Genomic DNA, 54,649 nt, shown 5'->3' with positions numbered 1-54,649 from the left:
GGCCCGCGCGGCCCTCGGATGCCAAGATCTCCGCAATGGTCCGGTACGGCATCCTTGGGGTACGCATGTCCCGTTGGTCGCGCTCTCGTGTTCGCTGCTGCCTCGCGGTGCTCGCCGCCGCGCTCTCGCTCGGCTTCACCGCCCCGGGGTCCGCGCCCCGGGCCGGCGAACCGTATCCGGGCCCCTACTGGGTGAATCCGGTGGGCCCGGCCGCCCGGCAGGCCGCCGAGTGGCGGGGGGCCGGCCGGGCGGCGGACGCCGAGCTGATCGAGCGCATCTCGCTGCGGCCGCAGGCGGACTGGCCGCGGCCCGAGGACATCGAGCAGTCGGTACGCGCTCTCACCGGTGACGCCGCCCGCGCCGGACGGATGCCGGTCCTCGTCGCGTACAACATTCCCCACCGCGACTGCGGCGGCCTCTCCCAGGGCGGCGCCGAGGACGCGGCCGCCTACCGGACGTGGATCGAGGCGTTCGCGCGCGGCATCGGCGACCGCCCGGCCACGGTGATCGTCGAGCCGGACGCGATCGCCCACCTGGTGAGCGGCTGCCCGGGCGCGCCATCGGCCGAGCGCCTGTCCCTTCTCGCCCATGCGGTGGGCCAGTTGAAGCGCGGACCCGCGACGAAGGTGTACCTCGACACCGGGCACTCGGGCTGGGTCACCGATCAGTCGACGCTCCTGGAGCCGCTGCGGAAGGCGGGGGTGGAGCAGGCCGACGGGTTCTCGCTGAACGTCTCCGCTTTCCAGACGACCGCGTCCAGTGCGGAGTACGGGCACCGGCTCTCCGCCGCGCTGGGCGGCAAGCACTTCGTCATCGACACCAGCCGCAACGGCAACGGCCCCTACACCGGCGGCGAAGAGCCGTGGTGCAACCCGCCCGGCCGCGCCCTCGGCACCCCGCCCACGGCGGCCACCGGGGACGCGCTGATCGACGCCTACCTGTGGGTCAAGCGCCCCGGCGAGTCGGACGGCACCTGCCGGGGCGGCCCACAGGCCGGCCGCTGGTGGCCCGAGTACGCGCTGGGCCTGGCGCGTGCGGCCGGCGGGCCCAGCGCGACCGGCACGGCTTAGCGCGGCGCGGACGTCCGAGAGCGCTCTCACGCACCCGCCCGACCGGCACGGCTTAGCACGGCGCAGGCATCCGAGAGCGCTCTCACGCGCCCACCGACCGGCACGGCATCAGCGCGGCGCGGGCGTCCGAGAGCGCTCTCACGCGCCCACCCCACCGCCCCAAGCCCTCCGGCCCCCGGCCCCGTACCCGTACCCGCCGCTAGCGGTCCGGGTGTTCGGCGGGGTGGGGCCGCCCGGGGCGGTGCTCCTGGTCGTGGGGCGGGGTCGGTGTCTCGTCGGGGGTGGGGGGCCCGGCGGGCTTGATGCGGGCGGCTTCGGCGCGGATCATGGCGTTGAGTGCCGCCAGGGGGTCGATGGGCATGGCTGAACCACCTTGCTGGGTACGTGAGTTGACTGTCCGACCTGGTTCCGTACGGAACGGTCAGCAGCGCAGCACCACACAGCGGACGCCCGTCGCCGTGGCCGGCTGACGGGCGTGGTGGCGGGAGGCGGGGGCGGTCGGCGGCGGGGTCGGCTCCGGTCGCGGGGCGTCGGCCGGCGCGGGGCGGCCGGGACGCGCGAGGCGGCCCGGCTGCACGGGGAGTACCGCGTCGGCGGCGTCCGGCAGGCCCTCACTGGACGGTTCGGGCGCGGGGGCCGCCTCGGCCGTGCCCACCACCGTCCGCCCCTCGCACGCCTGCACGTCGGGCGCCGCCCCGAACAGCGCGCCGAGCACCACCAGCACCACCAGGGTGCGGCGCAGGCAGGCGAGGGAGACGGACGGCACGAGGACAGCTCTGCCCACCGGGGCCGGTGACGTGCGCGGATCCGGGGCAGATCCGCTCTACCGGGTGACTCCTCTTGACGTAGCGGCCGGGACTCGGCAAGCGGGCGGCGCACCACGAGCCGCCCCCTGTCCCGGCCCCTACGGGGGGCCGGCGGGAGGCGGCGTCGTGGTCGGGGCCCCGCCGGGGGCCCGGCTAGCTCTGCGGAGGGGTGTTCTGCGAGCCGTCGGGGCCCAACTGCTCGTTCATCTTCCGCTGGGCCGTGTCGACCTGGCTCTGGTACTTGTTCCCGGTCTTCGCGTCGAAGGCGTCGCCGGCCTTCTCCACGCCCTGCCGCGCCTGGTCTGGGTGGCCCTTCAGCAGGCCCTTGAGCTTGTCGAGCATCGACATATCTGCCTCCTTGCGGATGCTGGCCCTCCCAGCATCGGTGCATTCGCCGGGGTTCGCACCCCCAGACGGCGCCGGCCCCGGGGGCGGGCGGAGGCATGGGGGGCACGGGGTGGCGCCCATGGCCGCCCCCGCGGGCCGTGGCGAGACCCGGGCCCCGCACGTCCCGTAGCTCGGCCCACCGTGTGCCGGGCGGGCTAGCTGCCCTTGCCGACCTTGAGACCCGCGCCGGAGACCGTGGCCACGATGCCGTTCTTCTCGACGCGTACATCCCGCAGACGCAGGTCGTGTGCCTCCTTGGGCAGGGTGAACGAGAAGGAGAGGCGGTCGGACAGCTCCGGGGGGCGCATGGCGAGGAGGCCGGTGATCAGCTTCGGGTCGATGCCGATCTTCGTCAGGAGCCAGGGGTGGTCGGCCACCACGTCGACGAGGTTGACGTGGGTGAGCTGCTCGGCGAAACGGGGCGTGCCGACCAATTGGTGGAGCTTGTCCTCGTCGCGCAGGGCCAACTGGACGTCCTTGTCCGGCACTCCGAGGCGCTTGACCACGGCGGGCACCGCGAGCAGCGCCTTCACCCGGGCGGTGTCGCGGGCGATGAGTTCGGCGCTCTCGCGGTGCAGGGTGAGGCCCCGGTCGCGGCCGGGCCGGTAGGTGGCGATGCCGGGCATGTCCAGGCTCATGCCGTCGATGTCCGTGGACAGTCCCTGGTCGCCGTCGAGGCGTAGCCGGGCGGCCGCGCTGACGCGGAGTTCCTGTCCGGCGATGGTCAGCTTGCCGTCGGCGGCGACCGAGTTGCCGGCCCTGCGGCTGAACTTGACCTGCGAGGCGGCCAGTTCGCGGTTCATGTCGTCGAATGAGAGCGTGATCTCGCCGTTCAGGCTGCCGATCACCGCGCCGCTGATGTCGCTGGGCAGATCGCCCGTCAGCTCGATGTCGTGCGCGCCGGCCCGTACCTTCGCGAGGGAGATGCGATCGGCGGGCACATGCGGCACGGTGACGTCCACGTGTTCCAGGCGCTTGTCCAGGACCTGGGTGAGGAAGGGGAAGCCGTGGATGTCGACCTGGGGCGCGGCCTCCAGACCCAGCTGGGACTGGAGCGCACGCTGTGCCTTCTTCTCCGCGTACATCACCGCGCAACGGTCACCGAGGACCAGGAACCCGGCGCATACGCCGAGGGCGATCAGCAGTTTGGCGGCGCGGGGCACCGCCGCGAGCAGGCTGCCGCGGCGTCGGCGGCCGCGCCGGGTGCGTCGGCCGTTCGGGGCGCGGCGGCGCCGGGGCGGGGAGGCGAAGAAGTCGTCGCCCGGTTCCGCGCGCCGGTGGCCGGGGCGAGGCAGCTCGGGCCCCGGGGCGCCGGCGGTCGGGATGTCCGCCGCTGTCTGTCCGGGTATCGCTTCCGGCAGGGCCCGGGTGCTGGGGCCGGCATCGGGGTCGGTCCAGGGTGCGTCGTCCGGGTGGGGGTCCGGCTCGGGGTCGGCCAGTGCGGCCAGTTCGTCATAGGGATTGCGGTAGCGGGGCTGCATGCGGGTGGGGGTTCGCATCACCTCATCCCACCACACATGATCCACTCGCACGCAACCGCCGCTGCCGCTACGCCCGTTATGCCCGGACCCGTCGCCGTCGGGGCCCGCGCGGGGCACGACGGGGTGGTGAACAACACGTCGACGGGCCCTGGCCCGGAAGGGCCGCGCGCCCACGTTCCGCTCGCGGGCCCCGGGTCGGGGCGGACGAGGTGTCAGTTCGCGGGCCGCGTCTGCCCGGCCTGCTTGCGGGCGGCCATCCACGCGTACACGAGGACGCCCGCGAAGAGGAACAGGACGCCCTGGTAGACGGCCTCGTAACCGGAGCCGGCCACCAGCCACATGGAGAAGCCGAAGGCGAGGACCGCGAGGACCGCGTCGCGCACCAGACGGGAGCGGTGCACGCGCCGCGACTGGCCGGAGGCGAGGAAGTAGATCTGGGCGGCGGTCGACAGGAGGTAGGGGACGGTGGCGGTGAAGGTGGTCACCAGGACCAGGGTCTCGAAGACGCCCTTGGATCCCGCCGTGTAGTTGTAGACCGTGAGGAGCGAGGCGAGGACGGCGGTCACCAGGACGCCGGCCGTCGGAACCCCGCGCCGCTTCGTGCCGAACATCTGCGGGAACAGCCCGTCCTTGGCGGCGGCGTACGGGGTCTGGGCGCTGAGCAGGGTCCAGCCGTTGAGGGCGCCGACCATGGAGACGAGGGCGGCGACGGCGACCGCGGTGCCGCCCCAGGAGCCGCCGAACATGGAGTTCACGGCGTCGGTGAAGGGGGCGGCGGAGGACACCAGCTTGTCGTGCGGGACCGTACCGAAGACGGAGAGCGTTCCCAGGAGGTAGATCAGGGCGGCTCCCAGGGTGCCCAGGATGGTGGCGCGGCCGACGTTGCGGCGCGGATCGCGCACCTCGCCCGCGCTGACGGCGGCGGACTCGACGCCGAGGTAGCTGAAGAGCAGGATCGCGGCGGACGCGGATATCGCGCCGAGCCCGGACTGTCCGCCCGCCTGGAAGGGGCCGAGGTTGGCGGGGTCGAAGAAGAAGAGCCCGCCGACGGCGACCAGGAGCAGCGGGGCGAACTTCAAGACGGTGGACAGGAGTTGGACCGCGCCCACGTACCGGGTGCCCGCGAGGTTGGCGAGGGCGGGGAGCCATTGGAGGAGCAGGGCGGCGGTGATCGTCGCGGCCTTGGACTCGTGTACGGGTATGAGGACGTCGAGGTAGCCGACGGCGGCGACCGCGAGGGCGGCGTTGGAGACCCAGGTGGTGATCCAGTAGGACCAGGCGGCGAGGAATCCCGCGAAGTCGCCGAAGGCCTCGCGGGCGTAGACGTAGGGGCCACCGGTCTGGGGGTGCCGTTGGGCGAGCCGGCCGAAGACGAGGGCGAGGGCGATCGCGCCGGCGGTGAGGACGGCGAACGCGACCAGGCTGATCGTGCCGAACGGGGCGACGGAGGCGGGCAGCAGGAAGATTCCGCCGCCGATGATGTTGCCCATGACCAGCGCGGTGGCGATCGGCAGGCCGAACTGCCGGGCGTGCTTGCTCGGGGTTTCTTGCGTGGTCATGACGGGGTGGCAGGCCTCTCGTACGGGACAAACCTGACCATGGTCGGGTACGGGTGGCACCCCGCCAAATCAACCGGTTTTGTCCTGTGCGGCCCCACCGGCAACCGGAAATGGTCCTTCCGCTTGATACGGCGACGGCGAATTCTCCGGGCCGGCCAGAACCTCCGCACCCACCGGGACCTGCGGCCCCTGCCCCTCGCGCAGCCAGCGCCGCAGGACCTGGTGGACCTGTTCGGCGCCGACGAGCCCCCGCCGTCCGGCACGGGTGCGCTGAGGTCGAGCGGCGAGATCAGGAAGGGGCGGGACTGCTCACCGCCGAGTCCGCCGTGCGAGCCGATCTGCTCCTCGAAGGCGTGGACCTCGCCCGTCGCCGGGTCGTACCGCGAGTTGACCATGATGTCGGCGGTGTGCGGGAAGGTGTCGGTACGGCGCACCGCGTCGGCCGCTCCTGGCCCGAAGCCCTTCAACGGGCCCTCGTCGTCGGCTAGTTGGGCCAGCGGAACCTCTGCGCCGCGCGGCCCGAGCACCACCGCGCCGTGCTCCTCGCTGCGCACCAGGAGGAAGCCGATGCCGGGGTGGTTCGCCAGGGTCGTGAGCAGTGCCGGGTGGCGGCGATCGATGTCCTCGCGCGTCAGGCGGCCTTCGGTGTCGGGGAAGGAGATGAGGCCGAGGTTGCCGGAGGCGAGCACCACCGGGTCGGACGCCGGGCGCGGCCGGCGCTCCTCGCCCTCCTCGACCGGACGGCGCAGGGCGACCCGCACCGCGTACCTGGCCTCCGCGCCACTGCGGGTGCGCCGGGCTCGGCGCGGCACGGGCAGCCCGCAGCCGGCCCGCACGAGGTCTTTCAGGGTCAGTCCGAACGCGCTCTCAAAGGTCTCCCCGGGGCTCTGGCCGTGGTCGGACAGGAGCACGATCCGGTACGGGCGGGGCGCGTGGCGGACGGCGCCGGCGATCAGGGCGAGGGAGCGGTCCAGACGTTTGAGGACCTGATCGGTGTCGCGGCCGCGCGGCCCGGAGTGGTGGGCGACCTCGTCGTAGGCGACGAGGTCGGCGTAGACCGCGCTGCGGCCGGCGAGCAGATCGCCCATGACGGCGGCGACGACCACATCGCGCTCCACGACCGTCGCGAAGGCCCGGATGAAGGGGTACAGACCCCCGCGTGGGACGCGCGGCTGTTCCTTGCGCAGCCGGGCGCGGGTGGACTGGGCGAGCTCGCGGCCCACCTCGGCGACGAACGAGCCCGCGGTGCGCACCGCGTTGGCGGGGTCCAGGAAGTATGCGAAGTATCCGTCGCGGGAGCGGTTGCGGCGACCGCGCCGGGCGGCCGCGGTCAGGACGAGGGCCACCTGTTCGGCGCCGCCGGAGAACAGGTTGCCGCGGCTGGCTCCGTCGAGCGTGAGCAGTCCGCCGTCGCCGGTGCGCTCGACGGCGCGGCGCTGGAGTTCCACGGCCGAGGCGGGCCGGTTGGAGACCATGACCTCGCCGCTGTCCTTCTCGTACCAGCGGAACGCGGGTACGTCGAAGGTGGTGCCGTGCAGGATGCCGAGCTGGCTGGCGCCGGTCTGGCTCGACCAGTCGGTGCGCCACGGGGTGAGGCGGTGGGTGCCCATCAGCCAGGTGGCGACGGTGGGCATCAGGCCGGCGGCGACGGCGTTCCGCAGCACCTGTTCGCCGACCCCGTCGAGCTGGATGAAGACCAGGCCCGGCGGGAGCGGGCCGGCGGCGAGGCCGCGACGGCGTCTGCGGCGGTCGGCGAGCCGGGACAGGCGGCGCCGGTAGGCGTCGTCGTCGCGCACGGCCAGCGCGGTGGAGGTCGCGGACGCCACCGCCGACATGACGGCCGCGACGATGACGGCGGTCTCGGGGTCGGCCGCGCCCTGGCCGGCCGGGATCAGGCGGAGCGCGACCAGGAGCAGCGAGCCGTTGAGGAAGAACACCAGGAGGCCGAGGACCAGCGCGGGCACCAGCAGGAACGCCCGCACCACGAGCGGCCACACCAGCGCACCGAGCAGGCCGAACGCGCCGGCGCCCCAGGCCGCGGTCAGGGCGACGCGGGTGAAGGTGGCGCCGTCGGCGGAGGTCAGCCGGAAGTCGGGCAGCAGGCCGGCGAGCAGCATCATGGTGAGCGTCGAGACGACCCACACCACGGCCACCCGGAGCAGGGCGCTGCCCGTCGTACGCCATCGCCCCACGCCGCCCGCCTCTCGCCTCGCCTGTGCCCTCACCACCCTGCCACAGGGGCCATCGGGGTTCGGGGGCACGTCACGGCCGGGGCTCGCGGAGGTCAGCAGCCGTCGTATCCGGCGGTGGGCATCGACAGGCGGCGGTGGATGTGGGCCTTCTTCGTGGCGTCGTAGGCGGGCTCGTCGAGGCCTGCCGTCTCCAGGCGTACGCCCCGGCGCTCGCACTCGGCCGAGAACTCCGTCACCGATGTCAACGCCCGTGCCAGGACACGGTCGTTGGGCGCGACGAACACGTCGACGAGGCCCGCGTCCACATCCACCCACAGGCCGACGTGGTCAGGACGCAGACCGTAGAACAGCAGCTGTCTGGTGACCACGTACCCGCGTCCGGCCGCCCACCTCTCGCACACCTCGTGCTGGCCGCGGGTGTCCACCAGGAAGGGGTCGAGGCCGAGTTCCTCCAGCGGGGTCAGGCTGGCGATCGCCGCCACACGCACGTCGTCCATACCGTCCCCCTGTACGAGAAGCCCGGGCCGACCCTACTCAGGACGGACAGGGGCGGCCGGGGTAATGGCAGATCTGCCATCCGTCCTGGTGCGGCGACCGGGGCACCGGCACCGGTGCTTTGATCGTGTGCGATCTAGGCTCGTCATCAACCGTCGTCAATCGTGGTCGAGTCAAGGGGAGGATTCTCGTGCCGGTGGAGGTCACCTGGTGGGGTCATGCCACCTGCACGATCGAAGATCGCGGGGTGCGGCTGCTCACGGATCCGCTGTTCGCGCGCCGTCTCGCGCATCTGCGGCGCCGCCGGGGCGCGGCGCCGCCGCCCGAGGCCGCGGTGGCCGACGCGGTGCTCGTCTCGCATCTGCACGCCGACCATCTCCATGTGCCCTCGCTCGCACGCCTCGCGCCGGGCACCCGTCTCGTCGTCCCGGCCGGGGCGGTGCGGTCGGTGCCGGGGCTCGCGAAGATCGGGCTGAATGTCACGCAGGTGCGGGCCGGTGACACCGTCCGGGTCGGGGATGTCGCGGTACGGGTCGTGCCGGCCCGGCACGACGGGCGGCGGCTGCCGCTGGGGCCGCATCGCTCCCCCGCGCTCGGCTATGTCGTCGAGGGCACGGCGCGGACCTACTTCGCCGGCGACACCGGCCTGTTCGAGGACATGGCGGGTGCGGTCGGGCCCGTGGACGTGGCACTGCTCCCGGTCGGGGGCTGGGGCCCGCGCCTGGGCCCGGATCACCTCGACGCGGGCCGCGCTGCCGAGGCGCTGGCCGCCTTGGGAGCGCTCTCAGCGATTCCGGTGCACTACGGCACGTACTGGCCGATCGGCATGGACGGGGTGCGGCCGCATGAATTCCACGCCCCGGGGGAGGAGTTCGTGCGGCACGCCGCCCGGCTCGCCCCGAAGGCGGCGGTGCACCGGCTCGGACACGGCGAGAGCGTGCGTCTGGAGGCGACCCGTTGAGCGCGGCCCGGTTTGTCGAGCTGGCCTTCGCGGTGACGCCCGGAGCGACCCAGCAGGCCGCCGGCTATCCGATGCTCTTCGCGCTGATCGCCCTCGGTTCACTGGTGCCGGTGGTGCCCACGGGGGCGCTGGTGTCGACGGCCGCGGTGGTCGCCTTCCATCAGACCGCCTGGTTCTCGCTGCTGCTGGTGTTCGCGGTGGGCTCGGTGGGAGCGTTCCTCGGCGATGTCGCGCTGTACTGGCTCGGGCGGCGCGGGGTGCGTTCCAAGAACGGTTCGCGGTGGCTCGCCGCCCTGCGGGGCCGGGCCGCGCCGGAGCATCTGGAGCAGGCCCGGCGCAAACTCGACGACCACGGCGTGGTCGTCCTGGTCCTGTCCCGTCTGGTGCCCGCGGGGCGGATCCCGGTGATGCTGGCCTGTCTGCTCGGCGAGATGCCGCTGCGCGCCTTCGTGCGCGGCGACGTCCCGGCCTGCCTCGCCTGGGCCGGCGCGTACGGCCTGATCGGCATACTCGGCGGTTCGCTCTTCGACGAGCCGTGGAAGGGCGTGGCGGTGGCGGTCGCCCTGACCCTCCTGATCAGTGGAGCGCCGGCGGGGTGGCGCAGGGTGCGGCGGGGGCGGGGGCGGGTGGCGCCTGAAGGGGGCTGAGAGCGCTCTCTCGGCTCACGCCTCCGTGCTGAGAGCGCTCTCTCGGCTCACGGCTCCGTGAGGACCCGCGAGGCGTGGGGGCTGAGAGCGCTCTCTCGACTCACGCCTCCGTGAGGACCCGCGAGGCGCCCACCGGCAGGTCCCACAGGTTCTCCCTGGGGTGGCCGGCCCGTTCCCAGGCGGCCCGGACGCGGGTGAGCGGTTCCAGGACCGGTTCGGCGGACAGCACGAACGCCGCCCAGTGCATCGGCGCCATCCGGCGGGCGCCCAGGTCCGAGAAGGCCTGGACGGCTTCCTCCGGGTCGGCGTGCACATCCCGGAGCCACCAGCGCGGCGCGTACGCCCCGATGGGGAGCAGCGCCAGGTCGATGCCCGCGTACCGGCGGCCGATCTCCTTGAACCAGTGGCCGTACCCGGTGTCTCCGGCGAAGTAGAGCGTGCGCCGGCGTTGGTCGCGCAGAATCCAGCCGCCCCACAGCGAGCGGCAGGTGTCGGTGAGCCCGCGTTTGGACCAGTGGTGGGCCGGGACGAAGTCGAAGCGGACGCCCTGGTATTCGGCCGCCTCCCACCAGTCGAGTTCGGTCACGCGGTGGAAGCGGCGGCGACGGAACCAGCGGCCGAGGCCGGCCGGGACGAAGACAGCGGTGTCGCGCGGAAGCCGTTTGAGGGTGGGGGCGTCGAGGTGGTCGTAGTGGTTGTGGCTGATGACCACGGCGTCCACGGGCGGCAGGTCCTCCCAGCGCACGCCCACCGGGGTGATCCGGGGCGGGATGCCGAGGATGCGCCGTGACCAGACGGGGTCGGTCAGGACGGTGAGCCCGCCGATCCGGATGATCCAGCTCGCATGCCCGGCCCAGGTCACGGCCGGGGTGTCGAGGGTGGCCGCGGGCAGCGGCCCCGGCGCGAAGGGAAGGTCGGGGATGGCGCGCAGCCCCTCGGGACTCGGCCGGATCGCCCCTTCGCGGGCGAGCCGGGCCATGGCGCGGACGCCGGGGAGCGGGGCGGTGAGCCGGTCGGCGAAGGACCGGGGCCAGCGCCGCAACTCCCCGAGCGGGCGCGGCTGCGCCCCGGGCTCGGGCTCCGGTTCTGGTTCCGGTCCTGGTCCTGGTCCTGGTCTTGTACCCGATTCCGATTCCGGTCCTGGTCCCGATTCCGGTCCCGGTTCCGGTTCCGGTTCCGGTTCCGGGACGAGGGGAGCGCGTTCAGGCTGCATGGGGTGGGTGGGTCGCACGGGCTGTGTGGGCTCTTCGCCCCGGCCCGTCCGGTCGGCCCGTTGGATCGCATCCATCGAATCCGTCGAGTCCGTCGCATCCGTCGCATCCGTCGAGTCCATCGAATCCACCGGATCCGTCCGACCCATCGGGTCCGTCCGGTCCGTCCAGTCCGTCTGGTCCGTCTGGTCCGTCATCGGGGCAACTCCGTTCCGTGGCGTCGCTCGGGTCGGTGGCTGGGCGGGCGGGCTGCCCTGGTCGGTCACGGGTCAGCGCAGTTCGGCGAGGACAGCGGTGAACCGGTCCAACGCGGCGCGTACATGCGGCAGTTGGAGGGGGTCGGCCGCTTCGAGGGAGTCCAGGCGCTGCTCCTCGGTGGCCCCGAGGAGGGGGCCGGTGGCGAGGCGGACGCGCAGGGCGCCGAGTTCGTCGCCGAAGCGGTGGCCGCCGGGGGTGGGGGTGGCCAGGCGGGACGTGAGGTAGTCCTCCAGGTCCATGGAGTCGGTGACGCCGTGCGTGGCGAGGCGGGTGCGGAACGGGCCGAGGTCCGCGTACAGGTGGCGCCCGGCCTGCGGGACCTTGGCCATGGCGCCCGCATCGAGCACGGCGTGGTGGGCCGCGGCCGCGACCCGGCCGTGCAGGGCCGCCGACCGGCGGGCCCGCTCGACGACGGGGGCCGGTTCGGTGAGGGCGAGCGCGGCGGCCGCGGCCAGGGGGGCGGGGACGACCGCGCCGAGCGCGGCGAGGATGTCCAGGGTGCGGTCCCGGCGCGCGGCGTCGGCCGCCGTGTCGGGGAAACGGGCGACGGCGGCGGACCAGCCGGGCGGGGTGAACGCACCGCCCAGGTCGGCGAGGACGGTGACGTCCTCGGGACACATCTCGGCCGGGCTGATCGGTACCGTCTCGTGCGGTCGGTGCACGGTGTCGCGCCAGGTCTCATCGCTGATGATGTGCAGCCCCTCGGCGACGGCCGCCTCGCAGGCCTCCCGTACCGTCTCGGGCGGGGCCATCGTCGCGGTGGGGTCGTCGGCCACGCACAGCAACAGGATCCGGGGTCTCCCGCCCTCGGCGCGGACGCGGCGGACGGTTTCGAGCAGGGCGTAGGGGTCGGGTACGCCGCCGCACTCGGCCGGGGTCGGCACGTGATAGGCGGGCGTGCCGAGCAGCCGGGCCTGCGGGCCCCACCATGCCGGGCAGGGCCTCGGCATCAGGACGTCGCCGCCGTACGCGCCGAGCAGGGCGATCAGGAGCGGCTGTGCGCCCGGGGCGGCCACGACGCGTTCGGGGGTGGTGGCCAGTCCGCGTCGCTGCCAGTACCCGCGGGCCGCCTCGCACAGTTCGGGGCCGCCGCCGAGCGGCTCGGGCCCGGTCCGCCGGGCGGCGCCCGCGAGTGCGGCGGCGAGTTCGGGGAGCACGGGCAGAGCGGGGCCGGGCGCGGGCGGCCCGTAGCGCACCGGTCCGCGCCCTTCGGCGACCGTCCCCTGCATCGCGTTCCTCCTCGGCCCCGTCCGGCACGAGCCATGCCTCTGAAGCCCTTTATACGGAGGTTTGGCCGACCCTGCCGCTTGTGCGGGCGCCGGGGGGCGGGAGGGGTCAGCCGCCCGGGTTCGCCAGGGCGGAGAGTTCGGATTCCAGGCCGCGGCCCTTGGCGCGTACGACGGCTTCGGCGACGTCGACGAGTTTGCGGTTGGTGCGCTGGGAGACGGTGCGCAGGATGGCGAAGGCCGCCTCCGCCTCGCAGGCCAGGACGTGCATCACGATGCCGCTGGCCTGGTCGATGACCGGCCGTGAGCGCAGGGCCGTCTCCAGGTGTTCGACCTCGGCGAGTGCCGCGCGATAGCGGCGGTCGCGGACCAGGCCCGCGGTGGTCTCGCGGGCCAGGATGCCCACGGGTCCGTGTACGAGGTGTTCGAGCGAGCCGGGCCGGTAGGCGTAGAGGCTGACCGTGACCTCGATTCCGTTCCGGCACAGGGGCAGGGTGACGCAGGACCGTACGCCGGATTCGAGGGCGAGGGCGCGGTAGCCGGGCCAGCGGTCCTCGGTCAACAGGTCCTCGCTGTCCACGGGTTCGCCCGCCTCCAGCGCGCTCGGGATGGGGCCTTCGCCGCAGGCGAGCTGGAGGGAGGCGAGCGGGGCCAGGTCGGGGTGGGTGGCGGCGACTCGGCGTTCGGGCCCGCTGTCGGTGATCGTGGCGACGGCCCCGCAGCAGGCGGGCGCGCAGCGCACGGCCTGTTCGGCGAGCAGGGAGAGGCGCCGAGCGGGGGAGGTCGTCTCGGGTTCTTGGCGTTCGGGCTCCGGCAGCATCACAACAGCCTCCTTCTGCTGCGTCTTCCCGGCCCGGGGTCGCGGAAACGACGGGCGCCCGGTGCCGGCGCGTCCCGGCCCGGGGTCGCGGAAACGACGGGCGCCCGGTGCCGGCGCGTCCCGGCCCGGGGTCGCGGAAACGACGGGCGCCCGGTGCCAGCGCGTCCCGGCCCGGGGTCGCGGAAACGGCGGGCGCCCGGTGCCGGCGCGTCCCGGCCCGGGCAGCCGGGGCGAGGCACTCCCCCGCGCCGCCTCGTTCCGGTCCCGGCAGGCCGCCCCGTCCTGGCCCCGAGCAGCCGAAACGGCGGGGCCCAAGGTGCCGACCCGCCCCGGCTCCGGGCAGCCGAAACGACCGGCCCCCGGGGGCCGGTGCCAGGGGCTAGCTTTCTCCCATGACGCAGACGGAAGACGACTTCGGCGAGGAACTGGCGGACTTCGTCAGACGCGTGGGCGAGCTGCGCACCGCGCGTGCTCGCCCGGTCGGCGAACAGTCGGTGGTACTGGACGCGGCCTTGTTCGAACTCCAGCACGTGGCCGAGCAGTTGTGGCCCCGTTACGAGCGGCTGGCTGCCGCGGCGGGGGCTCCCTCGCCCGTCGAGCGGCAGGAACGGCAGCTGCTGAAGTCCCTGTTCCAGCGGTTGCCGCTGCCGGTCGCGCTGGTCGACCGCGAAACCGTCGTCCGCCGGCTGAACTCCGCCGCGACGGGTCTGACCGGGGTCCGGGCCGGCTACGCTACCGGCCGTCCGCTCGCGGCGCTGCTCACCCCCGGCGACCGCGCGGCGTTCCGCTCGCAGGCCGCCGCGGTGGCCCGGGGCGAGGGCGATCGCGGGATCACCGTGCGCCTCCAGCAGCGTCCCGGGGAGCCCCTCCTTGCCACGCTGACCGCGCTGCGCCCGCCGGACGAGCCGCAGTCCGCGGTGCTCGTGGTATTCCAGGCGGGCAGCGCCCGGGGCTCGGCGCCCGCCCCCGCGCCGCCGGAGGTCCCCGACCTCGCCGAGTCGACCCGGCACGCCCGCCTGATGGACGTCGTCGACCTCATGGCGTCCACCTTGCTCCAACTACCGCCGGGGGAAAGTGAGTCGGTGATCGATGGGGCCGCCCGTGTCCTGTGCGGACGCTTCGCCGACTGGATCGTGGCCGACCTCGTCGACGGCGAGCCGCGCCGCACCGTGGTCCTGGGCCCTTCGGATCCGGCGGCCGACGCGCTGCTGCGTGCGGTGGCCCACCAGGATCCTCTGGGCTGCCCGCTGGTCGTCGAGGCGGCGCGGGCCGGGATCGGGGCGCTTCAGGTCCAGCCCGAGGACGTCGACGGGTTCGGCCGGGACGCCTCGGGGACTGCGGTGCTCGCCCGCGCGGAGGTGTCGTCCCTGATGTGTGTGCCGCTGGGGGCGCCCGGTCCGGTGACGGGGGTGCTCACCCTGTTCCGCACCGGTTCGGCGCGCCCCTTCTCGATGGCGGAGGGCCAGGCGATGGACATGATGTCCCGTCATATCGCGCTGGCTATGCGGCGCCCGGCTGCCGATGTTCCGTCACCTCCCGTGCCGCCAACTCCCGTGTCGAGCGGTCCGGTTGAGCCGCCCGGGACGTCCTGCGCGGCCGCGTCGCCACCCTGCCCGCCCGCGGTGCCGCCGCCCGCAGCTTCGCCTTAGCCCTCGCTCGCTCGGCGGCGGTCCCGCTCCGCGTCCGGTCGGCCGTCGGGGGGACCTGCGCCCGCACGGTCCTCGCCGTGGGCTCCGCCCCTCCGGTCGTCGTACCGGGTACGCTCCCGGCGCCCGGCGCCACCCGCGCCCGAGCGTTCATGGCGGCCCTCACCGCCACCTTCCCCGGCACCCGCGCCTTTGGTCGCGACGTCGCCGAACGCTCCCCCGCCTCCCTCGCACCCGCGCCAGCACCCGCACCCGCTGCCGTCCGGGACGTCCGGGGCGCTCGCGCCGGCGGACGGGCCGCCCGGGTGTGCTCGTCGTGCGGGCTCCGAAGGGCCTGGTCCCGAAGCGCCTGGTCCCTCAGCCGGCCGCAGCAGCGGGTGATCAGCCGGGACACGTGCATCTGCGAGATGCCGAGGTCCTCGGCTATCCGGCTCTGCGTCATGTCCCGGAAGAACCGCATGTAGAGGATCTTGCGTTCGCGCTCGGGAAGACAGCGCAGGCCCGGTTTGACGGACTCCCGGTCGACGACGATGTCGAGGGCCGGGTCGGCACGGCCCAGGGAGTCGCTCAGGCTGTATCCGTCGTCGCTGCCGGGGAGTTCGGCGTCGAGGGAGAGCGTGCTGAAGCTGTCGATCGCTTCGAGGCCGGCCCTGACCTCGTCCTCGGTCAGGCCGGTGTGCGCGGCGAGCTCCGCCACGCTGGGCCGCTGGACGTCGGCGCTCGCGGTGAGCTCCTGCGTCGCGGTCCGCACCCGGCCCCTCAAGTCCTGTACGCGGCGCGGCACATGGAGGGTCCACATGTGGTCGCGGAAGTGGCGTTTGATCTCGCCGGTGATGGTGGGCACGGCGTAGCTCTCGAAGGCGGCGCCGCGGGCCGGGTCGTAGCGGTCGACGGCCTTGACGAGGCCGAGGGCGGCGACCTGGCGGAGGTCTTCGAGTGCCTCGCCCCGGTTGCGGAAGCGCCCGGCGAGGCGCTCGGCCATGGGCAGCCAGGCGCGGACCAAGTCCTGGCGCAGGGCGTCCCGTTCGGGCCCCTCGGGCAGCCGCGCCACTCGTTCGAAGTCGGCCGCGGTCCTGGGCGCGTCGTCGTGCGGGTGCCTGTTCTTCGCCGTGGTGGTGTGGGTACGCATTGCGATCCGGCTCCCTGGAACGGTGCGGCGGTCGGGTGTCACCGGGGAGCCTTCGGCCGGGCTGTGGGGCACGCCCGGAGCGGACAGCCGCTCCCACGGACGTGCCTCCTGGTCCGAAGCACGCAATTCGCCTGCCCGGCGTCCGGCGGACCAAACGTGGTGGGTCATCGGTGGTCGCGAGAAGGGTGTTTTCCGTGCGCGCGGACCCGGTGCCCGGCCCGGGCACGGATACCGCCCGGCCCCACCGAACGCCTGGTGGGGGCCGGTTGGGTGGGGGGCGCCCGGGTATCCGCGTGGTATGACGCACACCTCTTGGCACAAGCGACTCGGCGCCCACGACCGGGCGCTTTTCGACTTCGCGGCGAGTCGGCACTGGCCGGCCGCCGAGGCGGTTCTGCCCCGGCTGAGCCGGTCCGCCAACCACGGTGTCCTGTGGTTCGCGACGGCCGCAGCGATGAACGCGACCCGCTCCCCCCGCGCCCGGCGCGCGGCGTTGCGCGGGGTCACCTCGCTCGCGCTGGCCTCGCTGACCGTGAACACCGTGGCCAAGCGCTCGGTGCGCCGGGCGCGCCCGCTGCTCGACGCGGTGCCGCTGGTACGCCAGTTGAAGCGCTACCCCATCACCACCTCCTTCCCCTCCGGCCACGCGGCCTCGGCGGCGGCGTTCGTGACGGGCGTCGCCCTGGAGTCGCGGGCCTGGGGTGCGGCGGTGGCTCCGCTGGGCATCTCGGTGGCCGCGTCCCGCGTCTACACGGGGGTGCACTATCCGGGAGATGTGCTGGCGGGCGCGGCGCTCGGCGTGGGCGCCGCCTTCGCGGTGCGCGGGCTCCTGCCCGGACGCGCCCCACATGTGCCGTCGGGGCGCCCACACGCCGATGCTCCGGCCCTGCCGGAGGGCCAGGACCTGGTGGTCGTCGCCAACCGGGCGTCCGCGACCGCGCTCGCGACCGCCGCGCTGGTGCGCGACGCGCTGCCGCTGGCCGAGGTCGTCGAGTGCGAGCCGGACGAGTTGTCGACGGCCCTGGAGAAGGCGGCGGGGCGGTGCCGGGCGCTCGGGGTGTGCGGCGGCGACGGCACGGTCGGTGTGGCCGCGACGGTCGCGGCCCGCGCCGGGGTGCCGCTCGCGGTCTTTCCCGGGGGCACCGTGAACCGCTTCGCTTCCGGCCTCGGCATCGAGGAGGTCCAGGACACCTGCCGGGCGCTGGCGGCGGGCGAGGCGGCGCGGGTGGATCCGGGCCGGTGCGGGCCGGGCCCAGGCGGTGCGGACGCCGGGTCGGTGGCGGGTCCCGCCTCGGGTTCTTCACCGGCGCGCGATGGTGAAGCGAGCGTGAAGCAGGGCGAGTTGGCCCTAGGAGAGGGCTCCGAGACGCTGACGGTCTACCGCCCACCGGTTGGCGCGTGACGCGAGCGGCCCCCTCGCTTCCCGGCTGTGGACCGGGGAAGTGAGGGGGCCTTTCGTCGTGCCGTCGGGCTCCTCCTGCGGGAACCGGGACGCAGCACCGTGGGTGCCCTCGTGGAACGGTCGCGGCGTCAGGCGCCGTCGCGCGGGAGCAGTGGGCCGAGCGGGCCGAGGTCGATGTTGAGGTCCTCGGGGCGCAGGCCGAACTTCGACCGCAGCTCCTCCATCCTGCTTTCCAGAAGCATGAGCGTGAGCCCGATGCGCTCCTCCTGGTCCTCGGTGAGTTCGCCGGTCTCCACGCGGCGCAGCGCCTGGCGTTCCATGAGCTGGCGCAGCAGCTCGACGACGGTCAGGACGAGCCGCGCCAGATCGCGCTCCACAGTGTCCGCGTCGAGTTCCACCCGGCGCCCGGACCCGCTGCCCTCCCCCGCCTCCTTCCGCGCATGCGCCCGCGCCTCGTCCAGCAGGTCTTCCGTCACGTCGACTCCTCGTACTCGAACTCCTGGAAGGGAGACGGGACTTCGGCGCTGACCGAGCTCACCAGAGCGTTCAGGTCGATGCGTACGAGGTCCACGTCCGCGATCCGCAGCGTGAGGTCGCCCGTGATGACCACGCCGCCGGCGAGCAGCCGGTCGAGCAGGTCGACCAGGGCGACCTCGCGCTGGGCGAGCGCCTCGCCTTCCTCGTTCACGACTCCTCCTGGTCCGGCCCGTCTTCGGGGCCGCCGGCGAAGGAGTACGGCGCCCAGGGCCCGGTGAGTTCCACGCGTACGCCGTCGACCTGCGGGGTGCGCTCCCGTACGGCGGCGACGAACTCGTCGCTGCGCTCGCGGGGCACCAGATAGGCGGCGTTGAGCACGTTCTCGCCGGACGCGCCCGAGAGCCGCCCGCTCTGCGGCTGGTGCAGCCGTCCGGCCTCGGCGCGCTCGCACAGGTCGGCGTGCAGGGCGCGGGAGAGGGTGCCGGCGCGCCGCCAGGTCTCGTCCCGGGACTGGCGCTGGCCGAGCCGGCGCCGCAGGTAGTCGCGTCCGGTGGTCGCCTTCAACTCCGGTGCGGAGACCGTCCGTTCGGGGGCGGGGGCGGGAGCGTCGGCGTACACCTTGACGCCCCACTCGATGCGCCCGTCGAGGCGTTCGATGGTCGGCTCGAAGCGGGCGCGCCCGGAGTCGAGGAGTCTGCGGACGCCGTCCTCGTCGCGGCACACCGTGGCGAGCCGGAGCGGCACCGGGCACGTCACCTCGGCGAGCGCGGCGATCACCGACTGGTGGGTGCGGGCGGTCGCGGCGAGCCAGTCCATGTCCTCCAGATGGGCCCGCAGGGGGGCCACGTCGAAGTCGGCGGCGGGGACCGGGCTGACGGCGGCGCACAGGCTGTCGTGCTCGATCAGAGCGGGGGGCGCCCCGTCGAGGCCGCGCGTCCCGGCGGGGAGCTCGGCGGCGAAGGGGCGCGTCACCGCGTACACGTAGAGCAGTCGGTCGTGGCTCATCGGTCACCGCCCGGGGCCCGCTCCCCGCTCTCGACCTCTTCCGCCTGGGCCCGCGGCCCGTCGTCGACGGACCGCGAAGCCTCCATGGCGGCCAGGCGCGCCTTCAACTCCTCGTTCTCACGGGCCAGTTCGCGGCGGCGGGCGCCGGTGGAGAGGGCGGGGTCGTCCTCCCACCAGTCGATGCCCATCTCCTTCGCCTTGTCGATCGAGGCGACGATGAGCCGCAGTTTGATCGTGAGGAGCTCTATGTCGAGGAGGTTGATGCGGATGTCCCCGGCGATGACGATTCCCTTGTCGAGAACGCGCTCGAGAATGTCGGCGAGGTTGGCGCCGCCGCTGTCGGACGGGTAGGCGTCGGGAAATCGTGCCGGGGTGGCCATCAGTTCCTCCGGGGATCGGCGGCGGCTCGGGTGGGATGTTCAAGCCGGTCGAGGAGCTCGTCCTCGCGGCGGTCGAACTCGGCCTCGTCGATCTCACCGTTCGTCAGTTTCTCTTCGAGCTGCGCGAGTTCGCGGCGCACGGTGGCTGGGTCGTAGTACTGCCGCTCCGCTTCCGCGGCGACCTGCCCGAGCACCCAGAAGGTGCCGCGGACGGGCGCCGCGGGAAGCAGCAGCAGTTCCTTCAGGAGGCCCATGACCTCAGCCCGTGAAGCTGTAGGGCGGCAGGGGTCCATGGACCTGGACGACGAGGTGCGGGGCGCGCTCGCGCAGTGCGTCGACGGCGGCGATGAAGTCCGCCGTGCTGTCGCGCGGCACGAGGTAGGAGATGTTGGCGAGCCAGCCCGTGGACTGGGGCCCCGGGCTGCGCTCCTCGGCCGCGCCGTCCAGGACGCTCTCCACCAGGGCCGCGTCGGTCTTCTCGCGCTGCTGCACGGCGGCGGCGATGCGCTCGCCGAGCCGCAGCTTGTCGTCGTACGAGCCGCCGCCGGCCTTCCGGTTGGCCTCGCTCATCGCCCGCAACTCGGCGTTGTCCGCGAGGACTTGGTGTAGCACGGCCTCCTCGTCGTGAGTGGCCTTCACGTTGTACTCGACCTTCCCGTCGAGCGCTTCGAGCCGCTCCAGATAGCGCTCCTCGTGCTCGGCCAGCACGGCGCGAACGGCCTCGTCGTCGGGCGAGACACCGCCGAACCGCATCGGCAGCACGGCGCCGCCGGCGCCCGCCTCGGCGAGCACGTTCTGGTGGGCGAGCAGGTCACGTCGCTTGGGCCGGAGCTCCTCGGGCGCGTCACTGACCAGCGCCACCAGCTCGCCGTGTTCAACGGTGCGGACCGGGCACGGCGGGTCCCCGATGCCGCCCATCTGCTCCGGCAGCCGTCCGTGGCCGCGGCGAGCGATGCCGTAGACGTACGTGGTCATTCCTGCTCCTCCTTGCGGCGCGACGTGGTACGCCGGGCCCTCGGCCTGGACTCCTGCTGCTCACCCTCGCCCTTGGCTTCCTTGAAGGCGTCCGAGATGGTCTGCGCGGCGCCCGAGAGCGCTCCCTTGGTCTTGCCGCGAGCGCCGGACTCGGTCATGTCGCCGACCAGGTCGGGCAGACCGGGGTTGCGGTGCGGACCCGCCTCCAGGTCGAGGCGGTTGCACGCCTCGGCGAAGCGCAGATAGGTGTCGACGCTGGCGACCACGACTCGTATGTCGATCTTGAGGATCTCGATGCCGACGAGGGAGACACGCACGAACGCGTCGATCACGAGCCCTCGGTCGAGGACGAGCTCCAGGACGTCGTAGAGGCCACTGGTGCCACCACTACCGCCGCCTTGTTGTGCCGGGACAACCGTCATGGCGTCCGGTCCTCCTGTCTGTCGTCTTGCTGCCTTGTCTTGCCTGGCTTGGTGCCGCTTCTGTCTTGTTTCTCTTGTTTCTCTTGTTTCTCTTGTTTCTTACGACTTGTGGCTTGTGGCTTGTGCCGGTTCTATTGCCGGATCCGCGTGCAGACCCTGCCGGCCGGCTCTGCTCGCCGGCGCCGTCAGTTGCCCTTGTCGGCCCGGCCGCGTTCGTAGCGGCGCAGCCTTCGATAGCCGGTGAGTTCGCCGTACGGGTCGAGTTCGACCTCGTACGAGGCGAGCAGGCTCATCGTGTCCGGGACACGCGACAGTTCGAGGACCTCGATCCTGAGCTGCCAGCCGTCCTCGGTGCGTTCGAAGGACGAGACGGATTCGGCGGCCATACCGACGAGCTCGGCGAGCTGGGCTCCGGCGCCGCGTACGACCTCCATCGCGCTCGGGAGGTCGTCGTCGTCACGGGATTTCGCGGCGCTCTTGGCCGCCGTCCTCGACGGCGTCTTCGGTGGGTTCTCGTCTTTGTCGGCCATGTCACCTCCCGGGTTAGACCGTTCGAGTAGCCGCAACGGAGCAGATCAAACCCCTGGGGACGTTCCTCACACGATGCGGAGCGTTGCGGGCGTCCGGCGTCACGGTCGTCTCCGCGACTGCGGGGCCGGACCGCGTGAGGCGCGCGTCGAGGGCGCGGTTCCTGGTCAGCGGTTCGTGTCGTGCGGGGAGCCCAGGGGGCCGCGCGGCGGTTCGGGGGCGCCCGGCGGGACCACCGGCGGCACGACCGGAGCGCCGGGCGGGACACCGGGCTCCAGGGGCGAACCCATCCGGTCGGGCGGCGCGCCACGGCTGCCGCGGGCGCCCCGGCTCAGGAACGCGGCCGCCCCGAGCAGCAGCACGGCGACGATCAGCGCGGCCGCCCAGTAGGGCAGGGCCGCACCGAGGACGAGGAGCAGGAACGCGGTGAGCGCGGCGCCTCCGTAGAGGGCGGCCGCGCCGGCGCCCGCGTACATCCGCGCGGCATGACGCTGCTTTCTGGTCTGTTCGCGCAGCTCGTCCCGGATGGCGTCCCGGACGACCTGGGAGAGCTGCTCCGGCAGGTTCGGCAGGTTCGTTTCCATGGCGGCCGAGTACCCGACGGGGCCGGTGACAGTCCCGCCGGGCCGCGACGGCCGCACGCGTCGCCGCCCGCGCCCGACGCCGCGCACTCTGTCCGTATCGTAAGACCCGTATCTCATTATTTGGCTTCCTCTTCTAAAGTGGGCGTATCAGCAGGGCAGTTCACCGTTCGGTCGCAGGGTGCGGGCGCGGTGTGCCGTTCGCCGTCGAGTTCTCGGAGAGGGAGTCCGCTCATGGCGCAGGAGACACCCCCGGCCACGCCGGGCGAGACCGCCGTCTACACCCACGGCCACCACGCATCGGTGTTGCGCTCGCACACCTGGCGCACCGCCGCCAACTCGGCGGCGTATCTCCTGGCTGAACTGAAGCCCCATATGCGGATCCTCGACATCGGCTGCGGGCCCGGCACCATCTCCGCCGATCTCGCCGCGCTGGTGCCGGAGGGCGGGGTGACGGCGGTCGACCGCGCCCCGGCGATCGTCGAGCGGGCCCGCGCCCTCGGCGCCGAACGCGGCCTGACCAACATGGCGTTCGCGGTGGCGGACGTGCACGCGCTGGACTTCCCCGACGACACGTTCCACGTCGTCCACGCCCATCAGGTGCTCCAGCATGTGGGCGACCCGGTGCGGGCGCTGCGCGAGATGCGCCGGGTCACGAAGCCGGGCGGCATCGTCGCGGTGCGCGACAGCGACTACGGCGCCTTCACCTGGTTCCCCGAATCGCCGGAACTGGAGGGGTGGTTGGAGCTGTATCACCGGGTGGCGCGCGCCAATGGCGGCGAACCGGACGCGGGACGGCGGCTCAAGTCCTGGGCGCTGGCAGCCGGTTGCACCGACATCACCGCCTCCGCGAGCACCTGGTGCTTCGCCACCGAGGAGGAGCGCGCGTGGTGGGGCGGCCTGTGGGCGGACCGTACGGTGGCCTCCTCGTACGCTGACCTGGCCGTCGAGGGCGGGCACGCCACGGCGGCCGAACTGGCGACGATCGCCGATGCCTGGCGGCGGTGGGCCGCCTGGGACGACGCCTGGTTCATGGTGCCGCACGGCGAGATCCTCTGCCGCATCTGACCGCCGGAGGGGGTGGGGCGGGGTCGTCGTCCGGAGCCCTCGCACGGGGGCGCCGGATCCCCTGCCGACGGCGATCTCGTCCAACTAGGCTTCGGGGCATGGAGATTCTGGGCACCACGCTGCGCATCTGCGTCGACGACCTGGACCGCGCGATCGTCTTCTACGAGCGCGTCACCGGCGGTCGGGCGCTCCGCTTCGAACGGGGCGGCGTGTCCGTCGCCGCCGTCGGCGCCTTTCTGCTGATGAGCGGTCCCGAGGAGGAGCTGGCAGTGCTGCGCAAGGTGGCGGCGACGGTGGCCGTCACGGACGTCGACGACGCCCACGCCACGCTCGTCGGAGCGGGCGCCCAGGTCATCGCGGGGCCCGTCGCTACCCCTGCGGGCCGCAATCTGATCGCGGTCCACCCCGACGGTTCGGTCTTCGAGTACGTCGACCGCAAGCCGGCGTAGTGAGCGGCTGTTGGGGGGCAGAGCGTTGAACTCGGGTGCCCCCCACGGCTGGATCCTGCGGACCGTGCCCGCTTCTCGCGCAGTTCCCCGCGCCCCTGGGCGGCACTGGCGCCGACCCGCGCGTCACCTCGACCACCGCCTCTAAGCGGCACCCGCGCCGGCCCGCGCGTCACCTCGGCCAGCGCCCCTAAGCGGTACCCGCGCCGGCCCGCGCGTCACCTCGGCCACCGCCTCTAAGCGGCACTGGCGCCGGGCCGCGTGCCAGTTCGGCCGCCGCCTCGGATTCCCCCTTGGCGGCGCTAGCGCTCGGGGCGCATGCGGTACTGGTAGCGGTTCGGGAGGGGGGCGTCGGTGAGGCGGGACCATACCTCGTTCAGGGTTTCGGCGCCCTCGCGCAGGTCGGCGACCTCGAAGCCCGCGTCGAAGAGGGCGCGGGCGGCCGCCGGGTCGCCCTCCGCGAGCAGGAGCTGGGCCTCGACGAGGCGGAAGCGGCCGCGCTCGCGCACGGCGGGGCGCAGCCGGTCCCATATCGTGCGGGCGTCCGCCGGGCGGTCCACGGCGAGCAGCGCCTCGATGGCCTCGCGGCCCAGCGCCGCGTCGGCCGCCGTCCACGGTTCGCCCTCCCGGCGCTCCAGGCAGAAGTCGTCGTACGCCTCGGCGTAGCGCTCGGCGGCGCGGCCCGGGTTGCCGGTGAGCTGGTCGGCGACGGCCAGGCAGCGCAGCAGCGGCCAGCGGGACGGGGCCAGCGGCAGGCCGCGCTCCCAACTGCGCACGGCCTGGGCCCGGTCGCCCGCGTGCCACTGGGCGACGCCCAGGTGGTATTCGGTGAGGGGGTGGGCGGGCGCGGTCTCCAGCATGTCCCGCCAGTGCGGGGCGACCAGGGTCGGTCCTGGCGGGGCCACCTTGCGCGGCTCCGGGAACACGCCCGTGTGCAGCAACTCCAGCCACGGCTGCTGCTCTTGACTGAGCGTCAGTTCCGGGAAGGGGGTGCCGGGCAGCTTCGCCCCCGTACGCAGGACTTCGAGGGCGCCCCAGCCGGATCCGGTGGCCAGGCGTTCGCCCGGTTCGGCGTCGGCGAACGGACGCCAGGCGGCGTACGCCTGTTCCACCACGGTGCGGGGCAGGGCGCGCTCCAGTTCGCTGTCGGCCTCGGCGCGGGCCGCCGCCCAGTCGGCGCCGTGCACAAGCGCGGGGTCGGTGCTCAGCGGCCCGTACGCCTCCAGCCAGGTGAACTCGGCCCCCGGATCCAGGGGCACATGCTCCAACTGGGTGCGGGCCAGGCCCGCTTGGATCTCGGCGTAACCGGCGGTGCCCGGCTCGGTCAGCCACTCCTGCCAGCGCCGGCCGCCGCGCCCCGAGCCCCACAGGAACAGTTTGCGGCCGCGCAGCGTGTCGGTGGAGGTCTGGACGAGGCCGTGGCCGCCCTCGTCGAGCGAGGCGATCCAGCGGCGCGCGCCGTCGGGGACCTCGTAGAAGTAGTCGGCCGGGTACTCGCCGCGCAGCGGGTAGGTGCGGTCGATACCGTCCCAGGTGGGCACGGGCACGCGGCGCAAAGTGCGCTCGTACCCGAAGTGCCAGGCTTCGTCGGCCGGGGCCAGGACACGGGTGCGCTCGCCTTCCTCCACCGCGATGTTGGACCACCAGTAGACGGGCGCGGTCCGCTCGTGCGGGTTGCGGACGCGGACGCCCACGTACAGGAAGTCGGAGTCGCCGGGGAGCCACAGGTCGACCTGGAAGGGGAGGTCGCGCAGCCGCTCCCACTCCCACAGGCGGACCATCTCGCCGCCGTCGGGCGCCGGGACGAGGGCCGCGTGGAGGGGCGCGCAGGACAGGGTGGTGTGGCCGGTGGCGCCGATGTTCCACTCGATGCCGCCGGAGAACCACGCGCCGTTGAGCGCGAAGTCCGCCGGCTGGAACACCGGGTTGGTGTAGAGGAGTTCACGTCCGGACGGCTTGTGGAACAGGGAGTGCACGCGGCCGCCGAGCCCGGGCAGGACGGTGGCGCGCAGCCGGTCGTTCTCGATCACGATGGTGTCCAGCTCGACCTGGGACCGCTCGCGTCCGTACCCGTCGAGCACCCGCACGGGCAGCAGCGTCTCCAGCGGCTCGTACCCGATCTGGCGGGCCATGTCCCGGGGCAGTCCCTCGCGCGCCCGGTCGTCGAGTCGGTGCAGCTCGTCGCGCGGGCGCAGCGCGGGCAGCGGGTTCGCCTCGCCCAACGGGGCGCCGGGCAGGGTCAGTACGGCACGTCGCACGGTCGTGGCCAAGGCAACCTCACTCCCTCGTACGGGATGCCGACGGCTCTTTCGGCCGACCCCCGATGACCATGGAACACCGCGGCACCGACAACGGCCAGGGGCCCCTCGGGTCAGGATTGCGCAAAGGCATCCGCGACGCGGCCGAGGGTGCGGGGCCGGGGCGCGGGCCCGGCGTATTTCGATCGACACGTTCCGGCCCATGGGGGACGATCGCCCCGCGACGGCCGTACGAGACGTGCCGGTATCGAAGGACGGCGGAACATGAGCGAGCAGCACACCTACCGGGTCATCGTGCGCGGTGTGTGGGACGGGCTGAGCGAGGAGTCCCGTGCGCGGCTGCTCGCCGAGGTCGACAACCACGGCCTGACGGCGATGACGTTCACCGAGGACGGCTCGCTCAGCTACGACCGCGCGCTGAAGCACTTCTCGTGGCGGTTCACCGTCGTCTCGGACGCTGCCGACGGTGACGAGATGGCCGCCGCGATCGCCGAGGACAGGGCGCAGTCCGCGCTGGCGGCCCTGGGGCACGGGTTCCGCGATCTGCGCTCGACGGTGACGGACCTCGACACGATGAAGATCAACTACAAGGGCGGCCGACGCTAGCGGCCTCCCTCCGCAGCCGGTCGGTGCCCTTCACCGGCATGCGGGGCGGGGGTTCTCACGCCGGTGCGCGTCCTCGCCACACCTCACCGCGGCGGGAGTGGTTCTTACGCCGGTGCGCGTCCTCGCCCCACCTCGCCGCGGCGGGGGTTCTCACGCCGGTGCGCCCGCTCTCCGCACCGCGCCGCGCTCCGTCATCTCCTTCGTGATGGCCCACCGCTCGTGGTCCCGCCATGCCCCGTCGAGGAAGAGGAAGTCCGGTGAGTAGCCCTCCAGGCGGAAGCCCGCGCGGCGCACCAGGTTGAGCGAGGCCTCGTTGGCGGGCTGGATGTTCGCTTCCAGTCGGTGCAGGCCGAGCGTGGTGAAGGCGTGGCGCACGACGAGGCCCAGGCCTTCGCTCATCAGGCCGCGGCCGGCCGCGGGGGCGAAGGCGCCGTAGCCGAGGGCCCCGGACAGGAAGGCGCCCTCCACCACGTTGTTGATGTTGATGAAGCCGGCGATGCGGCCGTCGCCGCGTTCACAGACCAGGAAGCCGTGCCGGGCCGGATCGGTGCGCAGGCGGTCGGCATAGGCCGCGTACGCCTCCGGGTCCGTGGGCGGGAAGAGCCAGGGGCCGTGCAGGGCGCGGCTCGCGGCGGCGAGGGCGGTGAACTCCTCGCCGTCCTCCAGAGTGAAGTTCCGTATGCCCACGCGGGGGCCTTCGGCAAGGTAGTCGGCCTCGGTTCGCATCGGAACAGGCTACTGATCTTCGGCGGGCCGCCGCACGGGGGCAGACCTGACTCTCGGACGGACACGGCCCCGCCTTGTCAGACAAGTGGGGCGAGGGCATGCTGGCCTTTCCGGAACACCGAGGGGCGGACTCATGGCAGTGGGCGGGCAGCGGCGCAGGCCGGTCGTGGCGCTGTACGAGCGGATCGCGGACGCGATCAACGACGGCACCTATCCCCCGGGCTCGACCCTGCCCTCGGAACCCAGACTCGCGGGCGAGCTCGGCGTGAGCCGTCCCGCGCTGCGCGAGGCGCTGCTGCTGCTCCAGGAGGACGGGCTGCTCTCGGTACGGCGCGGGGTGGGCCGGACCGTGAACGACAGCCCGCCCCGGCGCGGCTTCGAACAGCTCCAGCCGCTCGACGCCCTGCTCGGCCCGGTCCGGGTGCGGGCCCTGGTGCGCAGCCGCGAGGAGCCCACCGACTTCACCGCCCAGCACCTGCTCGCACCCGCCGGGTCCGAGCCTCGGTTCTGGGAGTCCGTCCTGGTCGGGGCGGATCTGGCGGTCGCTCTCAGCCATGAGTGGGCGGCGCCCGAGGACGTCCTCGAACGCTCGCACCCCGCGTTCGCGCAGGCTCTCGCGGCCGAGCCCGCCGCCTCGATGCTGACCGTGCTGATCGACGCCTCGCGCTCCGTCGCGCTCACCGCGCACAGCCACATCAGCGCCACCCTGCTCGGCCGCCGCAGGGGCGAGCTGCTGGATCGTCCGGCGGACACCCCGGCCGTGCTGATCACCCAGGTGGTACGCGTGGCGGGCGCCCCGGTCATGGCGGCCAAGCACATGCTGCCGACGGGCGCGCCCGCGCTCGCGGTGCTCCAGTCCGGCTGAGCGGTCCGGCTCGGCAGTCCGGCTCGGCAGTCCGGCCGAGCCAATGGCGGCCCGACGGGTCCGCACGCGGCACGCTGTACACTCCCGCCTCATGCACTTGTCTGACAACCTCGCCGCCGACGCTCCGGTCACCCCCGCCGAGTGGATCCGCCGCGCCCCCAAGGCCGTCCTCCACGACCACCTCGACGGTGGCCTGCGCCCCGCCACCATCATCGAGCTGGCCCGCGCCCGCGGGTACACCGGCCTGCCGACCGAGGACCCGGCCGAGCTGGCCGTGTGGTTCCGCGACGCCGCGGACTCGGGCTCCCTGGAGCGCTATCTGGAGACCTTCGCCCACACCTGCGCGGTGATGCAGACCCGTGAGGCGCTGCACCGCATCGCCGCCGAGTGCGCCGAGGACCTGGCCGCCGACGGGGTCGTCTACGCGGAGGTGCGGTACGCGCCCGAGCAGCACCTGGAGGGCGGGCTCACCCTGGACGAGGTCGTGGACGCCGTCAACGAGGGCCTGCGTGAGGGCGAGCGCCGCACCGGCGGCCGGATCACCGTCCGCGCGCTGCTCACCGGCATGCGGCACACCCGGCGCTCCCTGGAGATAGCCGAGCTCACCGTCGCGCACCGCGACCGCGGCGTGGCGGGCTTCGACATCGCGGGCGGCGAGATCGGCAACCCGCCCGCCGAGCACCTGCCCGCCTTCCAGCACCTCAAGCGCGCCAACTGCCACATCACGATCCACGCGGGTGAGGCCGTGGGTGCCGAGTCGGTGCACGAGGCGGTGCAGGTGTGCGGCGCCGAGCGCATCGGGCACGGCGTGCGGATCACCGACGACATCGCGGCGGACGGCACCCTCGGCCACCTCGCCGCGTATGTGCGGGACAACCGGATCGCCCTGGAGGTGTGTCCGACCTCCAACCTCCAGACGGGCGCGGCCGTTTCGTACGAGAAGCACCCGATCGACGAGCTGCGCCGGCTCGGCTTCACGGTGACCCTCAACACCGACAACCGGCTGGTGTCCGGCACCACCATGAGCGTGGAATTCCAGCACATGGTGGACGCCTTCGGCTACGGCCCGGACGTCTTCGAGGAGTTCACCGTCGCCGCTCTGGAGGCGGCGTTCCTTCCGCTGCCGCAGCGCCGTCGCATCATCGAGGAGATCGTGCGCCCCGGCTACGCGGCGCTCAGTTCAACCTCCCGCTGACGACGGGCAGTTGGAGCGTCCCCGTGTCGCCGGGGGCGCTCACGACGGTCACCGGCTTGATGCCCTTGTTGCCGAGGTAGGCGTCGTCGCTGGCGGCGATCGCGAACTCGATGCGGTGTCCGGCCTCGTAGCGGTGCGCGATGGCGGGCAGGGTGACCGTGAACGGCTTGGTGACGTCCGGCACGCGTACCGGCGCGACCAGTCGGCGCACCAGCGTCCTGGTTCCGTCGGGCGCCACGTCGTACAGCTTGGCGAACAGGACCAGCTTGTCGGCGGCGTCGCCGGAGTTCTGCGTCTCGCGGGCCGCGGGCGAGGACACCTTGAGCGTGGCCTTGGCCGAGCCGACCACGTCGACGGGCGTCTTCAGCGGGTCGGTGTCCCAGCCGAGGAAGGTTCCCGGGGTGTCGTAGGGCGCCGGGTCGGGCAGCCCGACGGTGCCGGCGAGCGAACTCTCCGAATGGCTCGTCGGCACCAGCCAGTTGGTGTACGTACGGCTGCCGCGGGCCACCTTGGCGCGGTTGTCGACGAGCTTGCCGTCGCCCGACAGGTACATCTTCCGCGAGAGCGGCGGGACCTTGGACGCCTCGCCGTAGCCGCTTCGCCAGTCGCGGTAGTAGGCGAAGGCCGGGCCCGTGTCGGTGTCCTTCTGCTGGTGCAGGTAGCGGTCGAACCAGGCCAGGATGCGCTGTCCGGTGTAGCTGGTCTCCAAGTTGCCCTGCGCCAGGTTGAGTTCACCGGGTGCCTGGCCGCCGCTGTGGCCCCAGGACTGCCAGATCATCTTGGCGGGGGTGCCGTTGTCCTTCAACGCGTTGAACGTCGCCGTCGCCTCGTTGAGGTTGAACAGGCTGTCGGTCTGGCCCTGGATGAGCAGGGTGGGCGCCTGGACCCGGTCGAGGTAGGTGACCGGCGAGACGCCGCGGGCGTAGCGCAGCATCGCGGCGGTGGGGGCGGCCGGATAGCGGCCCGAGTTGAGCAGCCCCATCGTCGTGCAGGCGTCGGGCACGAAGTGCGTGCAGCCGAGCGTGCCCCAGCGGGACGGGTCGAGGTTCGGCAGGGTGATGGGCTGGCTCTCGCCGATGAGGTAGAACCCGTTGGACCACTGCCACTTGAAGGCTCCGGGCACCGTGCGGTCGGCCACGTTGTTGGGGTCGAGGGCGTACGACAGGTCGTTCCAGGTGATCATCGGGACGAGGGCGTCGACGCGGTGGTCCACGGCGGCCGTGGCCAGTTGGACGGCGCCCCCGTAGGAGCCGCCGATCATTCCGACGCGGGGGTCGCCCGGGCGGTCCCGGGTGACGAAGTCGGCGCGTGTGCCGTCGTCGGCGGCGCGGGTCCCGGCGAGGAAGTCGAGCAGGCGGGAGGCGGCCCGGCCGTCCAGGGCCGGGTCGTCGAGGGAGATGAGACACCCCGACTTGCCGAATCCGAGGCCGGAGTAGGCGAGGGCGACATAGCCGCGGGCGGCGAACGCCTTGGCGGTGCCGGCGGTGGAGCCGTCCGCCTTGTTTCCGCCGAAACCGTTGGTGGTGAGCACCGCGGGCGCGGGGTGCGCCCGGTCGGCGCCGGCGGGACGGTAGAGGTCGGCGTCGATGGCGCAGGTGCGGCCGCCGGCCCGGACGGTGAACTTCAGCGCGGTGACGGTGACTTGACCGGTGTCCGCCCCCTGCCCGGCCGTCGCGGCGGCGGGCGCGGCCGCGAGCAGCGGTACGGCGAGCGCCGCGCCGAGGGCGGCCGCCAGCGGCTTGCGGGTTCTGGGCACGGTACGGCGTCGGGTCACGGCGTCCTCCACGGCGAGGCGGGCCTACCGACTGGTAGGTCCGGGCGCCCTCATGCTGTGACACGTAAAACTTCCGCGTCAACGCCTGGGACACAAGGTTCTTGCCGCGCAGGGGAGTTCGGGCCGGGCGAAGCCGTGGTGGACGGCCGGGCGGTACGGTCCCTCAGGCGAGGGCGGGCGTGTCCAGGGTGAGCGTGCCGCGGTCCGCGTCCAGGGTCGCGGACACACCCAGCGGCATCGTCAGGGCGGTGTCGCAGTGGCCGAAGCCGAGGTCTTCGACGACGGGCACACCCAGCCGGGTCAGCCGTTCGGCCAGCACCGGCCGCACTCTCTCCTCGTACGGCCCGCAGTCCTTCCAGGAACCGAGGGCGACGCCGGTGACGCCCTCCAGCCAGCCGGAGCGCAGGAGTTGGGTCAGGGCGCGGTCCAGGCGGTAGTCCTCCTCGCCGATGTCCTCAAGAAGGAGCAGCCCGCCGGCGGCGGACCGGCGGGCGTGCGGCGTGGCGAGGTCCGCCGTGAGCAGGGACAGGCAGCCGCCGACGGTGACGCCCGTGGCCCGGCCGGGCACCAGGGGCCGGGCGCCGGGCAGACCGAGGGTCATCGCCGCCTCCGGCTCGAACAGGGTGGTGCGCAGCGACTCCTGGGTGGTGGTGTCGGTGAGGAAGGCGAGCGCGGAGGCCATCGGTCCGTGCAGGGTGCTCAGGCCGAGGCGGACGGCGAACGCCTCGTGCAGGGCGGTCACATCGCTGTAGCCGATGAGCACCTTGGGTCCGGCCGCGCGCAGCGCGTTCCAGTCCAGGAGGTCGACCATGCGCTGGGCCCCGTAGCCGCCCCGGGCGCACATCACGGCGTCGACGGTGGGGTCGCACCAGGCTTCCTGGAAGTCACGGGCCCGCTTCTCGTCCTCGCCCGCCAGATACCTGAACTGCGGGTGGCGGTCGGTGACTTGGGCGGTGGCCAGCGGTTCGAGGCCCCAGCCGCGCAGGATGTCGAGGCCTTGCCGCAGCCGCTCCTCGACGACGGGCCCGCTGGGGGCGACCACGGCGATCCTGGCGCCGGGCCGCAGCCGGGGCGGGCGGGTGAGGGCGGCGGCGTTCATCGGGTGAGCTCCAGCGGGGGGACGTCGTCGCGGTCGATGGCGAACACCTGGGCGTACAGGGAGAGTTCGGCCTCCAGGGCGCGGATCACGGTGTCCGCGCGGCGGAAGCCGTGGCCTTCGCCCTCGAAGGCGAGGTAGGCGTGCGGGATGCCGCGCCCGGCCATCTTCTCCAGGAACCGCTCGCACTGCGCGGGTGGGCAGATCGCGTCGTCCAGCCCCTGGAGCAGCAGGAACGGGGCCGTGATGCGATCGGTGTGCTGGGCGGGCGAGCGTTCCACGAAGCGGCCGGGCACGTCGGCGTGGGGGCCTACGAGGCTCTCCAGGTAGCGCGATTCGAAGTCGTGGGTGACGTCGAGCCAGCTCGTGAGGTCGAGGACGGGGTAGCTGATGGAGCCGCAGGCGTAGACGTCGGTGGTGGCGAGGGAGGCGGCGGTGGTCCAGCCGCCGGCGCTGCCGCCCCGGATGGCGAGGCGGCGCGGGTCGGCGGCGCCCTCGGCGGCCAGTGCGCGGGCCACGGCGGCGCAGTCCTCGACGTCGACGACGCCCCACTGTTCGCGCAGCCGGTCGCGGTAGGCGCGCCCGTAACCCGTGGAGCCGCCGTAGTCGACCTTGACGACGCCGATGCCACGGGAGGTGAAATAGGCGGTCTCCAGGTCGAGGACGAGGGAGACATTGCTGGTGGGCCCACCGTGGGCCCAGATCACATAGGGCGGCAGCTCCCCGTCAGGGGCGGCGCGCTCGGGGTGGTGCGGCGGGTAGACGTGGGCGTGCACGTCCCGGCCGCCGGGTCCGGCGTAGGTACGGATCAGGGGTTCGGGGTAGTACGCCGGGTCCACGGCGTCGGTGTGCTCGCGGCCGATGACGCGGGCGCGGCCCGTGGCGGTGTCGAGTTCGACGAGTTCGCCGGAGGTGCGCGGGCTCGCGGCGACGCCCACGACGCGGCTGCCGTGGGCGGCGAGCGTCGCGCTCCACCGGGTCCAGGGGCCGGCGGCGTCGACGAGTTCGCCGCTCTCCGGGTCCAGTATGCCGAGCGTGGTGGTGCCCGCGCCGTGCACGACGGCGATCAATCCGCTGTCCAGGGGCTGGAACCAGCGCCGCCCGACCTGCCACAGCGGCCCCGCGAACTCCTCGGCGCGAGGGCACAGCGCGACCTCGGTGCCGTCGGGCTCCGCGCGGTACAGGTTCCACCAGCCGCTGCGGTCGGAGGCGAACAGGAGGCGGCCGTCGCAGGCCCAGTCGGCCTGCGCGATGGACTCCTCGGGGCCGCCGGCGAGGGTGCGCGCGTCGCGCAGCTCGCCGCTCTCCTCGACCTCCGCCACGATCAACTCGGTTCCGTCCCACGGCATCCGGGGGTGGTCCCAGCCGATCCAGGCGGCCTGCCGGCCGTCCGGGGAGAGCCGGGGTCCGGTGACGAAGCGGTGCCGCCCGTCGCTCAACTCCCTTACCGCGTCCCGGTGTTCGGCGGCCGAGCCGTCCAGTGGCACGGCCGCGATCACCCGGCGCACGTCGGTGGGCGCCTCTCCGGTGAACTCCTCGAGCACGCACCACACTTCGCCCCGGCCGAGGTCGATGCGCGGGTCGACCCAGCGCAGGCCCTCGCCGACCGTCGAGAGCGGGGTGAGCGGCCTCGGCACGGCGTCCGTGTTCGGCTCGTAGGCGTACAGCCGCTGGTCGGCGAAGTGGGTGAAGACGACGAGCGGGCCCCCGGTGGGCCGGTCCGCGCCGTCCCAGGGACGGCCGCCGTACTCCATGACCCGGCTGCGCACGTTCCACGGCGGCGGCAGCACCTCCTCGTCCTCGCCGTCGGCGTGCCGGCGCACCAGGGCCTGACGGCCGCCCTCCTCGGGGCGCGACCGCGTCCACCACAGCTCGCCTCCCACGACACCGACGTGGTCGGCGTGGCCGTCGTGGGCGGCGGCCAGGGCCGCGTCGATCGGCGACGGCCAGCTTCCGTAGGGCGCGGTGGGCACCATCGTGACAACTCTCCCTCGGGGCTACGCGGAGCGCAGATAGTGGTCCAGGACCCGGACGCCGAAGTGCAGCGCGTCCACGGGCACCCGTTCGTCGACGCCGTGGAACAGCGCCTGGTAGTCGAGGCCGGCCGGCAGGCGCAGCGGCGCGAAGCCGTAGCCGGTGATGCCGAGGCGGGTGAACTGTTTGGCGTCGGTGCCGCCCGACATGCAGTACGGCACCACATGGCCCTCCGGCGCGAACCGTTCGAGGGCGGCCCGCAGCTTGTGGAACGTGGGCGAGTCGACGGGCGCCTGGAGCGGCACGCCCGCGTGGTAGAAGTCCCAGTCGACCTCGGGTCCGGTCAACTCGTCCAGGGTGGCGTGGAATTCGGCCTCGGCGCCGGGCAGGATGCGCCCGTCGACATACGCGGTCGCGTTGCCCGGGATGACGTTGACCTTGTAACCGGCGTTCAGCATCGTCGGGTTGGCGCTGTTGCGGATGACCGGCTCGACCAGGGCGGCGGCGGGGCCGAGCTTGCCGAGCAGTTCGTCGGCGTCGAAGTCGGCGGCGTCCGGGTGGGCGTCGATGCCGTGCAGCGCGGCCAGTTCGATGATGCTCGCGCGGACCGTCGGGGTGATCCTGACCGGCCACTCGTAGGCACCGATGCGGGTGACGGCGCCGGCGAGCCGGCTGACCGCGTTGTCCCGGTTCACCTTGGAGCCGTGGCCCGCGCGGCCCTGCGCGGTGAGCCGCAGCCAGGCCGTGCCGCGCTCCCCCGCCCCGACCGGATAGATCTCCATGCCCCGGCCGGCGTGGAAGGTGACACCGCCCGACTCGCTGATGCCCTCGGTGCACCCCTCGAACAGCTCGGGGTGGTGGTCGGTGAGGAAGCCGGCGCCGTCGACGGCGCTGTCCTCCTCGTCGGCGGTGAAGGCGAGGACGATGTCGCGCCGGGGCCGCACCCCGTGCCGCGCCCAGGACCGTACGACCGACAGAACCATGGCGTCCATGTTCTTCATGTCGACCGCGCCCCGGCCCCAGACCACGCCGTCGCGGACCTCCCCCGAGAAGGGGTGCACGCTCCAGTCGGCGGCCTCCGCGGGCACCACGTCCAGGTGTCCGTGCACGAGGAGCGCGTCGGCCGACGCGTCGGTGCCCTCGATGCGGGCGACCACGTTGGTACGTCCCCGGGTGCGTTCCAGCATGCGGGGTTCGAGGCCCGCTTCGGCCAGCCGCTGGGCGACGTACTCGGCGGCCGGGCGCTCCTGGCAGTCGCCGCCGCCCCGGTTGCTGGTGTCGATCCGGATCAGCCCGGAAGTGAAGGCCACCACCTCGTCGAGCGCCACCTGATCGGCCGTCTCCACCTCAGCCATACTGTTCCTCCACCGCGGACGAGACGATCGTCGTAACCGCCTTGAAGGTGCGAATTCCCTCATACATCGTCAAACTCGTGTAAGACACGCGCCGTTCACCCGTACGCCCCACGCCGGGCACCACGGTGGCCGCGTCGGCCAGATGCTCGGCGTCGAACTCGATCTCCACGGTGAACGGGCCGCCCTCCACCGGCTCGGCCTTGCGCGCGAGCCCGGCGGCCTCCTTGGCCGCGGCCCGGATGTCACCGGCGGTGCGGGCCGGGGTGCGGCACACCGCGGCGTACCGCGAGACGTGGTCCTTGACGGCGACCTTGCGGGCGGCGGGCGCATAGCCCTCGGCGTCGGCGCAGGTGAGGTCGTCGCCGGTCACCAGGACCACGGGCACCCCGTACTCGGCGACGACATGCGCGTTGAGCAGCCCCTCGCTGGCGCGGGCGCCGTTGAGCCAGACGCCGGTGATGGAGTTGGCGAGGTAGGTGTGGGCGAGCACCCCGGCCGTGCCGGCGCCCGTGTGGTAGCCGACGAACGCGATGCCGTCGACATCGCCGTGCTGGATCCCCTCCACCATGGACAGCGACTTGTGCTTGCCGGTGAGCATCTGGGCGCGCTCGTCCAGTCTCTCCAGGAGCAGGTTCCGCATCGACCAGTGCGCCTCGTTGATGAGCACGTCGGCGGCGCCCCCGTCGAAGAATCCGAGCACCGCCGCGTTCACGTCCGAGGTGAACATGGCCCGGCAGCGCTCCCACTGCGGCGTCCCCGGAAGCACGTCGGCCGGCCAGGTGACCCCGGTGGCGCCTTCCATGTCGGCACTGATGAGGATCTTCATGGCGCCCCACCGTACCTGCCGGGGAATACCCGGGCCAGGGCCCGCACGACCACCACAGGTCCACACCTGTAACGGGGACGAGGGGCCCCGGTGAAGGAGCCGGCCCCTGTCGGCGCGGGCGCGCCGGCGCCGCTCGCCCGCCGTGTGAAGGGCCCCCGGCATGCGGCGACCGGGCGGGCGAGCCACGCTGGAGTCATGGGTAAGCGGAAGGTACGGGCCGTTCGCCCGGGCGCGCGGCGCGGCCCGGTGCGGACCGGGGCCCGCCGGGCGGGCTGGGCGGCACGCTGTGCGCGCGGCATCTGGGCGGCGGGGCGGATGACGGGCCGCTGGGAGGAGCGTCTGCGTCGCGTGCGGCGGTGCGGCCGTCTCCGGTAGCGGTGGTGGGGGGCTGGGCTCGGCGCGGGTCGGGAGCTCAGCAGAGGACGGATGGGCTCGGCGCGGGACAGGGCTCAGCGCGGGACGGGACTCAGCGGGCGGGACGGGGCTCGGCGCGGGCCAGGGACTCAGCGGCCTGCGGCCGGAACTGCCTGGAGCTGTTCCAGGCGGCGCTGCACCGCCGCCAGTGCGCCGCGCTGCCGGCCCGGGACCTGGCGGCGCAGAGTGACCAGCGCCGGGGCGAGGGAGCGGGCGCGGTCCGGGTCGCGCAGTTGCTCCCACTGGTGGTGCGCGCGGTCCACCGCCCCCTGGACATCGGGGTCGTCGGTGGTCTGGCGGCGGGCGAGCCGGGCCTGCGCCGAGGCCATCCACAACTCGCAGGAACGGGCCGGTTCCCCGGCCAGGCGGGCCAGGTCGGCGCGGACCTCCAGCCAGTGGACCGCCTCAAGGGATCCGGGCCCGAAGGCGCGCATCGCCTCGCTCTCCCACACCGCCGCCATCGACGCCGCCTCGCCGTGCCGTCCCGCGTGCGCGGCGGCCAGGATCGCCGGATGAGGGTCGTCGCCCGGGGCCGGACCCCTGGGCGCGGGCGCCGGGGCGGTGGGCGCGGGCCGGCCGTCGAGGGCGAGGTGGAGCGCGTCGGGGGTGTGGCCGGCCTGCTCGGCGGCGTAGGCGTGGAGCTCCGCGAGCGAGGGCCGGGCCCCGCCGCGCCACACCTCGGCGTACGTCTTCAGATAGCCGGGGGTCGCGATCCCCCGGCGCGGCGCGGGCGCGGCGATGCGGCCGTACAGGCGGACGCCGGGACCGGCGGCGAGGCCTTCCTGGCCGATCCGCTGCCAGGCCGTCGGGTCGGCGACCAGGTCGACGAGCACCGTGGTCGTACCGGGCGGCCGCACCTGGAACTCGTGGACCAGCCAGGACCACGGCAGGCCGGTGTAGCGCAGGCTCGCCGGAGTCGTGCGGGCGAGCGCGAGGTGGAGCCGGCCCTGCCGGGCGTCCACGTGCAGTTGCCCCGCCAGATACAGGTACAGCGGGCCGGGCGCGGCGGCCACGGCCCGGACCCGGGTCAGCACGGTCTGCGGGTCCACCGGGTCGGCGAGCTCCACGATGGTGGCCGCGGGGGTACCGGTGAGCACGCCCGGGTCCACCGCGGCCAGGCCCGGCAGTACCGAAGCGGCGTCGATGAGACGGCCCTTGTTCGCCGGGGCGGCCGCCAGCAGCAGCGCCGTCCCCGGTTCTTGCCCCTTGATCAGCACAGCAGCACCGTATCCGGTCGACCCCCGCGCCGCCCCACCCGTGCCTCAACTCCCGCCCGGCCGAAGGAGATTCTCGTCAAGGGCGCCCATGACGGGCAGTTGGGGGCATTTGCCTCACGGGAGAAGCCCAAGGGAACCAGAACACGGGCACACCAGCGGCACCGTTACGGTGAGGATCACTCCCAGCAGCGTCGACCCATGCGACCCGAGGATCTCCCATGCCGATCAGCACCACCGTCCAGACCGTCGCCTGCACAACGGGCCCGGCGGCGCCCCAACTCCTCGACGTGTACCGGCCGCGGAGCCCGCGGGCCACCACCCCCGCCGTGCTGCTGTGGCACGGCATGGGCCCCGACATGAGGTCCGAGGTCGGCCCGCTCGCCGAGGAGACGGCGTCGCACGGGCTGACCGTGTTCGTGCCGGACTGGCGCTCCGACTCCCCCGACGGCGGCCGCGCGCATCTGACCGCTTCCCTGCGGTACGTACGGGAGAACGCGGCCGGGTTCGGCGCGGACCCGGAGCGTCTGGTCGTGGCGGGCTGGTCGGCGGGGGCGGGGGCCGCGATCGGGACGGCGCTGCGGCCGGACCTCCTGGACGGTTCGCTCCCGAAGGCGGTCGTCGGCATCGCGGGCCTCTACTGGCGCCCGGCGCGCAGCACGGGCTCCGTCCCGCTGGAGGATCTGGCGCGGGCCGCGGGCCGCCGGGTGCCGGTCGTTCTGGTCCACGGCACGGCGGACACGCAGGTCGAGTGCCGCCACTCCCGCGACTTCCTGGCCGCACTGGACGAGCGGGAGTGGCCCGCGGCTCTGCACGAGCCGGAGACCGATCACGCGGGCGTCATCATGACCGCGTACGACCCGGACCTCGGCCGCTGCGTCCCCACCGCCGACGCCGACGCCCTGCGGGCCGGGCGCGCGACCGCCCGCCTGATCGCGGAGGCGGCGCTGGCCTGAGGGCGGGGACCGCGGGGCGCCCGGGCGCGGGGGCGGCTCGCGTGGCTGGGGTCGGCGCGGTCGCCCATGCTGGAGGCGTGATCACCGTCCTGCTGGTAGCCACCGACGAGGAAGCGGCGGTGTTGCGGGAGCACATTCACCGCAACCCGCACTTCCGCGTCATCTCGCACACCCCGAGCCCCCGGCTCGCGCTGGCCCAGGCGCATGTCCTGCTGCCCGACGTCGCCGTCCTGGACCCGAGCATGAACGGCGACAGCGATCCGGCCGTCCTGTTCACCGGGCTGCGCTCGCTCACCCCGCCCAGCGGCGTCATCCTGCGGACGACCCCGGCCACCTCGGACTTCCCCGAGCTGGGCGACGTCCTGGAGGAGGGCGCCGTGCACCGCGCGCCCCGGGAGGATCGGAACGCCCTCATGGAGGCGCTGATCACCATCGGGTTGCGCCGGGAGAGCTGCGACCCCGACCGCTGAGCGCTCGCGCCCGGCGACCGGCCGACATGCGGCCGGGGGCGAGGCGCGGGATACTGATGAGGTCTATGTGCCGGTATGCCGGAACACCTGAGAGCGAGGGTTTTCGTGACGCCGCCACCGAGCAGTGCGCACCCCTTGGCCCCGGACGGTCCGCCTCCCGTGGCCGAGTCGAGTGCGGCCATGTGCGGGGCGCCGTGCTGGGTGAGCCTGATGGCTCGCGACCTGGGCGCCGCGCTCGACTTCTACGGTGCGGTGATGGGCTGGACGTTCCGGCCCGGGTCGCTCGGCGAGGAGTTCCGGGTCGCCCTCGCCGACGGGGCGCCCGTCGCCGGAATCGGCGCGCTCGCCCCCTCCCTCCAGGTCGCGGTCGCCTGGACCCCGTACTTCGCGGTCGAGGACGCCGATGTCACCGCGGCCCGTATCCGCGAACGCGGTGCCACGGTGGCGGTCGGGCCGGTGGCCCTGCAAAAGGGGCGCGGCGCGCTGGCCGCCGACCGTGACGGCGCCGTGTTCGGCATCTGGCAGGGCCCGCTGGTCACGAACTGGGAGGCGTGGCGGGACCGTGCGCCCGCCTGGACCCGGCTGCACACCCGGGACGCGTTCGACGCGGCGATCTTCTACGGCGAGGTCCTCGACTGGGCCAGCCGCCGTCCCGGTTGCTGCGAGGTCCGCTACGAACACGACGAAGTGCTCCTGAGCCACTGCGGGCACATCGTCGCGCGGCTCTCCTCGGGCGCGGTGGAGGCGGCCCCCGACCCCGGTCTGCGCCCGTACTGGCACACCCACTTCGCCGTCGAGGACCCGCACAGCCACACCGACAGGGCCCGCGCCCACGGCGCCACCGTCCTCGCCGAAGGCACGTCGGCCACCGGCCCCTGGGTCCGCCTCAGCGATCCCGACGGAGCCACCTTCACCCTCAGCGCCAACGGCTAGCCGCGCGGCCCGCGCACTCAGGACGCCCGGGTGTCCGCGCCGCCGGGCCCGGCCAGGACCAGCCACCTGGACGGCAGCTCGATGCGGCGGCCGTCGGGGGTGTACTCGGTGGTGACGAGCGGGAGTTGGCCCTCGGCGACCACGCTCAGGCCCGCCTGCGTGAAGAGCTCCACCAGCGCCGCGTCGGACACCTCGCCCGGCGCGATGCCGTGTGCGAAGACCGGCCGCAGCTTGGGCGGCGGACCCTGGGGGCTTTCGGCCAGGCCCCTCAGGACCGGTTTCGCGGCCTCGGCGAGCTCCACCACGAAGGCCCTGCCGTCGTGGCCGAGCAGGGTGGCGACGGCGTCGGCCAGGGGTTGACGGTCGGCGGGCTCGCACTGGTGCAGCACGCCCCGTACGTACACGTTGGCGTCGCCGAGCCGGTCGTGGAGTGCCTGGACGGCCTTGGAGTCGGTGGCGTCCAGCTGCTCGAACCGGGCCTCTTTGTCCGGGTCCTGGCTGCGGGCGTGCTCGACGGCGGCGAGGGACAGGTCCACTCCGGTCACCCGCGCGTAGCGGGCCGCGAGATAGCGGGTCTGGGTGCCGTTGCCGCAGCCGAGGTCGATCAGCGGCAGTTCGGGGTGTTCGATGCGGGCCGCGAAGTGGGCCAGATGACGGGCGGCGGTGAGAGCCGGTTCCGCGTCCCACAGGACCGCCCCGGTCTCGTCCGGCGCCTCCCGCCAGAACCCCTCCCAGGCGTCCAGATACTTGCTCGTCACGCTCATGACCGTCTCCCCGGGCAGCATGCACAGTGTCAAGATCGGTCTACCGCGAGGGGCGTACGCCGGACAAGCACCCGGCGCATACCTTCACCCGCCGTTCGACCAGGGGGAGTTGAGGACGCCGGGGAGCGAACGCGGCGCGCGGGCCGCGTGGGGCGGGGCACGGGAGAGCCGTCGGGTGAGGTGAGCGCAGCTCGCGCCGGAGTCGGCGCCCGGCAGGCGGGGGCTCAGCGTCCTCGGCGGGGTGTGCGCGGGAGCGCCACGTCGAACCAGACGGTCTTCCCGTCGCCGGTGCGGCTGGTGCCCCACTCCCGGGCCAGCGCGGTGACCACGCGCAGGCCCCGGCCCGCCTCGTCGTCCGGGCCCGCGCTCAGCAGCGTCGGCAGGGTGTGGTCGTCGTCGACCACCTCGCACAGGAGCGCCTCGCTCCGCACCAGACGCAGCTCGACCTGGCGTCCGTGCGCATGCCGGATCCCATTGGTGACGACCTCGCTGACCAGCAGCTCCACCGTCTCGGCGACCGACGCGAGGCCCCACAGCGCGAGCTGTTCGCGGACCAGCCGGCGGGCCCGGCCGACCTCGGCCGCATCGACGTCGAGCCGCCACCGCGCGACATCCTCGCGGGCGATGCCGTTGAGCCGCGCCATCAGCAGGGCGACGTCGTCCTTGCGGCCGCCCCGGGTGTTGAGGGCGCGGATGATCGTGTCGCAGGCGTCGTCCATGGAGGCCGCGGGGTGCGCCGCCGACTCGCACAGCGTGGCGAGGCCGACGCCTATGTCCTGACCGCGCACCTCGACGAGCCCGTCGGTGCACATGACGAGCCGGTCCCCGGGCTCGACCTTGATACGGGCCGTCTCGAAGGGCACTCCCCCGACACCGATCGGCGCCCCGGTGGGCAGTTCGAGGAGTTCGCTGCGGCCGTCCGCCGACCGTACGATCACCGGCGGCACATGGCCGGCGTTGGCCATGAGGAGCTCGCCCCTGATGGGGTCGTAGACGGCGTACAGACAGGTGGCGAGGTAGTGCTCGCCCAGGCGCTGGGCCAAGTCGTCGAGATTGCGCAGGAGTTGGCCGGGCGGCAGGTCCAGCGCGGCCATGGTCTGGACGGCCGTGCGCAACTGCCCCATCATCGCAGCCGAGTTGAGGCCGTGGCCCATCACGTCGCCGACCACCAGGGCGGTGCGCGAGCCGGGCAGCTTGATCGAGTCGAACCAGTCCCCGCCGACCCGGCCGAGCAGGGTGCCGGGCAGATAGCGCGTCGCCGTGTCGCAGCCCGCCATGCGCGGGGCGACCTGCGGCAGCATCGAGTCCTGGAGGGTCTCGGCGACGCTCTCCTGGTAGGTGTACATACGGGCGTTGTCGAGGACGAGCCCGGCACGCGCGGCCAGTTCGGCGCCGGTGACGCGGTCCATGTCGTTGAACTCGGCCCGTTCGGCGTGCCGCAGCAGGATCATGAAGCCGAGCACCACGTTGCGGGCCTTGAGCGGGACCACCAGCATCGAGCGGCCGTTGATGAGCGGCCGGATGTCGCGCTTGTCGAACTGCGAGGCGATGGCGGTGCCCATCTGCTCGCTGATCCTCGGTACGAGCACGGGCTCGCCGGATGTCATGCACTGGAAGAACGGGGTGTGCGCGGGGAACGGCATCGACTCGCCGACCGGCACCACATCGTCCCAGCGGCCCGGCTCGTCCACGTGTTCCAGGGCGACCCGGTGCCACAGGGTGCGGGCGTCGGGCGGCCCGTCGGGGAAGCCCTCGCCCGCGATGACCTGCTCGCGCAGATAGGTGCCCGCGACATCGGTGAAGCGGGGCACGACGGCGGCGCTGACCTCCTGGATGGTGCGGGACAGGTCGAGCGAGGAACCGATGCGGCCGCTGACCTCGTTGAGGAATTCGAGCCGCTCGCGCACCGCCGCGTATTCGAGGTCGGCGGCGAACTCGGGCGCGGGCGGCTGGGTCCGCGCCACCGGCTCCATGGGGTGCCGGCGGCGCCCGGGCCGGTGTTCGGCGCGCCGGGGCACGCCCCAGTCGGGGGTGACGGGCACCCGGTCGTGCTGGCTGAACTCCAGCACGGGATAGCCGAGTTCGAGGACCTGGGCCACGATCCGCGAGCTCTCGCCGACGCTCATGCTGGGCAGGATCTCGGGCAGCCGCCGGGCCAGCTCGTCGGCGCCGGGGAAGTCGGTGTGCAGGGCGAAGCCGGGCGCTATCCGCTCGATGGAGCCGTCGTCGTCATCGGCCTCCCGGTGCAGTTGGGCCGCGTCGGCCGCGAGGACCAGGAGCCGCTCGGCCCCGGGACCGACCAGCGGGTAGGCCCACCACAGCACGTCGCTGCGCTCGCGGCCGGGCTCGTTGAGGGTGGCCCGGCCGGCGCTGGGGTAGGCGGTGCGGCCGGTGAGCGGGCCGTCGAGCCCCGGGCCGAACTCGTCGAAGACGTCGTAGTCGTCATAGTGCTGTTCCAGCGCCCCCGAGACGGGCAGCAGATCGACGGCGGGCCGTCCGACCGCTTCCTCCCTGCCGGGACCGAACAGCCTGCGCGCACCGGATGACCAGTGCGACACCAGGCCGTCGCCGTCCACGACGATCACGGCGAGCGGGATCCGTCCGGCCACGGCAAGCTGGTGCGGCAGCTTCGGCGGAGTACCACTGTCCATGGGTGGGAGGCTCCTTCCCCGCCGCGAGAAACGGCGGCTGTACCACCACCGTACGGGGTCCGCGGTGCCGCGCGGGAGCCAACCGGTGAATGGGCGTACGCCCGCGCGCACATGCCGGACGCATTGACCAAAGGTCAGTCCTCGTGCCCGAGTTGAAGGTCCCGCTCCGTCCTCCCCCCGCCCGCCACCTGCAACACCGTGGCCACCGGCGGGTACCCCGCGGCGATCACCGTGTACTCGCCCGACGACAAGTCGACGAAGCGGAAGGTGCCGTCGGGGCCGGTGGTGAGGGTGTCCACCACATTGCCCGCGGCGTCGAGCAGGGTCACCCGGGCGTCCTCGACGGGGCGGCCGCCGCCCGCGCGGACCGTGCCGCGCAGCACCGCGCCGCCCGCCAGCTCGATGTCCTGGCGGGTCTCCCGGGAGGACTGCACGCTCACCGGCACCGCGGCCGGGCGGAAGGCCGGAGCGCTGGCGGCCAGGGTGTACTCGCCCGCCACCAACTCGCCGATCACATAGGCCCCTTCGCGCCCGCTGCGGGTGGAGGCGACGACTTCGCCGCGTACGTCGGTGAGGGTGACGGCGGCGTCCCGGACCGGGCTGCCGTCGGCGGTGACGACGGTGCCGGCGAGGCGTCCGGCGCCGCCGAGCACCACGTCGAGGTCGACCGGGCGTTCGCCGACGGTGACGGCGACGGCCTGCGGCTGATGGCCCCCGGCCGCCGCGATCAGGACGTAGGAACCGGCGCCGGGCACGCTCAGCGCGTACCGCCCGTCCGCGCCGCTGGCCCCGCGGCCGACCTGCTGACCGCGTACGTCGACGAGGGTGAGGGCGGCGCGCGGCACGATGGTCCCGTCGTGGTGCTGCACGGTGCCGCAGACCGGAACACCGCTCGTGTAGGCGGGCGTTGGGGCGGTGCGGGCGTGGGGCAGGGGCGCGGTGTCGGCCACGGGGGAGCTCTCGGCGGTGGGGGCGTTCTGGGACACCAGCGGTTTCTCCTTGAGGAAGAAGGCGAGGACGAAGCCGAGCACGAGCACCGGCACGAGGTAGAGGAAGACCCGGGGCATGGCGTCGGCGTACGCCCGGATGTAGCCGTCGCGCAGTTCGGGCGGCATGGCGTGGACGAGTTGCGGGGTGATCGACTCGGGGTCCGGCAGCCGGGCTCCGGTCGGGAGCCGTTCGGTGAGGGCGTGGGCGAGGCGGTTGGTGAACAGGGTGCCGAAGACCGCGGCGCCGACGCTGCCCCCGATCTGCCGGAAGTAGTTGTTGGCGCTGGTGGCGGTGCCGAGGTCGGCGGGGTCCACGGCGTTCTGCACGGCCAGGATCAGGACCGGCATGACCAGGCCGATGCCGGTGCCGAGCACGGCCATCCAGATGCTGTAGTCCAGGCGCGGGGTGTCGGTGCCGAGCCGGGAGAGCAGCCACATGCCGACGGCGGAGACCGCGCCGCCGAGGATCGGGTAGATCCGGTAGTGGCCGGTGCGGCTGATGAGCTGGCCGGAGACGATCGAGGCGCCGACGATGCCGCCCATCATGGGCAGGACGAGCAGCCCGGACTCGGTGGCGCTGGCTCCGTCGACCATCTGGAGGAAGGTCGGCAGATAGCTGGCGGCGCCGAACAGGGCGACGCCGATGACCGCGCCGACGAGCCCGGAGATGGTGAAGATCGAGTCGCGGAACAGCCGCAGCGGGATGACGGGTTCGGCGGCGTGGTGCTCGACGACCAGGAACAGCAGGGTCGTTCCGGCGGCGCCCGCGGCCAGACCCAGGATGGTCCGTGAGCCCCACGCGTACTCGGTGCCGCCCCAACTGGTCAGCAGGACCAGGCAGGTCGAGGCCGCCGCGAGCAGCAGCATGCCGAGCACGTCCAGGCGCGGCCGGACGCGGGGCCTGGGGAGCTTCAGTACGACGGTGATGACGGCGAGGGTGACCAGGCCGAAGGGCACGTTGATGTAGAAGCACCAGCGCCAGGAGGCGTGGTCGGTGAAGAAACCGCCCAGCAGGGGTCCGGCCACCGAGGCGAGCCCGAAGACGGCGCCGATCAGGCCCATGAACCGGCCGCGCTGCCGCGGCGGCACGATGTCCGCGATGATCGCCTGGACGCCGATCATGAGTCCGCCGCCACCGATGCCCTGCATCGCCCGGAAGGCGATGAGCTGGTCCATCGTGTGCGACCAGCCGGCCAGCGCCGAGCCCACGACGAAGACGAGGATCGCGAACTGGAAGACGGGCTTGCGCCCGAACAGGTCGCCGAGCTTGCCGTAGATCGGCAGCCCGATGGTGGAGGCGAGCAGATAGGCGGTGACGGCCCAGGAGACCTTGTCCAGACCGTGCAGATCGCCGACGATCTTGGGCAGCGCGGTCGCGACGATCATCTGGTCGAGCGCCGCGAGCAGCAGGGTGAGCATCAGACCGAGGAAGATCATGCGCACCCGGCGGGGATCCAACGGGGCCTGCGGCGGCGGGAGTTGGTCCGGTGGCGGCTCCGCCGGAGCCGGAGCGGGCCCGGGGGCCCGCTCGTCCTTCACCAGAGTGATCCCGCCCACGTAACTCTCCCCTCGTCGCCCTTGCGCCGAGGCATTTCTCGCATTGGGCGACAAGCGGGGCAAGCGGGGCGGGTGGAGCGACAGGCGTGCGCCGGGGGCTTAAGCGCTGGCGGGAGCACCTACGGCGCACAACCGGCCGGAACGGAAGTCCACCCGAACCGGTGACCGTACGAGAGGGTGCCGAGGGCTACTTCTCGACCTCGGCGGCGAGCTTGGCGAGCATCGCGTCGTAGATGCGGCCAAGCCCCTTGGGAGCGAAGGTCCTTTCGAAGAATCCGCCGATGCCTCCGGCGCCGTTCCACACGGTGCTGACGACGACCTTGGAGCGGCCCTCGCCCGCGGGCGTGACCGTCCAGGTGGTGACCATGGAGGAGTTGCGGTCCTTCTCGACGAGCTGTCCGTCGGTGGGCTCGGTGACCTCCAGGAGACAGTCGCGCACCCGCTTGCTGGTGGCCTGGAGCTTCCAGTGGACGAGGGTGCCCTCGCCGTCGCCGCCCTCGCGGACCTCGTACTCGCTGAAGTGCTCCGGCAGGAGCTTCGGGCGGCCGTTCTTGTAGTCGGCGAGCGTGTCGAACACGGTCTCCGGATCCGCCGCGATGATCCGCTCCGTCGTGGCCTCGACCTGCGCCATGGCTCTTCCTCCAGCACGTGTGTTTCCGGGGTTTTCGGGGTGGGCCAAGCCAACCACCTCCCCCTCCGCCGTCACAATCCGGGTTGCGATCAAGAAGGGAACAAGTGTTCTATTCAGGGGTGGGAGTGAACGACAAGGCCCACGGGAGCGAAGGAGTGCGTGCATGCGCTGGGAGAATCTCGCCGACGACGACGCCTCGGCCGGCCCGGCCCGCGCGGCCGCGCTGTTCGCCGCGGACGCGGTGACCACCCGGACCTTCGACACCCCGGAGTTCCGCGGGATCACCTTCCACGAGGTGCGGGCGCGCTCCATCGTCAACCGGGTGCCGGGCGCCTCCCGCATGCCGTTCGAATGGACCGTCAACCCCTACCGGGGGTGCTCGCACGCCTGCGTGTACTGCTTCGCCCGCAAGACGCACAGCTATCTCGGCCTCGACACCGGGCTCGGCTTCGACTCGCAGATCGTGGTGAAGGTGAACGCGCCGGAGCTGCTGCGGGGGCATCTGGCCTCGCGCCGCTGGCAGGGATCGCACATCGCGATGGGCACCAATGTCGACTGCTATCAGCGCGCGGAGGGCCGCTACCGGCTGATGCCGGGCATCATCGAGGCCCTGCGCGACCACGCCAACCCGTTCTCCATCCTGACCAAGGGCACGCTCATCCTGCGCGATCTGGAGCTGCTCAAGCAGGCGGCCGCGGTGACGGAGGTCGGCATCTCGGTCTCGGTGGGCTTCGTCGACCGGGAGCTGTGGCGCACGGTCGAGCCGGGCACCCCCTCCCCCGACCGCCGGCTCGACGTCGTGCGCACCCTGACCGAACACGGCATCGGCTGCGGGGTCCTGATGGCCCCGGTGATCCCCTTCCTCGGGGACCATCCCGACCAGCTGCGCGCCACCGTCCGCGCCATCGCCGCCTCCGGCGCCACCTCGGTGACCCCGCTCGTGCTGCATCTGCGGCCCGGCGCGCGCGAGTGGTTCATGACCTGGCTGGGGGAGCACCACCCCCATCTGGTGCGGCGCTACGAACGGCTCTACGCGGAGGGGGCGTACGCGCCGAAGTGGTACCAGCGCCGGATCACCGGCCAAGTGCACGAGCTGGCCACGGAGTTCGGCATCGGCCCGGCACACCGCGGCGCCGCCCGCCGGATCCCGGCCGCGCCGGAGCCCGCCGAACCCGAACCGACGCAGCTCACCCTGCTCTGAGCCCGGCCGCCGACCGCTCGGGAGCCCGGGGCGCGGGCCGGTTGTCAGCGGCGTGCGCGAGGATGGCGGCATGACGTCACCGACTCGTATCTCCGCGCCCGAAGGCATCGCTCCCGGCCAGGGCTACAGCCATGTGGTCTGGGGCACCGGCCGGTTCGTGGCCGTCTCCGGTCAGTGCGCCCTCGACGAGGACGGCAAGGTCGTCGGCGAGGGAGACGCGCGGGCCCAGGCCGACCAGGTCTTCGAGAACCTGCGCCGCTGCCTCGCCGCCGCCGGCGCCACGTTCGACGACGTGGTGAAGCTGACCTACTTCACCACCGACGTGGCCCACCTGCCCGCCATCCGCGCGGCCCGCGACGCCGTGATCGGCCCCGACCAGCTGCCCGCCAGCTCCGCGGTCCAGGTCAGCGCCCTGTTCCGGCCCGAACTCCTGGTGGAGATAGAGGCGTTCGCGGTGACCGGGCCCACGGAGGAGCAGGCCTAGCCCCGCCCCCGGCCCGCCCCGATCCGGCGCAGCGCCCAGGCGGCCGACCGCGCGAGGCGCGGGTGGGCCAGGGCTTCGGTCAGCACCTCGACGGCCTGCCGGTCGCCGAGCTCGCCCAGCCCTTCGATGCAGGCCTGGGCCACCCGCCAGTACGGGCTGTGCGGTGAGAGCAGCGGCCGCAGCGTCTTGATCAGGGCGGGTACGGACTCGGGGGCGCGCAGCGCGGTGAGCAGCCGGACCGGGTGCAGGGCATAGGCCGTGCGCAGCTCGTTGGTGGCAAGCGCCGCGGCGGCGCGCGCGGTCCGCGGGTCGCCCAGTCTGGCCAGGGCGTACGCGGCGGTGACACAGCGTTCCGGATCGCGGTGGTTGAGCAGCAGGATCAGCGCCTCGAAAGCCCGCCGGTCCCCCGCGACACCGAGCCGGAACGCCGCGATCTCCCGCGCCCAGAGCGGGCGTTCGGGCTCGACGAGCACCGCCGCCAGCTCGCCGTGGTCGACGGTGGCGATCAGCCGCTCGTACGCCGGTGATCCCCCGGTCTCGCCCCGCACCCGGTCCAGGAGGGACCGTAACTCCTCGTCCATGCCCCAGACCCTATTGACCTTCGCCTCCTCACGCCGGTGCACGGAGGAAATCCCCGGGGCGGGTGACCTCACCACACGGGCCGCCGGCTCCGCGCTCGCGCCGGTTCCGGGAGGGGGCCGGGGCGAGCCAGATCACATCGGCCGGATACGGCGGAGGGCTGGCGCGCTCGTTACTCGCCGGTTAACCTCAGGTGAGCGGGTAACCCCCGCGACTCCGGTGGCCTGGTGACGCAGCCACCGCGAGTGTTCGTCGGTTCGGCTTTTCTGTACGACGCGCCCCGGGACAGGGCCGTCGGCCTTTGGTACCACGACTCAACTCCCGCACGCCGTACGCCCGTTGGCGTATCCGAACGCCCTTCGATGCCGGTCGCGTGCGCCCTCTCTCAGTCGTCACTCATCCCTGGAGTCCCGTGATGGACGTCCCCCTGAACACTGTCGCCGTGGTCGGTCTCGGCACGATGGGCACCGGCATCGCCGAGGTCCTGGCCCGCGCCGGCCGCGAGGTCATCGGCATCGACATCAGCGAGCGCGCCGGCCGCCAGGCCGTGGCCTCCTTGGAGGCCTCCACCGCCCGCGCGGTGGCCCGCGAGCGGATCACCCCGCAGGAGCGCGGCGACATCCTCGCCCGGTTCCGTACCTTCACCGACCTCCAGGCCGCGGCCGAGGCCGAGCTCGTCATCGAGGTCGTGCCCGAGTCGTACGAGCTCAAGCACCAGGTCTTCCAGGCCCTCGACGCCATCGTCGCGCCCACCGCGATCCTGGCCACCGGCACCAACGCCCTGTCGGTGACCCGCCTCGCCGCCGACTCCGCCCACCCCGAGCGCGTGATCGGCCTGCACTTCTTCAACCCGGCACCCGCGATGAAGCTGGTCGAGATCGTCTCGTCGGTGCTGACCGCTCCCCCGGCCGTCGACGCGGTGACCGCGCTCGCCCTGGACCTCGGCAAGGAGCCCGTCGCGGTCGGCGACCGCCCCGGCTTCGTCGCCGACGGGCTGCTGTTCGGCTACCTCAACCAGGCCGCAGCGATGTACGAGTCCAAGTACGCCTCGCGCGAGGACATCGACGCCGCGATGAAGCTGGGCTGCGGGCTGCCGATGGGCCCGCTCGAACTGCTCGACCTGATCGGCATCGACACCGCCCGCACCGTCCTGGAGGCGATGTACTCCTCCTCCCAGGACCGCCTGCACGCCCCCGCCCCCATCCTCGGCCAGCTCGCCGAGGCCGGCCTGACCGGCCGCAAGCGGGGCCGCGGCTTCTACACCTACGAGGGCGAGGGCAGCGCGGTCGTGGTGGCCGACGCCCAGACCCCGGACACCATCGCGGGCGCGGGCGGCGGGCGCGAGATCCGCTCGGTCGGCGTGGCGGGCTCGGGCACCATGGCCTCCGGCATCGCGGAGGTCTTCGCCAAGGCCGGCTACTCCGTCGTGCTCGCGGCCCGCAGCCTGGAGAAGGCGGAGACCGCCAAGTCCCGTATCGCCAAGTCCCTTTCGCGCTCGGTGGACAAGGGCCGGCTCACCGCCGAGGCGCGCGAGGAGACGCTGAACCGCATCACGGCGGCGGGCGCTCTGGAGGCCTTCGCCGAGGTGGACCTCGCCGTGGAGGCGGTCGCCGAGGACCTGGAGGTCAAGCAGCAGCTCTTCGCGTCCCTGGACAAGATCTGCGAGCCGGGCGCGGTGCTCGCCACCACCACCTCCTCGCTGCCCGTCGTCGCCTGCGCCCGCGCCACCTCGCGCCCGCAGGACGTCATCGGCATGCACTTCTTCAACCCGGCCCCCGCGATGAAGCTCGTCGAGGTGGTCCGTACCGTGCTCACCTCCGACGAGGTGCACGCCACGGTCCGCGAGGTCACCGCGAAGATCCGCAAGCACCCGGTGGACTGCGGCGACCGGGCCGGTTTCATCGTCAACGCGCTGCTCTTCCCGTACCTCAACAACGCGATCAAGATGGTCCAGGAGCACTACGCGACCCTGGACGACATCGACGCCGCGATGAAGCTCGGCGGCGGCTACCCGATGGGCCCCTTCGAACTCCTCGACGTGGTCGGTCTGGACGTCTCGCTGGCCATCGAGAAGGTGCTGCACGCCGAGTTCCGCGACCCGGGCCTGGCCCCGGCGCCGCTGCTCGAACACCTCGTCGCGGCGGGCTGCCTGGGCCGCAAGACGGGCCGCGGATTCCGCGAGTATGCCCGGCGCTGATCCGGACGCCGGGTGGGGTGGGCTGCTGCAACCTCCGGGCAGCTCGCCCCCGTGGGCGCGACTTCCCGCGGCTATGCAGTACGTTCGGTCCATGCCCCAGCCAACCAGGTCCTCCCGTACGAACGCCGTGCCCGACGCCCCGGAGAGCGCCGCGGGCAGCCGGGCGGCCGCCCAGCGGCTCAAGATGCGCCGGGAGCTGGCGGCCGCGGCGATGGACCTGTTCTCCGCGAAGGGGTACGAGGCCACCACCGTCGACGAGATCGCGGCCCAGGCCGGTGTCGCCCGACGGACCTTCTTCCGCCACTTCCGCTCCAAGGAAGAGGCGATCTTCCCCGATCACGACGACACCCTGGTGCGCGCCGAGGCGGTCCTGAACGCCGCGCCGCCGCACGAGCACCCGCTCGACACCGTGTGCCGGGGCATCAAAGAGGTCATGAAGATGTACGCGGGCTCCCCCTCGGTGTCCGTGGCCCGCTACAAGCTGACCCGTGAGGTGCCGACGCTGCGCGAGGCCGAGATCGCCTCGGTCGCCCGCTACGAGCGCCTGTTCACCCGCTATCTGCTCGGCCACTTCGACGAGCACGACCACCAGCCGGGGAACGACGATCCACTGCTCGCCGAGGTCGCCGCGTCCGCGGTCGTCACCGCCCACAACCACGTCCTGCGGCGCTGGCTGCGGGCCGGCGGCCAGGGCGATGTGGAGGCGCAGCTCGACCACGCCTTCGCGATCGTCCGGGAGACCTTCGGCTCGGGCATAGGAGCGGGCCGCACGGCCGCGCCGGGGCCCGCCGCGGCCTCCGTGTCGACCAGCGAGGAGGTCCTGGTCGCGGTGGCCCGTACGGACGCGCCGCTCGACGAGATCATGCAGAGCATCAAGCAGGCCCTCAAGTCCCGGTAGCACCCGCAGCACGACCGATGGCCGCGTCCCCCGCTCGGGGGACGCGGCCATTCGCGTCCCCGGCGACGCTCCTGACCTGCAACGATCGATCATCGCTCATCTGCGCGGGCCATTTTTCACTTGAGAGAAACTCTTGGCACGCAGTGACTTGTCACTTGGCACTGGGTGCCATACGTTGATGTTGTCCGGGCGGTCGGCGCCCCGGGAAACACCCCGTACGCCGACTGTCCCCACAAGCCCTCACCGGCGAGTGCGCCCGGACGCCTGCGTCACAGGCAACCCTCCCGCGCCCCACCGGCGCTGCCGTACTCGCACCACCCCGCCGAACCGACGGCACACCTCCACAGCACCACCCCCGAAGACCCTCAACGCCCCTCAGGGGCGCTTCGACGGAGGCAACACCGTGAAGGAAATCCTGGACGCGATCCAGTCGCCGGAGTCCACCTCCGCCGACTTCGCCGCTCTGCCGCTCCCCGACTCGTACCGCGCGATCACCGTGCACAAGGACGAGACGGAGATGTTCGCCGGGCTCAGCACCCGCGACAAGGACCCCCGCAAGTCGATCCACCTGGACGAGGTGCCGATCCCCGAACTCGGCCCGGGCGAGGCCCTGGTGGCCGTCATGGCCTCCTCGGTCAACTACAACTCGGTGTGGACCTCGATCTTCGAGCCCGTGTCCACCTTCAGCTTCCTGGAGCGCTACGGCCGGCTCAGCGAGCTCACCAAGCGGCACGACCTGCCGTACCACATCATCGGCTCCGACCTCGCGGGCGTCGTGCTGCGCACCGGCCCGGGCGTCAACGCCTGGAACCCCGGCGACGAGGTCGTGGCGCACTGCCTGTCGGTCGAGCTGGAGAGCTCCGACGGCCACAACGACACGATGCTCGACCCCGAGCAGCGCATCTGGGGCTTCGAGACCAACTTCGGCGGCCTCGCCGAGATCGCGCTCGTCAAGTCCAACCAGCTCATGCCCAAGCCCAAGCACCTGAGCTGGGAGGAGGCGGCGGCTCCCGGCCTGGTCAACTCGACCGCCTACCGCCAGCTCGTCTCCCGCAACGGCGCCGGCATGAAGCAGGGCGACAACGTCCTGATCTGGGGCGCCAGCGGCGGCCTCGGCTCCTACGCCACCCAGTTCGCGCTCGCGGGCGGCGCCAACCCGATCTGTGTCGTCTCCAGCCCCGAGAAGGCGGACATCTGCCGTGCCATGGGCGCGGAGGCGGTCATCGACCGCAACGCCGAGGGCTACAAGTTCTGGAAGGACGAGCGGACCCAGGACCCCAAGGAGTGGAAGCGCTTCGGCAAGCGCATCCGCGAGTTCACCGGCGGCGAGGACATCGACATCGTCTTCGAGCACCCCGGCCGCGAGACCTTCGGCGCGAGCGTCTACGTCACCCGCAAGGGCGGCACCATCACCACCTGCGCCTCGACCTCGGGCTACATGCACGAGTACGACAACCGCTACCTGTGGATGTCCCTGAAGCGCATCATCGGCTCGCACTTCGCCAACTACCGCGAGGCGTGGGAGGCCAACCGCCTCATCGCCAAGGGCAAGATCCACCCGACGCTTTCCAAGGTGTACTCCCTGGAGGACACCGGCCAGGCCGCGTACGACGTGCACCGCAACCTGCACCAGGGCAAGGTCGGCGTGCTCGCCCTCTCCCCGCGCGAGGGCCTCGGCGTCAGCGACCCCGAGCTGCGCGAGAAGCACCTCGACGCCATCAACCGCTTCCGCAACGTCTGAGCCGGGAAGTTCCATGACAGAGCGTCAGAAGGATCGGCCGTGGCTCATGCGGACGTACGCCGGCCACTCGACCGCCGAAGCGTCCAACGAGCTGTACCGCAACAACCTGGCCAAGGGGCAGACGGGTCTGTCGGTCGCGTTCGACCTTCCGACGCAGACCGGATACGACCCCGACCACATCCTCGCCCGCGGCGAGGTGGGCCGGGTCGGGGTCCCGGTCTCCCATCTCGGTGACATGAGGCGGCTGTTCCAGGACATCCCCCTGGAACAGATGAACACCTCGATGACGATCAACGCCACCGCGATGTGGCTGCTCGCCATGTACCAGGTGGTCGCCGAGGAGCAGGGCGCGGACATCACCAAGCTCCAGGGCACCACCCAGAACGACATCGTGAAGGAGTACCTCTCGCGCGGGACGCATGTCTTCCCGCCGGGCCCTTCGCTGCGGCTGACAACAGACATGATCTGTTACACCGTTAACAACATCCCCAAGTGGAACCCGATCAACATCTGTAGCTACCACCTCCAAGAGGCGGGAGCCACGCCGGTCCAGGAGATCGCGTACGCGATGTCCACCGCGATCGCCGTCCTGGACTCGGTGTTCGCCTCCGGGCAGATCCCCGAGGACCGCAAGGGCGATGTCGTCGCCCGCATCTCCTTCTTCGTGAACGCGGGCGTCCGCTTCATCGAGGAGATGTGCAAGATGCGCGCCTTCGGCCGCATCTGGGACAAGATCACGCGGGAGCGGTACGGGATCGAGGACGCCAAGCAGCGCCGCTTCCGCTACGGCGTCCAGGTCAACTCGCTCGGCCTGACCGAGGCGCAGCCGGAGAACAACGTCCAGCGGATCGTCCTTGAGATGCTGGCCGTGACGCTGTCGAAGGACGCACGGGCCCGGGCGGTCCAACTCCCCGCCTGGAACGAGGCGTTGGGCCTTCCGCGCCCCTGGGACCAGCAGTGGTCGCTGCGCATCCAGCAGGTGCTGGCGCACGAGAGCGACCTGCTGGAGTACGAGGACATCTTCGAGGGCTCGCACGTCATCGAGGCCAAGGTCGAGGCCCTGGTCGAGGAGTGCCTGGCCGAGATCGGGCGGATCGAGGAGATGGGCGGGGCGCTGGCCGCC

Annotated in this window: 49 protein-coding genes and 3 pseudogenes (1 of these 52 cut by a window edge); 19 read left to right on the top strand and 33 right to left on the bottom strand. The window is 73.0% G+C overall.

Annotated features, from left to right (window positions below; genetic code table 11):
• Positions 1–65 precede the first annotated feature (65 nt).
• Positions 66–1,070, top strand: coding sequence for a glycoside hydrolase family 6 protein (locus N4G70_RS14485; protein ID WP_261713030.1), 1,005 nt, complete (start codon positions 66–68; stop codon positions 1,068–1,070).
• Between the two features lie 199 nt (positions 1,071–1,269).
• On the opposite strand, the gene N4G70_RS14480 is transcribed toward N4G70_RS14485, so the two are convergent.
• The 7 genes and pseudogenes from N4G70_RS14480 to N4G70_RS14450 all read right to left on the bottom strand — a co-directional run bounded on the left by N4G70_RS14480 (position 1,270) and on the right by N4G70_RS14450 (position 7,992).
• A complete protein-coding gene (locus N4G70_RS14480) occupies positions 1,270–1,431 on the bottom strand; it encodes a hypothetical protein (RefSeq protein ID WP_261713029.1) in 162 nt (53 codons plus the stop codon).
• 60 nt (positions 1,432–1,491) lie between these two features.
• Positions 1,492–1,836, bottom strand: a complete 345-nt coding sequence (locus N4G70_RS14475; protein WP_261713028.1) for a hypothetical protein — start codon at positions 1,834–1,836, stop codon at positions 1,492–1,494.
• 193 nt (positions 1,837–2,029) lie between these two features.
• Positions 2,030–2,224, bottom strand: a complete 195-nt coding sequence (locus N4G70_RS14470; protein WP_261713027.1) for an antitoxin — start codon at positions 2,222–2,224, stop codon at positions 2,030–2,032.
• A gap of 194 nt (positions 2,225–2,418) precedes the next feature.
• Positions 2,419–3,762 (bottom strand): DUF2993 domain-containing protein, encoded by a 1,344-nt coding sequence (locus N4G70_RS14465; RefSeq protein ID WP_261713026.1) that lies wholly within the window; start codon positions 3,760–3,762, stop codon positions 2,419–2,421.
• Positions 3,763–3,956: 194 nt separating this feature from the next.
• Complete coding sequence (locus N4G70_RS14460; protein ID WP_261713025.1) at positions 3,957–5,303, bottom strand: amino acid permease; 1,347 nt, start codon at positions 5,301–5,303, stop codon at positions 3,957–3,959.
• Between the two features lie 69 nt (positions 5,304–5,372).
• Positions 5,373–7,447, bottom strand: a pseudogene (locus N4G70_RS14455) (phage holin family protein).
• A 140-nt stretch (positions 7,448–7,587) separates the two neighbouring features.
• Positions 7,588–7,992, bottom strand: a complete 405-nt coding sequence (locus N4G70_RS14450) for a hypothetical protein (RefSeq protein WP_261713024.1) — start codon at positions 7,990–7,992, stop codon at positions 7,588–7,590.
• Between the two features lie 188 nt (positions 7,993–8,180).
• On the opposite strand from N4G70_RS14450, the gene N4G70_RS14445 reads away from it, so the two are divergent.
• Complete coding sequence (locus N4G70_RS14445; RefSeq protein ID WP_261713023.1) at positions 8,181–8,951, top strand: MBL fold metallo-hydrolase; 771 nt, start codon at positions 8,181–8,183, stop codon at positions 8,949–8,951.
• 71 nt (positions 8,952–9,022) lie between these two features.
• Entirely contained in the window at positions 9,023–9,598 is a 576-nt protein-coding gene (locus tag N4G70_RS14440; RefSeq protein ID WP_261713292.1) for a DedA family protein, read from the top strand.
• A gap of 100 nt (positions 9,599–9,698) precedes the next feature.
• On the opposite strand, the gene N4G70_RS14435 is transcribed toward N4G70_RS14440, so the two are convergent.
• From N4G70_RS14435 to N4G70_RS14425, 3 genes are all read right to left on the bottom strand, one after another.
• Positions 9,699–11,006 (bottom strand): MBL fold metallo-hydrolase, encoded by a 1,308-nt coding sequence (locus N4G70_RS14435; RefSeq protein ID WP_399035424.1) that lies wholly within the window; start codon positions 11,004–11,006, stop codon positions 9,699–9,701.
• 72 nt (positions 11,007–11,078) lie between these two features.
• Positions 11,079–12,296 carry an aminotransferase class I/II-fold pyridoxal phosphate-dependent enzyme gene (locus tag N4G70_RS14430; RefSeq protein ID WP_261713021.1) on the bottom strand — a complete coding sequence of 406 codons (1,218 nt, stop codon included), beginning with the start codon at positions 12,294–12,296 and terminating at the stop codon, positions 11,079–11,081.
• A gap of 106 nt (positions 12,297–12,402) precedes the next feature.
• Positions 12,403–13,113: an ANTAR domain-containing response regulator gene (locus tag N4G70_RS14425; protein WP_261713020.1), complete on the bottom strand. Its 711-nt coding sequence runs from the start codon at positions 13,111–13,113 to the stop codon at positions 12,403–12,405.
• Positions 13,114–13,505: 392 nt separating this feature from the next.
• On the opposite strand from N4G70_RS14425, the gene N4G70_RS14420 reads away from it, so the two are divergent.
• Complete coding sequence (locus N4G70_RS14420) at positions 13,506–14,762, top strand: PAS domain-containing protein (protein WP_261713019.1); 1,257 nt, start codon at positions 13,506–13,508, stop codon at positions 14,760–14,762.
• 328 nt (positions 14,763–15,090) lie between these two features.
• Here N4G70_RS14420 and N4G70_RS14415 read toward each other — a convergent pair.
• A pseudogene (locus N4G70_RS14415) lies at positions 15,091–15,888 on the bottom strand (RNA polymerase sigma factor SigF); the annotation flags it as partial.
• A gap of 298 nt (positions 15,889–16,186) precedes the next feature.
• On the opposite strand from N4G70_RS14415, the pseudogene N4G70_RS14410 reads away from it, so the two are divergent.
• Positions 16,187–17,155, top strand: a pseudogene (locus tag N4G70_RS14410) (bifunctional phosphatase PAP2/diacylglycerol kinase family protein); the annotation flags it as partial.
• A 263-nt stretch (positions 17,156–17,418) separates the two neighbouring features.
• Here N4G70_RS14410 and N4G70_RS14405 read toward each other — a convergent pair.
• The 9 genes from N4G70_RS14405 to N4G70_RS14365 form a co-directional block, all read right to left on the bottom strand.
• Complete coding sequence (locus tag N4G70_RS14405; protein WP_120727507.1) at positions 17,419–17,688, bottom strand: gas vesicle protein K; 270 nt, start codon at positions 17,686–17,688, stop codon at positions 17,419–17,421.
• Between the two features lie 74 nt (positions 17,689–17,762).
• Positions 17,763–17,978: a gas vesicle protein gene (locus N4G70_RS14400; protein WP_261713018.1), complete on the bottom strand. Its 216-nt coding sequence runs from the start codon at positions 17,976–17,978 to the stop codon at positions 17,763–17,765.
• Positions 17,975–18,772 (bottom strand): GvpL/GvpF family gas vesicle protein, encoded by a 798-nt coding sequence (locus N4G70_RS14395; RefSeq protein WP_261713017.1) that lies wholly within the window; start codon positions 18,770–18,772, stop codon positions 17,975–17,977. The genes N4G70_RS14400 and N4G70_RS14395 overlap by 4 nt, the downstream gene beginning before the upstream one ends.
• Positions 18,769–19,152, bottom strand: a complete 384-nt coding sequence (locus tag N4G70_RS14390; protein WP_261713016.1) for a gas vesicle protein — start codon at positions 19,150–19,152, stop codon at positions 18,769–18,771. Before N4G70_RS14390 ends, N4G70_RS14395 begins: the two co-directional genes overlap by 4 nt.
• Positions 19,152–19,406 carry a gas vesicle protein GvpG gene (locus N4G70_RS14385; protein WP_261713015.1) on the bottom strand — a complete coding sequence of 85 codons (255 nt, stop codon included), beginning with the start codon at positions 19,404–19,406 and terminating at the stop codon, positions 19,152–19,154. The genes N4G70_RS14390 and N4G70_RS14385 overlap by 1 nt, the downstream gene beginning before the upstream one ends.
• Positions 19,407–19,410: 4 nt before the next feature.
• Positions 19,411–20,127, bottom strand: coding sequence for a GvpL/GvpF family gas vesicle protein (locus N4G70_RS14380; protein WP_261713014.1), 717 nt, complete (start codon positions 20,125–20,127; stop codon positions 19,411–19,413).
• Entirely contained in the window at positions 20,124–20,549 is a 426-nt protein-coding gene (locus N4G70_RS14375) for a gas vesicle structural protein GvpA (protein ID WP_261713013.1), read from the bottom strand. Before N4G70_RS14375 ends, N4G70_RS14380 begins: the two co-directional genes overlap by 4 nt.
• Positions 20,550–20,734: 185 nt before the next feature.
• The gene (locus N4G70_RS14370) at positions 20,735–21,079 is read right to left on the bottom strand and encodes a gas vesicle protein (RefSeq protein WP_261713012.1); all 345 of its coding nucleotides are present in this window, start codon (positions 21,077–21,079) and stop codon (positions 20,735–20,737) included.
• Between the two features lie 165 nt (positions 21,080–21,244).
• The gene (locus N4G70_RS14365; protein ID WP_261713011.1) at positions 21,245–21,661 is read right to left on the bottom strand and encodes a phage holin family protein; all 417 of its coding nucleotides are present in this window, start codon (positions 21,659–21,661) and stop codon (positions 21,245–21,247) included.
• A gap of 231 nt (positions 21,662–21,892) precedes the next feature.
• On the opposite strand from N4G70_RS14365, the gene N4G70_RS14360 reads away from it, so the two are divergent.
• Positions 21,893–22,726, top strand: a complete 834-nt coding sequence (locus N4G70_RS14360; RefSeq protein WP_261713010.1) for a class I SAM-dependent methyltransferase — start codon at positions 21,893–21,895, stop codon at positions 22,724–22,726.
• Between the two features lie 98 nt (positions 22,727–22,824).
• Entirely contained in the window at positions 22,825–23,175 is a 351-nt protein-coding gene (locus N4G70_RS14355; RefSeq protein WP_261713009.1) for a VOC family protein, read from the top strand.
• Between the two features lie 299 nt (positions 23,176–23,474).
• On the opposite strand, the gene N4G70_RS14350 is transcribed toward N4G70_RS14355, so the two are convergent.
• The gene (locus N4G70_RS14350; protein WP_261713008.1) at positions 23,475–25,442 is read right to left on the bottom strand and encodes a DUF5107 domain-containing protein; all 1,968 of its coding nucleotides are present in this window, start codon (positions 25,440–25,442) and stop codon (positions 23,475–23,477) included.
• 252 nt (positions 25,443–25,694) lie between these two features.
• On the opposite strand from N4G70_RS14350, the gene N4G70_RS14345 reads away from it, so the two are divergent.
• Complete coding sequence (locus tag N4G70_RS14345) at positions 25,695–26,036, top strand: DUF6204 family protein (protein ID WP_261713007.1); 342 nt, start codon at positions 25,695–25,697, stop codon at positions 26,034–26,036.
• A gap of 150 nt (positions 26,037–26,186) precedes the next feature.
• Here N4G70_RS14345 and N4G70_RS14340 read toward each other — a convergent pair whose 3' ends face one another.
• Positions 26,187–26,762 (bottom strand): GNAT family N-acetyltransferase, encoded by a 576-nt coding sequence (locus N4G70_RS14340; RefSeq protein ID WP_261713006.1) that lies wholly within the window; start codon positions 26,760–26,762, stop codon positions 26,187–26,189.
• A gap of 133 nt (positions 26,763–26,895) precedes the next feature.
• Between N4G70_RS14340 and N4G70_RS14335 the strand changes: the two genes are divergently transcribed.
• Together N4G70_RS14335 and N4G70_RS14330 are read left to right on the top strand one after the other, a co-directional pair.
• Entirely contained in the window at positions 26,896–27,627 is a 732-nt protein-coding gene (locus tag N4G70_RS14335; protein WP_261713005.1) for a GntR family transcriptional regulator, read from the top strand.
• Between the two features lie 91 nt (positions 27,628–27,718).
• Positions 27,719–28,822: an adenosine deaminase gene (locus tag N4G70_RS14330; RefSeq protein ID WP_261713004.1), complete on the top strand. Its 1,104-nt coding sequence runs from the start codon at positions 27,719–27,721 to the stop codon at positions 28,820–28,822.
• Here N4G70_RS14330 and N4G70_RS14325 read toward each other — a convergent pair.
• The 6 genes from N4G70_RS14325 to N4G70_RS14300 form a co-directional block, all read right to left on the bottom strand.
• Positions 28,803–30,596 carry a CocE/NonD family hydrolase gene (locus tag N4G70_RS14325; protein WP_261713003.1) on the bottom strand — a complete coding sequence of 598 codons (1,794 nt, stop codon included), beginning with the start codon at positions 30,594–30,596 and terminating at the stop codon, positions 28,803–28,805. The genes N4G70_RS14330 and N4G70_RS14325 overlap by 20 nt on opposite strands.
• Before the next feature lie 163 nt (positions 30,597–30,759).
• Positions 30,760–31,695, bottom strand: a complete 936-nt coding sequence (locus N4G70_RS14320; protein WP_261713002.1) for an LD-carboxypeptidase — start codon at positions 31,693–31,695, stop codon at positions 30,760–30,762.
• Positions 31,692–33,668 (bottom strand): prolyl oligopeptidase family serine peptidase, encoded by a 1,977-nt coding sequence (locus tag N4G70_RS14315; protein ID WP_261713001.1) that lies wholly within the window; start codon positions 33,666–33,668, stop codon positions 31,692–31,694. Before N4G70_RS14315 ends, N4G70_RS14320 begins: the two co-directional genes overlap by 4 nt.
• 21 nt (positions 33,669–33,689) lie before the next feature.
• Positions 33,690–35,021, bottom strand: a complete 1,332-nt coding sequence (locus N4G70_RS14310; protein WP_261713000.1) for a M20/M25/M40 family metallo-hydrolase — start codon at positions 35,019–35,021, stop codon at positions 33,690–33,692.
• Positions 35,014–35,847 (bottom strand): M55 family metallopeptidase, encoded by an 834-nt coding sequence (locus tag N4G70_RS14305; RefSeq protein ID WP_261712999.1) that lies wholly within the window; start codon positions 35,845–35,847, stop codon positions 35,014–35,016. Before N4G70_RS14305 ends, N4G70_RS14310 begins: the two co-directional genes overlap by 8 nt.
• Positions 35,848–36,350: 503 nt before the next feature.
• A complete protein-coding gene (locus N4G70_RS14300; protein ID WP_399035410.1) occupies positions 36,351–37,478 on the bottom strand; it encodes a hypothetical protein in 1,128 nt (375 codons plus the stop codon).
• Between the two features lie 218 nt (positions 37,479–37,696).
• Here N4G70_RS14300 and N4G70_RS14295 point away from each other — a divergent pair, with 218 nt between their 5' ends.
• From N4G70_RS14295 to N4G70_RS14285, 3 genes are all read left to right on the top strand, one after another.
• Entirely contained in the window at positions 37,697–38,431 is a 735-nt protein-coding gene (locus N4G70_RS14295) for an alpha/beta hydrolase (RefSeq protein ID WP_261712998.1), read from the top strand.
• A 77-nt stretch (positions 38,432–38,508) separates the two neighbouring features.
• Complete coding sequence (locus tag N4G70_RS14290) at positions 38,509–38,901, top strand: hypothetical protein (RefSeq protein WP_261712997.1); 393 nt, start codon at positions 38,509–38,511, stop codon at positions 38,899–38,901.
• A gap of 210 nt (positions 38,902–39,111) precedes the next feature.
• Positions 39,112–39,834 (top strand): VOC family protein, encoded by a 723-nt coding sequence (locus N4G70_RS14285; RefSeq protein WP_315904253.1) that lies wholly within the window; start codon positions 39,112–39,114, stop codon positions 39,832–39,834.
• A 17-nt stretch (positions 39,835–39,851) separates the two neighbouring features.
• Here the strand turns inward: N4G70_RS14285 and N4G70_RS14280 are convergent, their stop codons facing one another.
• From N4G70_RS14280 to N4G70_RS14265, 4 genes are all read right to left on the bottom strand, one after another.
• Positions 39,852–40,598, bottom strand: coding sequence for a class I SAM-dependent methyltransferase (locus N4G70_RS14280; protein WP_261712996.1), 747 nt, complete (start codon positions 40,596–40,598; stop codon positions 39,852–39,854).
• Positions 40,599–40,822: 224 nt separating this feature from the next.
• The gene (locus tag N4G70_RS14275; protein ID WP_261712995.1) at positions 40,823–43,249 is read right to left on the bottom strand and encodes a SpoIIE family protein phosphatase; all 2,427 of its coding nucleotides are present in this window, start codon (positions 43,247–43,249) and stop codon (positions 40,823–40,825) included.
• Between the two features lie 134 nt (positions 43,250–43,383).
• Positions 43,384–45,795, bottom strand: coding sequence for an MFS transporter (locus tag N4G70_RS14270; protein WP_261712994.1), 2,412 nt, complete (start codon positions 45,793–45,795; stop codon positions 43,384–43,386).
• 187 nt (positions 45,796–45,982) lie between these two features.
• Positions 45,983–46,426 (bottom strand): SRPBCC family protein, encoded by a 444-nt coding sequence (locus tag N4G70_RS14265; RefSeq protein ID WP_261712993.1) that lies wholly within the window; start codon positions 46,424–46,426, stop codon positions 45,983–45,985.
• Positions 46,427–46,589: 163 nt separating this feature from the next.
• Here N4G70_RS14265 and N4G70_RS14260 point away from each other — a divergent pair, with 163 nt between their 5' ends.
• The gene (locus N4G70_RS14260; RefSeq protein WP_261712992.1) at positions 46,590–47,627 is read left to right on the top strand and encodes an Rv2578c family radical SAM protein; all 1,038 of its coding nucleotides are present in this window, start codon (positions 46,590–46,592) and stop codon (positions 47,625–47,627) included.
• 70 nt (positions 47,628–47,697) lie between these two features.
• Positions 47,698–48,111, top strand: coding sequence for a RidA family protein (locus N4G70_RS14255; RefSeq protein ID WP_261712991.1), 414 nt, complete (start codon positions 47,698–47,700; stop codon positions 48,109–48,111).
• Here the strand turns inward: N4G70_RS14255 and N4G70_RS14250 are convergent.
• Positions 48,108–48,692 (bottom strand): adenylosuccinate lyase, encoded by a 585-nt coding sequence (locus N4G70_RS14250; RefSeq protein WP_261712990.1) that lies wholly within the window; start codon positions 48,690–48,692, stop codon positions 48,108–48,110. The genes N4G70_RS14255 and N4G70_RS14250 overlap by 4 nt on opposite strands.
• 413 nt (positions 48,693–49,105) lie before the next feature.
• Here N4G70_RS14250 and N4G70_RS14245 point away from each other — a divergent pair, with 413 nt between their 5' ends.
• The 4 genes from N4G70_RS14245 to N4G70_RS14230 form a co-directional block, all read left to right on the top strand.
• Positions 49,106–50,887, top strand: a complete 1,782-nt coding sequence (locus tag N4G70_RS14245) for a 3-hydroxyacyl-CoA dehydrogenase family protein (protein WP_261712989.1) — start codon at positions 49,106–49,108, stop codon at positions 50,885–50,887.
• A 91-nt stretch (positions 50,888–50,978) separates the two neighbouring features.
• Positions 50,979–51,785: a TetR family transcriptional regulator gene (locus N4G70_RS14240; protein WP_388721852.1), complete on the top strand. Its 807-nt coding sequence runs from the start codon at positions 50,979–50,981 to the stop codon at positions 51,783–51,785.
• Between the two features lie 403 nt (positions 51,786–52,188).
• Complete coding sequence (gene ccrA, locus N4G70_RS14235; protein ID WP_261712987.1) at positions 52,189–53,526, top strand: crotonyl-CoA carboxylase/reductase; 1,338 nt, start codon at positions 52,189–52,191, stop codon at positions 53,524–53,526.
• 13 nt (positions 53,527–53,539) lie between these two features.
• Positions 53,540–54,649, top strand: partial view of a protein meaA gene (locus tag N4G70_RS14230; RefSeq protein WP_261712986.1) — the 5' portion only. It continues 918 nt past the right edge of the window; 1,110 of the gene's 2,028 nt are visible here — the first part of the coding sequence; the start codon lies at positions 53,540–53,542; its stop codon lies off the right edge, out of view.

Origin of the sequence: Streptomyces sp. ASQP_92 (genome assembly GCF_025399895.1) — a bacterium.
Taxonomy (GTDB): domain Bacteria; phylum Actinomycetota; class Actinomycetes; order Streptomycetales; family Streptomycetaceae; genus Streptomyces.
The sequence above is the reverse complement of the archived record's forward strand: the minus strand, read 5'-3'. Positions and strand labels throughout refer to the sequence as shown.

What these genes read in the sequence shown, in the direction of transcription:
- N4G70_RS14485 (WP_261713030.1), top strand. Translation starts at nt 66, where the DNA reads ATGTCCCGTTGGTCGCGCTCTCGTGTTCGCTGCTGCCTCGCGGTGCTC.
- N4G70_RS14480 (WP_261713029.1), bottom strand. Translation starts at nt 1,431, where the DNA reads ATGCCCATCGACCCCCTGGCGGCACTCAACGCCATGATCCGCGCCGAA.
- N4G70_RS14470 (WP_261713027.1), bottom strand. Translation starts at nt 2,224, where the DNA reads ATGTCGATGCTCGACAAGCTCAAGGGCCTGCTGAAGGGCCACCCAGAC.
- N4G70_RS14465 (WP_261713026.1), bottom strand. Translation starts at nt 3,762, where the DNA reads ATGCGAACCCCCACCCGCATGCAGCCCCGCTACCGCAATCCCTATGAC.
- N4G70_RS14460 (WP_261713025.1), bottom strand. Translation starts at nt 5,303, where the DNA reads ATGACCACGCAAGAAACCCCGAGCAAGCACGCCCGGCAGTTCGGCCTG.
- N4G70_RS14450 (WP_261713024.1), bottom strand. Translation starts at nt 7,992, where the DNA reads ATGGACGACGTGCGTGTGGCGGCGATCGCCAGCCTGACCCCGCTGGAG.
- N4G70_RS14440 (WP_261713292.1), top strand. Translation starts at nt 9,023, where the DNA reads ATGCTCTTCGCGCTGATCGCCCTCGGTTCACTGGTGCCGGTGGTGCCC.
- N4G70_RS14435 (WP_399035424.1), bottom strand. Translation starts at nt 11,006, where the DNA reads ATGACGGACCAGACGGACCAGACGGACTGGACGGACCGGACGGACCCG.
- N4G70_RS14430 (WP_261713021.1), bottom strand. Translation starts at nt 12,296, where the DNA reads ATGCAGGGGACGGTCGCCGAAGGGCGCGGACCGGTGCGCTACGGGCCG.
- N4G70_RS14425 (WP_261713020.1), bottom strand. Translation starts at nt 13,113, where the DNA reads ATGCTGCCGGAGCCCGAACGCCAAGAACCCGAGACGACCTCCCCCGCT.
- N4G70_RS14420 (WP_261713019.1), top strand. Translation starts at nt 13,506, where the DNA reads ATGACGCAGACGGAAGACGACTTCGGCGAGGAACTGGCGGACTTCGTC.
- N4G70_RS14395 (WP_261713017.1), bottom strand. Translation starts at nt 18,772, where the DNA reads ATGAGCCACGACCGACTGCTCTACGTGTACGCGGTGACGCGCCCCTTC.
- N4G70_RS14390 (WP_261713016.1), bottom strand. Translation starts at nt 19,152, where the DNA reads ATGGCCACCCCGGCACGATTTCCCGACGCCTACCCGTCCGACAGCGGC.
- N4G70_RS14385 (WP_261713015.1), bottom strand. Translation starts at nt 19,406, where the DNA reads ATGGGCCTCCTGAAGGAACTGCTGCTGCTTCCCGCGGCGCCCGTCCGC.
- N4G70_RS14380 (WP_261713014.1), bottom strand. Translation starts at nt 20,127, where the DNA reads ATGACCACGTACGTCTACGGCATCGCTCGCCGCGGCCACGGACGGCTG.
- N4G70_RS14375 (WP_261713013.1), bottom strand. Translation starts at nt 20,549, where the DNA reads ATGACGGTTGTCCCGGCACAACAAGGCGGCGGTAGTGGTGGCACCAGT.
- N4G70_RS14370 (WP_261713012.1), bottom strand. Translation starts at nt 21,079, where the DNA reads ATGGCCGACAAAGACGAGAACCCACCGAAGACGCCGTCGAGGACGGCG.
- N4G70_RS14365 (WP_261713011.1), bottom strand. Translation starts at nt 21,661, where the DNA reads ATGGAAACGAACCTGCCGAACCTGCCGGAGCAGCTCTCCCAGGTCGTC.
- N4G70_RS14360 (WP_261713010.1), top strand. Translation starts at nt 21,893, where the DNA reads ATGGCGCAGGAGACACCCCCGGCCACGCCGGGCGAGACCGCCGTCTAC.
- N4G70_RS14355 (WP_261713009.1), top strand. Translation starts at nt 22,825, where the DNA reads ATGGAGATTCTGGGCACCACGCTGCGCATCTGCGTCGACGACCTGGAC.
- N4G70_RS14345 (WP_261713007.1), top strand. Translation starts at nt 25,695, where the DNA reads ATGAGCGAGCAGCACACCTACCGGGTCATCGTGCGCGGTGTGTGGGAC.
- N4G70_RS14340 (WP_261713006.1), bottom strand. Translation starts at nt 26,762, where the DNA reads ATGCGAACCGAGGCCGACTACCTTGCCGAAGGCCCCCGCGTGGGCATA.
- N4G70_RS14335 (WP_261713005.1), top strand. Translation starts at nt 26,896, where the DNA reads ATGGCAGTGGGCGGGCAGCGGCGCAGGCCGGTCGTGGCGCTGTACGAG.
- N4G70_RS14330 (WP_261713004.1), top strand. Translation starts at nt 27,719, where the DNA reads ATGCACTTGTCTGACAACCTCGCCGCCGACGCTCCGGTCACCCCCGCC.
- N4G70_RS14320 (WP_261713002.1), bottom strand. Translation starts at nt 31,695, where the DNA reads ATGAACGCCGCCGCCCTCACCCGCCCGCCCCGGCTGCGGCCCGGCGCC.
- N4G70_RS14315 (WP_261713001.1), bottom strand. Translation starts at nt 33,668, where the DNA reads ATGGTGCCCACCGCGCCCTACGGAAGCTGGCCGTCGCCGATCGACGCG.
- N4G70_RS14310 (WP_261713000.1), bottom strand. Translation starts at nt 35,021, where the DNA reads ATGGCTGAGGTGGAGACGGCCGATCAGGTGGCGCTCGACGAGGTGGTG.
- N4G70_RS14305 (WP_261712999.1), bottom strand. Translation starts at nt 35,847, where the DNA reads ATGAAGATCCTCATCAGTGCCGACATGGAAGGCGCCACCGGGGTCACC.
- N4G70_RS14295 (WP_261712998.1), top strand. Translation starts at nt 37,697, where the DNA reads ATGCCGATCAGCACCACCGTCCAGACCGTCGCCTGCACAACGGGCCCG.
- N4G70_RS14285 (WP_315904253.1), top strand. Translation starts at nt 39,112, where the DNA reads ATGGCTCGCGACCTGGGCGCCGCGCTCGACTTCTACGGTGCGGTGATG.
- N4G70_RS14280 (WP_261712996.1), bottom strand. Translation starts at nt 40,598, where the DNA reads ATGAGCGTGACGAGCAAGTATCTGGACGCCTGGGAGGGGTTCTGGCGG.
- N4G70_RS14275 (WP_261712995.1), bottom strand. Translation starts at nt 43,249, where the DNA reads ATGGACAGTGGTACTCCGCCGAAGCTGCCGCACCAGCTTGCCGTGGCC.
- N4G70_RS14265 (WP_261712993.1), bottom strand. Translation starts at nt 46,426, where the DNA reads ATGGCGCAGGTCGAGGCCACGACGGAGCGGATCATCGCGGCGGATCCG.
- N4G70_RS14260 (WP_261712992.1), top strand. Translation starts at nt 46,590, where the DNA reads ATGCGCTGGGAGAATCTCGCCGACGACGACGCCTCGGCCGGCCCGGCC.
- N4G70_RS14255 (WP_261712991.1), top strand. Translation starts at nt 47,698, where the DNA reads ATGACGTCACCGACTCGTATCTCCGCGCCCGAAGGCATCGCTCCCGGC.
- N4G70_RS14250 (WP_261712990.1), bottom strand. Translation starts at nt 48,692, where the DNA reads ATGGACGAGGAGTTACGGTCCCTCCTGGACCGGGTGCGGGGCGAGACC.
- N4G70_RS14245 (WP_261712989.1), top strand. Translation starts at nt 49,106, where the DNA reads ATGGACGTCCCCCTGAACACTGTCGCCGTGGTCGGTCTCGGCACGATG.
- N4G70_RS14240 (WP_388721852.1), top strand. Translation starts at nt 50,979, where the DNA reads ATGCCCCAGCCAACCAGGTCCTCCCGTACGAACGCCGTGCCCGACGCC.